Origin of the sequence: Rhodobacter xanthinilyticus (assembly GCF_001856665.1) — a bacterium.
GTDB classification, from domain to species: domain Bacteria; phylum Pseudomonadota; class Alphaproteobacteria; order Rhodobacterales; family Rhodobacteraceae; genus Rhodobacter; species Rhodobacter xanthinilyticus.
The window spans coordinates 3,226,888-3,284,558 of record NZ_CP017781.1 but is presented as its reverse complement, the minus strand read 5'-3'; the positions used below and the strand labels follow the sequence as shown (position 1 = coordinate 3,284,558).

44 protein-coding genes and 1 pseudogene (1 of these 45 running past the window's edge) are annotated in these 57,671 nt (G+C 63.4%); 29 read left to right on the top strand and 16 right to left on the bottom strand.

All coding sequences use genetic code 11. The annotated features are described in order from the left end of the window. Positions 1–794, bottom strand: partial view of a MocR-like pyridoxine biosynthesis transcription factor PdxR gene (pdxR, locus tag LPB142_RS15915; protein ID WP_156894401.1) — the 5' portion only. 685 nt of this gene lie to the left of the window's left edge; only the first 794 of its 1,479 coding nucleotides appear in the window; the start codon lies at positions 792–794; its stop codon lies off the left edge, out of view. 128 nt (positions 795–922) lie between these two features. Here pdxR and LPB142_RS15910 point away from each other — a divergent pair, with 128 nt between their 5' ends. The 9 genes from LPB142_RS15910 (at position 923) to pta (ending at position 10,168) form a co-directional block, all read left to right on the top strand. Continuing rightward, the gene (locus tag LPB142_RS15910) at positions 923–1,927 is read left to right on the top strand and encodes a TRAP transporter substrate-binding protein (RefSeq protein ID WP_071167290.1); all 1,005 of its coding nucleotides are present in this window, start codon (positions 923–925) and stop codon (positions 1,925–1,927) included. A 54-nt stretch (positions 1,928–1,981) separates the two neighbouring features. Then, entirely contained in the window at positions 1,982–2,518 is a 537-nt protein-coding gene (locus LPB142_RS15905; protein ID WP_071166965.1) for a TRAP transporter small permease, read from the top strand. Then, positions 2,518–3,858, top strand: coding sequence for a TRAP transporter large permease (locus LPB142_RS15900; RefSeq protein ID WP_071166964.1), 1,341 nt, complete (start codon positions 2,518–2,520; stop codon positions 3,856–3,858). The genes LPB142_RS15905 and LPB142_RS15900 overlap by 1 nt, the downstream gene beginning before the upstream one ends. Positions 3,859–3,869: 11 nt before the next feature. Next, on the top strand, positions 3,870–4,361 hold the full coding sequence (locus LPB142_RS15895; protein ID WP_071166963.1) for a universal stress protein: 492 nt from the start codon (positions 3,870–3,872) through the stop codon (positions 4,359–4,361). 17 nt (positions 4,362–4,378) lie between these two features. Further along, a complete protein-coding gene (locus tag LPB142_RS15890) occupies positions 4,379–4,768 on the top strand; it encodes a nuclear transport factor 2 family protein (RefSeq protein WP_071166962.1) in 390 nt (129 codons plus the stop codon). A gap of 31 nt (positions 4,769–4,799) precedes the next feature. Further along, a complete protein-coding gene (locus LPB142_RS15885; RefSeq protein WP_071166961.1) occupies positions 4,800–6,197 on the top strand; it encodes an NAD(P)/FAD-dependent oxidoreductase in 1,398 nt (465 codons plus the stop codon). 26 nt (positions 6,198–6,223) lie between these two features. Beyond that, positions 6,224–8,005 (top strand): sulfoacetaldehyde acetyltransferase, encoded by a 1,782-nt coding sequence (gene xsc, locus LPB142_RS15880; RefSeq protein WP_071166960.1) that lies wholly within the window; start codon positions 6,224–6,226, stop codon positions 8,003–8,005. A gap of 102 nt (positions 8,006–8,107) precedes the next feature. Next, a complete protein-coding gene (locus tag LPB142_RS15875) occupies positions 8,108–9,121 on the top strand; it encodes a YeiH family protein (protein ID WP_071166959.1) in 1,014 nt (337 codons plus the stop codon). A 3-nt stretch (positions 9,122–9,124) separates the two neighbouring features. Beyond that, positions 9,125–10,168 (top strand): phosphate acetyltransferase, encoded by a 1,044-nt coding sequence (pta, locus tag LPB142_RS15870; RefSeq protein ID WP_071166958.1) that lies wholly within the window; start codon positions 9,125–9,127, stop codon positions 10,166–10,168. Positions 10,169–10,390: 222 nt separating this feature from the next. Here pta and LPB142_RS15865 read toward each other — a convergent pair whose 3' ends face one another. Further along, complete coding sequence (locus tag LPB142_RS15865) at positions 10,391–11,746, bottom strand: IS1380-like element IS1247 family transposase (RefSeq protein ID WP_083392702.1); 1,356 nt, start codon at positions 11,744–11,746, stop codon at positions 10,391–10,393. 87 nt (positions 11,747–11,833) lie between these two features. Between LPB142_RS15865 and LPB142_RS15860 the strand changes: the two genes are divergently transcribed. The 5 genes and pseudogenes from LPB142_RS15860 to LPB142_RS18585 all read left to right on the top strand — a co-directional run. Next, positions 11,834–12,190, top strand: coding sequence for a DUF2971 domain-containing protein (locus tag LPB142_RS15860; RefSeq protein ID WP_071166957.1), 357 nt, complete (start codon positions 11,834–11,836; stop codon positions 12,188–12,190). Between the two features lie 76 nt (positions 12,191–12,266). Beyond that, positions 12,267–13,622, top strand: coding sequence for an IS1380-like element ISPme1 family transposase (locus LPB142_RS15855; protein ID WP_012112698.1), 1,356 nt, complete (start codon positions 12,267–12,269; stop codon positions 13,620–13,622). 306 nt (positions 13,623–13,928) lie between these two features. Then, complete coding sequence (tet(G), locus tag LPB142_RS15850; RefSeq protein ID WP_071166956.1) at positions 13,929–15,104, top strand: tetracycline efflux MFS transporter Tet(G); 1,176 nt, start codon at positions 13,929–13,931, stop codon at positions 15,102–15,104. Between the two features lie 21 nt (positions 15,105–15,125). Further along, positions 15,126–16,151, top strand: a complete 1,026-nt coding sequence (locus LPB142_RS15845; RefSeq protein WP_071166955.1) for a LysR family transcriptional regulator — start codon at positions 15,126–15,128, stop codon at positions 16,149–16,151. Positions 16,152–16,246: 95 nt separating this feature from the next. Further along, positions 16,247–16,600 (top strand): annotated as a pseudogene (locus LPB142_RS18585) (conjugal transfer protein TraG); the annotation flags it as partial. Between the two features lie 828 nt (positions 16,601–17,428). On the opposite strand, the gene LPB142_RS15835 reads toward LPB142_RS18585, so the two are convergent. The 8 genes from LPB142_RS15835 to LPB142_RS15800 form a co-directional block, all read right to left on the bottom strand. Next, entirely contained in the window at positions 17,429–17,923 is a 495-nt protein-coding gene (locus tag LPB142_RS15835) for a helix-turn-helix transcriptional regulator (RefSeq protein ID WP_083392711.1), read from the bottom strand. A 169-nt stretch (positions 17,924–18,092) separates the two neighbouring features. Continuing rightward, positions 18,093–18,857 (bottom strand): IS21-like element helper ATPase IstB, encoded by a 765-nt coding sequence (gene istB, locus LPB142_RS15830; protein ID WP_071165181.1) that lies wholly within the window; start codon positions 18,855–18,857, stop codon positions 18,093–18,095. Continuing rightward, positions 18,854–20,341 carry an IS21 family transposase gene (istA, locus tag LPB142_RS15825; RefSeq protein ID WP_071165182.1) on the bottom strand — a complete coding sequence of 496 codons (1,488 nt, stop codon included), beginning with the start codon at positions 20,339–20,341 and terminating at the stop codon, positions 18,854–18,856. Before istA ends, istB begins: the two co-directional genes overlap by 4 nt. A gap of 304 nt (positions 20,342–20,645) precedes the next feature. Beyond that, positions 20,646–23,666: a type I restriction endonuclease subunit R gene (locus LPB142_RS15820; protein WP_071166952.1), complete on the bottom strand. Its 3,021-nt coding sequence runs from the start codon at positions 23,664–23,666 to the stop codon at positions 20,646–20,648. 9 nt (positions 23,667–23,675) lie between these two features. Then, a complete protein-coding gene (locus LPB142_RS15815) occupies positions 23,676–24,944 on the bottom strand; it encodes a restriction endonuclease subunit S (RefSeq protein ID WP_156894400.1) in 1,269 nt (422 codons plus the stop codon). After that, positions 24,944–27,334: a type I restriction-modification system subunit M gene (locus LPB142_RS15810; RefSeq protein ID WP_071166951.1), complete on the bottom strand. Its 2,391-nt coding sequence runs from the start codon at positions 27,332–27,334 to the stop codon at positions 24,944–24,946. Before LPB142_RS15810 ends, LPB142_RS15815 begins: the two co-directional genes overlap by 1 nt. Positions 27,335–27,404: 70 nt before the next feature. Beyond that, entirely contained in the window at positions 27,405–28,271 is an 867-nt protein-coding gene (locus tag LPB142_RS15805) for a WYL domain-containing protein (RefSeq protein ID WP_071166950.1), read from the bottom strand. A gap of 121 nt (positions 28,272–28,392) precedes the next feature. Continuing rightward, a complete protein-coding gene (locus LPB142_RS15800) occupies positions 28,393–29,547 on the bottom strand; it encodes a tyrosine-type recombinase/integrase (RefSeq protein ID WP_071166949.1) in 1,155 nt (384 codons plus the stop codon). Between the two features lie 216 nt (positions 29,548–29,763). Between LPB142_RS15800 and LPB142_RS15795 the strand changes: the two genes are divergently transcribed. After that, complete coding sequence (locus LPB142_RS15795) at positions 29,764–31,203, top strand: DUF6880 family protein (protein ID WP_071166948.1); 1,440 nt, start codon at positions 29,764–29,766, stop codon at positions 31,201–31,203. A gap of 186 nt (positions 31,204–31,389) precedes the next feature. Here the strand turns inward: LPB142_RS15795 and LPB142_RS15790 are convergent, their stop codons facing one another. From LPB142_RS15790 to LPB142_RS19170, 3 genes are read right to left on the bottom strand one after another with little or no spacing between them, the layout of a single operon-like run. Then, positions 31,390–33,042 carry a recombinase family protein gene (locus tag LPB142_RS15790; protein ID WP_071166947.1) on the bottom strand — a complete coding sequence of 551 codons (1,653 nt, stop codon included), beginning with the start codon at positions 33,040–33,042 and terminating at the stop codon, positions 31,390–31,392. 13 nt (positions 33,043–33,055) lie between these two features. Then, positions 33,056–33,298 (bottom strand): hypothetical protein, encoded by a 243-nt coding sequence (locus LPB142_RS15785; protein WP_156894399.1) that lies wholly within the window; start codon positions 33,296–33,298, stop codon positions 33,056–33,058. Next, a complete protein-coding gene (locus tag LPB142_RS19170; protein WP_156894398.1) occupies positions 33,298–33,642 on the bottom strand; it encodes a hypothetical protein in 345 nt (114 codons plus the stop codon). Before LPB142_RS19170 ends, LPB142_RS15785 begins: the two co-directional genes overlap by 1 nt. 4 nt (positions 33,643–33,646) lie before the next feature. On the opposite strand from LPB142_RS19170, the gene LPB142_RS15780 reads away from it, so the two are divergent. Next, entirely contained in the window at positions 33,647–34,384 is a 738-nt protein-coding gene (locus LPB142_RS15780; protein WP_198037845.1) for a hypothetical protein, read from the top strand. An 81-nt stretch (positions 34,385–34,465) separates the two neighbouring features. On the opposite strand, the gene LPB142_RS15775 is transcribed toward LPB142_RS15780, so the two are convergent. Next, on the bottom strand, positions 34,466–36,979 hold the full coding sequence (locus LPB142_RS15775; protein ID WP_083392710.1) for a S8 family peptidase: 2,514 nt from the start codon (positions 36,977–36,979) through the stop codon (positions 34,466–34,468). Next, positions 36,930–37,961, bottom strand: coding sequence for an AAA family ATPase (locus LPB142_RS15770; protein ID WP_071166945.1), 1,032 nt, complete (start codon positions 37,959–37,961; stop codon positions 36,930–36,932). Before LPB142_RS15770 ends, LPB142_RS15775 begins: the two co-directional genes overlap by 50 nt. A 418-nt stretch (positions 37,962–38,379) precedes the next feature. Here LPB142_RS15770 and LPB142_RS15765 point away from each other — a divergent pair, with 418 nt between their 5' ends. Together LPB142_RS15765 and LPB142_RS15760 are read left to right on the top strand one after the other, a co-directional pair. Further along, a complete protein-coding gene (locus LPB142_RS15765) occupies positions 38,380–39,333 on the top strand; it encodes an ArdC family protein (RefSeq protein ID WP_071167286.1) in 954 nt (317 codons plus the stop codon). Beyond that, positions 39,330–39,728: a DUF2958 domain-containing protein gene (locus tag LPB142_RS15760; RefSeq protein ID WP_071166944.1), complete on the top strand. Its 399-nt coding sequence runs from the start codon at positions 39,330–39,332 to the stop codon at positions 39,726–39,728. The genes LPB142_RS15765 and LPB142_RS15760 overlap by 4 nt, the downstream gene beginning before the upstream one ends. Before the next feature lie 126 nt (positions 39,729–39,854). Here the strand turns inward: LPB142_RS15760 and LPB142_RS15755 are convergent, their stop codons facing one another. Then, positions 39,855–43,544 (bottom strand): AAA family ATPase, encoded by a 3,690-nt coding sequence (locus LPB142_RS15755; protein WP_083392709.1) that lies wholly within the window; start codon positions 43,542–43,544, stop codon positions 39,855–39,857. Positions 43,545–43,757: 213 nt separating this feature from the next. Here LPB142_RS15755 and LPB142_RS19450 point away from each other — a divergent pair, with 213 nt between their 5' ends. The 11 genes from LPB142_RS19450 to LPB142_RS15710 all read left to right on the top strand — a co-directional run bounded on the left by LPB142_RS19450 (position 43,758) and on the right by LPB142_RS15710 (position 57,656). Beyond that, the gene (locus LPB142_RS19450) at positions 43,758–44,888 is read left to right on the top strand and encodes a competence protein CoiA family protein (RefSeq protein WP_198037844.1); all 1,131 of its coding nucleotides are present in this window, start codon (positions 43,758–43,760) and stop codon (positions 44,886–44,888) included. 280 nt (positions 44,889–45,168) lie between these two features. Continuing rightward, positions 45,169–47,307: a ParB/RepB/Spo0J family partition protein gene (locus LPB142_RS15750; RefSeq protein ID WP_071166942.1), complete on the top strand. Its 2,139-nt coding sequence runs from the start codon at positions 45,169–45,171 to the stop codon at positions 47,305–47,307. Between the two features lie 91 nt (positions 47,308–47,398). After that, on the top strand, positions 47,399–47,704 hold the full coding sequence (locus LPB142_RS15745; protein WP_156894396.1) for a hypothetical protein: 306 nt from the start codon (positions 47,399–47,401) through the stop codon (positions 47,702–47,704). 414 nt (positions 47,705–48,118) lie between these two features. Further along, on the top strand, positions 48,119–48,283 hold the full coding sequence (locus LPB142_RS19160; RefSeq protein WP_107325957.1) for a hypothetical protein: 165 nt from the start codon (positions 48,119–48,121) through the stop codon (positions 48,281–48,283). 193 nt (positions 48,284–48,476) lie between these two features. Then, positions 48,477–49,025: a hypothetical protein gene (locus LPB142_RS15740; protein WP_071166941.1), complete on the top strand. Its 549-nt coding sequence runs from the start codon at positions 48,477–48,479 to the stop codon at positions 49,023–49,025. A 67-nt stretch (positions 49,026–49,092) separates the two neighbouring features. Beyond that, positions 49,093–49,509: a hypothetical protein gene (locus tag LPB142_RS15735; protein ID WP_071166940.1), complete on the top strand. Its 417-nt coding sequence runs from the start codon at positions 49,093–49,095 to the stop codon at positions 49,507–49,509. Beyond that, positions 49,502–50,146: an antitoxin of toxin-antitoxin stability system gene (locus LPB142_RS15730; protein WP_071167284.1), complete on the top strand. Its 645-nt coding sequence runs from the start codon at positions 49,502–49,504 to the stop codon at positions 50,144–50,146. Before LPB142_RS15735 ends, LPB142_RS15730 begins: the two co-directional genes overlap by 8 nt. A 147-nt stretch (positions 50,147–50,293) precedes the next feature. Next, positions 50,294–54,619, top strand: a complete 4,326-nt coding sequence (locus LPB142_RS15725; RefSeq protein WP_071166939.1) for a strawberry notch family protein — start codon at positions 50,294–50,296, stop codon at positions 54,617–54,619. Next, positions 54,619–55,671 carry a DUF7146 domain-containing protein gene (locus LPB142_RS15720; RefSeq protein WP_071166938.1) on the top strand — a complete coding sequence of 351 codons (1,053 nt, stop codon included), beginning with the start codon at positions 54,619–54,621 and terminating at the stop codon, positions 55,669–55,671. The genes LPB142_RS15725 and LPB142_RS15720 overlap by 1 nt, the downstream gene beginning before the upstream one ends. 339 nt (positions 55,672–56,010) lie before the next feature. Further along, positions 56,011–56,937, top strand: a complete 927-nt coding sequence (locus LPB142_RS15715) for a DUF2493 domain-containing protein (RefSeq protein WP_071166937.1) — start codon at positions 56,011–56,013, stop codon at positions 56,935–56,937. 278 nt (positions 56,938–57,215) lie between these two features. Beyond that, positions 57,216–57,656: a hypothetical protein gene (locus LPB142_RS15710; RefSeq protein WP_071166936.1), complete on the top strand. Its 441-nt coding sequence runs from the start codon at positions 57,216–57,218 to the stop codon at positions 57,654–57,656. The last annotated feature ends 15 nt before the right edge of the window (positions 57,657–57,671 follow it).

Sequence of the window (57,671 nt, the reverse complement as noted above, 5' to 3'; positions counted from 1 at the left end):
GTATCAGGTGGCAAGGACGCGGGCTCGAGCCCCTCTTCGGTGCAGGGCACATAGTGGATCGGCATCTGCGCAAATTGAAAGGTCGCCGCGAAATCGGGAAAGCCCGGATCTTCCATCACCGCGACCCGATCCTTGCGCGCCAAAAGCTGAACCGCCAGCCAGATCCCGTTTTGCGCGCCAAGCGTGATCAGAACTTCTTCCGGTCGCGCACGAATACCCCGGCGCGGCAGCGTGTTACGGCAGATGAAGTCCACCAGCACGGGGTCATCGACAGCCATGCGTTCATCGGCAAGATCGGTGAACTCACGCGCACCAAGCGCCCGGCGGGCACAGTCCCGCCACGCGGCGTGATCGAACAGCGTGGGGTCGGCCTGACCATAGAGGAAGGGATATGGATAGCTCCGCCAGTCGAGCGGTTTGGAAATGCGCCGCCGCGCCGTCAGATCCTGTTTGAGCCAACGGCCCCAATCGACGGGCTGTGAAAAGCTCAGCGCATCCTCCCGGCCGATCCGCCGATGCGGCACTTTCTGCGAGACCGCAAAACCAGATCGCGGCGCGCTTTCAAGATACCCCTGCGCGACAAGATCCTGATAGACCAGCGTGACGGTCAGACGAGAAATCCCAAGATGTTCAGCTAGTTGCCGGGTCGATGGCATACGCGTTCCGGGCAATGTCCTTGCCTCGAGAATGGTCGAGACGATCGAACTGGTAAGCTGCATCTGCAGGCTGCGCCGGTCCTGACGATCAATGAAAAACATCTCGGCAGAGAGCCGACCGACCAGATTCTCGCTCATGACAGCACGCCCTCATTCTGGACTTAAGAGTAGTCTGAACTGGATATAACCCCAGTCACACCGTGGTGACAATGTGTCGCAAGGCCGAGCCGAAGAATCGGCCGCACTCAGGGAGCTACACAATGAAAATGACGTTCAAGGCGCTTAAGGGCGCCATGGTTGCCGCATTGCTGGCAACCACCGCACTGCCTGTATCCGCCAAAGAGTTTCGCGTCGCAGTAGGCGATGGCGCGGGCGGTACGCAAGAGGCACTCGGCCTTGCCTTTGTCGAAGCACTCGAAGCGAAGACCGGCGGCGCCCATACCGCAAAGCTCTTCCTGAACGGTCAGCTCGGCGACGAGCAGGATACCGTTTCCGCCGCCGCGACCGGCACCCTCGATTTCTCGATCCTCGCGATCAACAACATCACCCCCTTCTCGCCCTCGGTCGGCACGCTGACCCTGCCCTATGTGATCCTGTCGCTTGAGGACGCCGAGAACATCACCCAGGGCGAAATCGGCCAGCAAATGGTCGACAAGACCGTCGAAGACGCCGGCGTGCGCATCATCGGCTGGGCCTACTCGGGCTTTCGCGTCCTGACCAACTCGAAGCACCCGGTGACCACGGTCGCCGACCTGCAAGACCTCGTGGTCCGCGTGCCCAAGAACGAGATCATGATCGAGACCTACAAGTCCTGGGGCATCAACCCCACGCCCATGGCCTGGGGCGAGACCTTTGCCGCGCTTCAGCAAAAGGTCGTGGACGGTCAGGACAACCCCTACATGACCGTTTACGCGATGAAGTTCGACGAGGTGCAGAAATACGTCACCAACATCCGCTACATCTTCTCGATCGAGCCGCTGATCGTCTCGGAAAGCCTGTTCCAGTCGCTCTCGGCCGAGGAACAGCAGCAGGTTCTGGACGCGGGTCACGAGGCGACGCTGGCCTCGGGCGCATTCCTGCGTGCCGAAGAAGCCAAGATCAAGTCCGAGCTTGCCGCGCGTGGCATGGAGATTTCCGATCCGGCCGATGGCGAGCAGGAGTTCATCGACCTCGCCACTGCGAAGGTCTGGCCGAAGTTCTACGACACGATTGGCGGCAAAGAGGTGCTCAACGGCGTCCTGACCGCCCTTGGCCGCCCGACGGTCGAGTGATCGGCACGGGGCCGGCCCTGCCGGCCCCGACCTTGTCCCCAAGCAGGTGCTCACATGACTTCGTTCTGGCGTCATCTCGACAAGCTCGAAAGCTACATATGCCAGGTGCTGCTGGCGGTATTCGTCGGTCTGCTCTTCGTGCAGATCGTCTCGCGGCAGATGTTTGGCAGCTCGATCACCTGGATCGAGGAGCTGTCGGTCATCCTCTTCGTCTGGTTTGCCTATTTCGGTGCAAGCTACGCAGCCCGGATGGCGGCGCATAACCGGATCTCGTTCCACCTCAATCGCATGGACCGCCGCCGCGCGCGCCTGATCGAGGCATTCGGCGACCTGTTCTGGATCGGCTTCAACGCCGTGTTCATCTGGCAGTCGATCACCTTCATCTCGTTGCTCAAGCCCTTCGTGAAGGCCCAGACCCTGGGTTGGCAGATGCGGTGGGTCTACCTCGTGCTGCCGATTGCCTTCGCGCTGATGACGCTGCGCATCCTGCAGGTGAATTACATGAAACTGGTGCTCGGCAAGGACCCGCGCGATCCCGACAAGGTCGAGATCGACGGCATGGGCGACACCACCGAGGGAGGTCGCGCGTAATGGACGGCTACCTGGTAGAAATTCTCTTTGGCACCTTTGCCTTCCTGATGGTGGTGGGCGCGCCGATCACCGTGGCACTTGGTTGCTCTGCGCTGGCCGCGATGTGGTATCTGGGCGACAACCCGATCAAGATGGTCCAAATCTCGTGGTCGTCGGTCGGCTCTTTCCCCCTGATGGCACTGCCCTCCTTCATCCTTGCGGGGGCGCTGATGGAGGCCGCCGGCCTGTCGCGGCGCCTGATTGCGGTGGCCGAGACCATGGCCGGACCCTTCACCGGCGGCATCTCGGCCGCGACGGTCCTGGCCTGCCTGTTCTTCGGTGCGATCTCGGGTTCCGGCCCGGCGACGACCGCGGCCGTGGGGATGCTGATGATCCCGGCGATGGCACGGGCCGGATATGCGCGGGGCTATGCGGCCTCGGTGACGGCGGCGTCGGGTGGTCTGGGCATCATCATTCCGCCCTCGATCCCGATGGTCATCTTCGGCATCTCGGCCATGGGCCTTCAGCCGCCCGCCGAGGCCGTCGAGAAGTTCGGCACCTTCCAGAGTGTCTCGATCTCGAAACTCTTCATCGCGGGCTTCTTCCCCGGCTGCCTGATGGCGGGGATGCTGCTGGCGAACAACTACATCCGCTGCCGCGCTGCTGGCTATCGGGGTTCGGCCGAGCCGCTGTCGCTCTCGAAGATCCTGCATGCGAGCTACAAGGGCTTTTGGGCGATCATGGCCCCGGTGGTCATCCTGGGCGGGATCTATACCGGCATGTTCACCCCGACCGAGGCGGCGATCGTGGCGATCTTCTACACGCTCTTCGTGGGGGTGGTGATCTATCGCGAGTTGAACCTGCGCCAGATGGTTGCCGCTCTTGAGACGACAACCTGGCTGGCGGGGCGCGTGCTGCTGGTGCTGTTCACCGCCACCATCTTCGGCCGCATCCTGGTCGAGAACGGTGTGCCCGCCGTCATCGCCAAGGGCATGTTGTCGCTGACCGACAGCCTCTACGTGATCTGGATCCTCGTGATCGCGCTGCTCTTGATCGTGGGCATGTTCATGGAGACGCTGGCCGCGATCATGATCCTCGTGCCGGTGATGTTGCCGGTGGCCTACCAGATGGGGATCGACCCGATCCACTTCGGCATCGTGATGATCTGCACCCTCTCGATCGGGTTCCAGACCCCGCCACTGGGCGAGAACCTGTTCATCGCCTCGGGCATCTCGAACGTGTCGATGGAGGAGATCTCGCTGCGGGCCCTGCCCTTCGCCATCACCGGAGCTGTCGCGATCTACATCATCGCCTGCTTCCCGCAAATCGCACTCTGGCTGCCGCGCGTCGTCGGCTACTGAGGGAGGATAGAATGCTCAAAGAGATCAAGACGATCCTCTACGCGACCGACCTGTCGAACACCTCGGTCTATGCCTTCCGCTACGCGGTCTGCCTGGCAAAGGCGCTCGATGCGCGGCTGCATATCCTGCACGTGGTCGAGCCGATGAGCGAGGATGCGCGGGTCACGCTGCACTTCTTCATCAATGACCCGCTGGCACGCGAACAGGCCCTCAACCGGCGCTTCGAGAATGCCCGCGAACTGCTGAACGAGCGCCAGGAAGCCTTCTGGGCGCGGATGCCCTCGGACGAAAAGGCGCTGCGCGAGCGGGTGGACGAGATCGAAGTGATCGAGGGCTTCGCCGCCGAGGCCATCCTGAAACGTGCTGAAAGCCTGCCCGCCGACATGATCCTGATGGGCAGCCATGCCCACGGAATTTCCCACACATTCCTTGGCACGGTCGCCAAGCGGGTTCTGCGCCGATCGCGCATCCCGACCCTGATCGTGCCCTACGCCGAAGACTGAACCACAAGGATAAGACCATGACCAAGACCCTCACCGCAGCTGACCTGCGGGCGACCTTCGACGCCTTCAACCGTCACGACATCGACGCCGTGATGACCCATTTCGCCGATGATTGCGAGTTCACCACGGTCGCTGGCCCCGAGGAATTCGGCGCCCGTATCGTCGGCCGCGACGCCATCGCCAAGGCCTTCGTCGGTGTCTGGACCGCGATGCCGGACGCCGAATGGGCCGATCATCAGCACTTCGTCTGTGGCGATCGCGGCGTGTCGGAATGGACCTTCCGCGGCACCGATGCCGAAGGGCGGCGGGTCGAGGCCAAGGGCGTCGATCTGTTCACCATCCGCGACGGCCAGCTGGTGATGAAGCAAGCGTTCCGCAAGCAGCGGCCGGTACTCGAGCCCAAGTAACCCCCTTCCCTCAAGCGCAGGACCTACGGCAATGAATGCCTTCACCCAACGGCGCGCGAGCGCGCCCTACAACCCAAGCTACGACCCGGTAACCGACCGTTCGATCGGTCACGGCAGCGCCTATGCGCCGACCTACTGGATCGGAACGGCCGGAACCCCGCCAGCCGATGACGGCCCGGTGACGCAGGACATGGATGTCGATGTCGTCGTGATCGGCTCGGGCTACACCGGGCTGAGCTGCGCCATCCATCTGGCCAAGGAATTCGGCATCAAGGCCCATGTGCTTGAAGCCAACGGCGTGGCCTATGGTTGCTCGACCCGCAACGGCGGGCAGGCGCAGATCTCGTCGGGGCGCCTCAAGCGCTCGCAGTGGATCGAGCGTTGGGGCCTTGAAGTCGCCAAGGGCATGCACGCCGAAGTGTCGGAGGCCTTCGACCTCTTCCGCGGCCTGATCCGCGACCATGCAATCGACTGCCAACCTCAGGACGGCGGGCATTACTACATCGCCCACAAGGCCTGGATGATGCCCAAGCTGACCAAGGAAGCCGCCCTACTGCGCGAAACCTTCGGCTACGGCGCACGTATGCTGAGCCGTGAGGAACTGCATGAGAGCGCCGTCAAGGACATGGAGGCCCAAGGCGCCATGTGGGAGCCCGACGGCACCGGCATCCATGCCGCCAAGCTGGCCTTCGGCTATCTGCGCATCGCACGCGAACTGGGCGCCAAGGTCCATGTCGACAGCCCCGTCGAGGGGTGGGAGACCAAGAACGGCGTTCACCACCTGCGCACGCCGGGCGGCACCGTTCGCGCCCGCGCCGTTGCTGTGGCGACGGCTGGCTATGCGCCGCGCGGGCTGCACCGCCGTCTGCGCGACCGGATCATGCCGATCATGTCGAACTCGATCACGACGCGGGTTCTGACGCCATCCGAGTTGGCCGCCTGCGGCTTCAAGGTGACCTCACCGCTGACCGATACGCGCACGCTGCGCCACTATTACCGACTGCTGCCCGACAACCGGGTACAGATCGGCTCGCGCGCGGCGATCACCGGGCGCGATGCGGACAATCCTGCCCACCTCGCCGCCCTGCGCGAGGGGCTGGCACGCAAGTTCCCGGCGCTGCGCGGCATTCCGCTGGATTACAGCTGGTGGGGTTGGGTCGATGTCAGCCACGACATGATGCCGCGCATCACCGCGATGCCCGATGTACCCAATGCCTACTATGCCTTGGGCTATGGCGGGAACGGTGTGATGTACTCCGCTCAGGCCGGACGGCGCATGGCGCAGCTGGTCGCAGGCCGCGGCGCCGACATCCCCCAACTGCCGATCTTCCGTGACGAGCTGCCCCACGAGGGCTGGAAAACGCCGTTCCGGCGCCTCGGCCAATGGGGCCTCTACAAACTTTACCACTTTCAGGACGAGCGCGGCTGAGCCCGCGTGAACAAGGAGAAACGCACATGAAAATGACCACTGAAGAAGCCTTCATCAAAGTCCTCCAGATGCATGGCATCGACCAGGCTTTCGGGATCATCGGCTCGGCGATGATGCCGGTCTCGGACCTGTTCCCGAAGGCAGGGATCAAGTTCTGGGATTGCGCCCATGAAACCAATGGCGGGCTGATGTGCGATGGCTACATCCGCGCCACCGGCAAGATGGCGATGGCCATCGCGCAGAACGGCCCCGGCGTGACCGGCTTCGTGACGGCCGTGAAGACCGCCTACTGGAACCACACGCCCATGCTGCTGGTGACCCCGCAGGCCGCCAACAAGACCATCGGCCAGGGCGGCTTCCAGGAGATGGAGCAGATGCGCCTGTTCACCGACAGCGTCTGCTATCAGGAAGAGGTGCGCGACGCATCGCGTATCCCCGAAGTGCTGAACCGCGTGATCCTGAAGGCCCTGCGCGGCTCGGCCCCGGCGCAGATCAACATCCCGCGTGACATGTGGACCCAAGTGATCGACGTCGATCTGCCTCAGATCGTGAAGTTCGAGCGGCCCGCCGGTGGCGAAGAGGCCGTGGCCGAAGCCGCGCGCCTGCTGTCCGAGGCACGCTTCCCCGTGATCCTGTCGGGCGCGGGCGTTGTGCTCTCGGGTGCGATCACCGATCTGGCGAACCTGGCCGAACGCCTGGATGCGCCGGTGTGCTCGAACTACCAGCACAACGACAGCTTCCCCGGCTCGCACCGTCTGGCGGTTGGCCCGCTCGGCTACAACGGCTCGAAGGCCGCGATGGAACTGATCGCCAAGGCCGATGTCGTTCTGGCACTGGGCACGCGTCTTAACCCGTTCTCGACCCTGCCGGGCTATGGCATCGACTACTGGCCGAAAGAGGCCAAGATCATCCAGGTCGATATCAACGCCGACCGTATCGGGCTGACAAAAAAGGTCACCGTGGGGATCGAGGGCGACGCGGCCAAGGTGGCGCGCGGTATCCTCGCGCAACTGTCGGGCACCGCGGGCGACGAAGGCCGCAAGGAACGCCGCGAGCTGATCTCTCAGACCAAGTCGCGTTGGGCGCAGGAACTCACCTCGCTCGATCATGAGCAGGACGATCCGGGCACCGTCTGGAACGAGGACGCCCGCACCCGTGACGCCGATCTCATGAGCCCCCGCCAGGCATGGCGCGCGATTCAGGCCGCGATCCCGGAAGATGCGATCATCTCGTCGGATATCGGCAACAACTGCGCCATCGGCAACGCCTACCCGGCGTTCGAAAAGGGCCGCAAATACCTGGCTCCGGGCCTCTTTGGTCCCTGCGGTTACGGCTTCCCCTCGATCCTCGGCGCCAAGATCGGCTGCCCGGATGTCCCGGTGATCGGTTTCGCGGGTGACGGCGCTTTCGGCATCTCGATGAACGAGATGACCGCCTGCGGCCGCGACGACTGGCCGGCGATCACCATGGTGATCTTCCGCAACTACCAGTGGGGTGCGGAAAAGCGCAACACGACGCTGTGGTACGCCAACAACTTCGTCGGCACCGAGCTTGACCGCGACACCACCTACGCCGGGATTGCACGGGCCTGTGGCGCGCATGGCGTGCAGGTGCGCTCGACCGAGGAGCTGACCGAGGAACTGCGTAAAGCGGTTGATCGTCAGATGACCTCGAAAGAGACGACCTTCATCGAGGTTCTCCTGAACCAGGAACTCGGCGAGCCCTTCCGCCGCGACGCGATGAAGAAGCCGGTCGTTGTGGCGGGCATCGACCCCGCGGATATGCGTGCGCAAAAAGGCGCGCTCTGAGCCACTGGGGGCGGCGCCCATCCGCCCCCAGAACCTGCCCGGCCCCCCTCCACCCTACCTCGGGGCCGGGCAACACCCCGTCTTGACCAGATTGGATCTTCCATGACCGCCCTGCTGGCTTCCCCGGCTGCCGTGCGCAGCTATTTCCCCGGTTTTGTCGTGGCGCTGCTGATCGCCGTGACTGCCCAGTTCCTGTCCGAGCACTATGGCGCACCGGCGATGCTCATGGCGCTGCTGCTTGGGCTTGCGTTGAACTTCCTGGCCGAAGACGGCAGTGCCACGGCGCCCGGCATCGCCATGACGGCGCGCACGGTGCTGCGCTTCGGCGTGGCGCTCCTGGGGGCGCGCATCTCGGTCGAGATGCTGGCGCAGCTCGGCCCGCAGTTGATCACACTTGTCGTCGGGGGCGTTCTGGCCACGATTGCCTTCGGCCTGATCCTTGGCAAGATCACCGGCCGCGATTGGCGCTTTTCGCTGCTGACCGCAGGGTCGGTCGCGATCTGCGGCGCATCGGCCGCCATGGCCATCGCGGCCATTCTGCCGCGCCACGACCGCGCTGAACGCGATCTGAGCTTCACGGTCCTGTCGGTGACCGTTCTGTCCACCATCGCCATGGTCCTCTACCCGATGCTGTCCGCGCAACTGGGTTTCGACGCCCGCGCGGGTGGCGTGTTCCTGGGCGGCACCATTCACGATGTGGCGCAGGTCGTTGGCGCAGGCTTCTCGATCGGGCCTGAGACTGGCGAGACCGCCACGCTGGTCAAGCTGATCCGCGTATCCATGTTGGCACCCGTCGTTCTGGGGGCGTCGCTCATCATCCGGGCCAGCGGCGCGCATAAGGGAACCGAGGGCAAACGCCCGCCGATCCTGCCCGGCTTCGTGCTTGGCTTCCTGGCGCTTGCGGCGCTGAATTCCTTCGGACTGATCCCTCAGGTCGTCGCGGAAGCCGCCAACGTGGTCTCGCGTTGGGCCCTGCTGACGGCCATCGCCGCTGTGGGCGTCAAGACGTCGCTTGCCAAGGTGCTCTCGGTCGGCACCGGCGCGATTGCCACGATCGTCGCGCAAACCGTGTTCATCGGGGCCTTCGTCCTGATTGGCCTTCGTTTCCTGGGGTAAGAGATGAAAGTTCTGGACGATATCTTTGAAGCTGCGCGCGCAGACAACCGCATCATCCTTTTGCCCGAGGGCGAGGACCGGCGCATTCAGGCAGCAGCGTTGCGCGCCAAGCGCCTAGGCATTGCAACCCCCGTGCTTCTGGGAGATGTCGCCGCCATCGAACACGGCCTGCGCGAGCTTGGCGCAACGCCCGGTGAGATCGAGGTGGAAGATCCGCGCACCTGCGCCGACTACGAGGCACTGGCCCAGTCCTGGCACGCATTGCGCGCGCACAAGGGAACAACCTTGGACGAGGCGCGGCGCGCGATCGCCGACCCGATGTTGCAGGCCGCGCTGCGTGTGCGGCTCGGTCACGCCGACGGGACGGTGGGCGGCGCCGTTGCGACCACGGCGGAAACCGTTCGTGTCGCTCTGCAGGCCCTCGGCTGCGCGCCCGGCAACAGCATCGTCTCTAGCTTCTTTCTGATGATGGCCTGCGCAGACACCGCGCCGTTCAAGGGCGGGATGATCTTTTCGGATTGCGGCCTCGTGGTGTTGCCCGATGCCCGGCAACTGGCCGCGATTGCCCGCGCGGCTGCCCAAAGCTGTCGGCAGTTGCTCAAGGTCGAACCGCAGGTCGCGATGCTGTCCTTCTCGACCGCCGGATCGGCAAGCCATGAAAGCATCGACCGCATCCGCCAGGCACTCGCCATCGTGCGCGAGGAAGAGCCGGATCTGAACATTGATGGCGAGATCCAGTTCGACGCGGCCCTGGACGAGGAGATCCGCGCACGCAAGGCCCCCGGCAGCCGCCTGGCCGGGCGCCCCAACGTGTTCATCTTCCCGGATCTGGCCTCGGGCAACATCGGCTACAAGATCGCTCAGAGGCTTGGCGGGCTGCAGGCCATCGGGCCGGTTCTTCAAGGCCTTGCGCGCCCGGCGAACGATCTGTCGCGCGGCTGTTCGGTCGAGGATGTCGTCAGCGCCATCGCGATCACCGCAGTTCAGGCGCAGGTGCATCCGAAGGCGAACGGCGTCTACGGTTTGGGTTGCGCGCGGTATTACTAGACCTGCATTCCCCAAGTGGCGTGTCGTTTGAGGTGAAGATCGCCTGTATCCGAGCGCTAGACAAGGATTTTCTGCCGCAAGCGGCACCTGCGGTCGCGCAGACTGCTGGATCTGGACGGATCAGACCGCGAAGCCGCTGTTTCCTTGCCCAGGGGCGGCGTTTTTCAGCGCAGCGGACAGATCTGTCCAGCCGCTTTCGTTCAGTTTGAGCGTGGATCGCGATCATGCGCATAGCGGTGGCGCTCGCAATCGGCGGATAGCGGCGAGGATGGCGCGTACCATCGTGCCGGTGACAGCGACCTCGGCCAGCTGGAAGGTGATGGTGCGGGCGTGACGGACCACACGTGCCCCGATCTTGATCAGCTTCAGTTGCAGGCTGGTCAACGACCAGTCGGCCATGGCCTCGGGCAGCTCGATGCAGCGCAAGAAGGTGGCCAGGTTGTACGCCAGGGCGTGCAGTTGCAGCCGCACCTCATTGTCGCGGAACTTCCGGCACGACAGCCGCGTCCAGCGAAAGGCGTATTTGCCCTCTTTGATGTGCTGCTCGGCGGTGCCGCGCTGGTTGTAGAACCGCACCACCCAGTCCGGCTCCATCGGCAGGTTGGTGACGATGAAGCCGAAACGCGGGAACAGTTCGCCCGGATGCCATTCGATCTTGGCGATCACCCGGCGTTCCTTGTCCCAGGACGCCGCCTGATACTCGAATTCCTCGAAGAACCGCTTGACCTTGGTCAGTGACGGCCGCCCGACAGGGCGCGTTAGCCGATGCGCGATCTTGTCCTTGAGGACCGCGTTTGCGGGCAGCCGGATGGCGTAGAAGAACCGCGCTTCTTCCAATCGCTCATAGATCGCCGGGATCGCGTAGGCAGCATCGGCCCGGAAGAACCTGCCACCAAGGTCGCGCTCCGCGTAGCGCGCAATGACGGGGTCGAGAACATCACGCCAGCCATCGGCGCTGTGGACGTTGCCATGGCGCAGGGCGCAGCGTTCCAGCATCCCGAACTGGTTGAACAGAAAGTTGGGGTGATAGCAGCTACAGTCGAAATGGCCATTCCAGGCGGACCCTTCCTGGTCGCCATGGGTCGGGCTGACCGAGCTGTCCATGTCCAGAACGATGTACTTCAGCCCGTTACGGTCATGGAACCGGTCGATCCATTGCCCGTTCAGGTCGGCCAGCGCGGCACGGTTCCCGGCCAGAGCCAGCGTCTCGGTCTCGAACCGTCCCATCTGCGATGCCGAGGCCGCTTGTGCATCGACCGCTCTGCCGCCGACAACTTGGCGCATGACCGGATCGCAGGCGAGACGGTTGGCGTCGTTGACATCCTCGTATCCGGCCAGCCGCCCAAAGACTGATTGCCGGAACAGGCCGTCGAGCCGATGGACCGTGTTCTTGCCAGAGCGAGTATCGCGCAGCGCCGCTGACGCCAAATCGGACAACCCGAGCGCGTCATCAAGCTCGCGCATCACCAGAAGGCCGCCGTCGGAACTGAGCTGCGTGCCGCGAAATTCCAGCCGCACGCGAGGGTCGAAATCCACCCGATCTGCCCGTTGCAAGCCCGCACCCTCTGGGTGATCCATGAAACGCGCCCCTCGCAGCCTTCAACACCATGTTTTATATAGGAAATATAATGGTCAGGACAGCGAAATCAGCGCCTTACTTGGGAAATGTGGGATGAACTGTTTCTCGGCATCGACCTCAAGCAGGGATCGGAACTCCTCGCGACTTACAGCGAAGTTGTCGGGGAGGTTCCCTCACAGCTGACGACATGCTTTTCGAAGTCCCCGGTCGTGGCGCCGATGTGGGCTCATTATGCCGACAACCACCGGGGCTGCGTGATCGGCTTCGACGTGGCCGCGCTACAGGATGTTTTCCCGGATCTTCTGGTCAGGGACATCGCCTACCGCGACGGCCCGCATGAGGATCTGGTGCGGTTTACGCAGATGGCGGCCCAACGGAAAAAGCCTAGGGACGCCATGGCGCTGCGGGATGCGGTGACCTATCAACCCACATTCTCCAAGTAAGTCGCTGATTTCGCTGTCGTAATCGTGATATTTCGCATATAAATCATGGCGTTGACGGCTGCGAGGGGCGCGTTTCATGGATCACCTGGAGGGTGCGGGCTTGGCGCGGGGAGATCGGGTTGATTTCGACCGCCGTGTGCGTCTGGAGTTCCGTGGTGCGCAGATCAGTTCAGACGGTGGCCTGCTGGTGATGCGCGAGCTTGATGACGTGCTCGGCCTGTCCAATCTGGCGTCGGAGGCGCTGCGAGACAGCCGCACCGGGAAGAACACGCTCCATCGGCTTGACGGATTGTTCCGGCAATCGGTGTTCGGACGACTGGCCGGATACGAGGATGTGAACGATGCCGACCGCTTGGCCCTCGATCCCGTGATGCGTCAGGTCGTTGGCGGCAGGGCCGTCGAGGCGCAAGCTGCTTCGGCATCGCAGATGGGACGGTTCGAGACCGAGACGCTGGCTCTGGCCGCGAACCGGGCGGCGCTGGCCGATCTGAACGGCCAATGGATCGACCGGTTTCATGACCGCAACGGGTTGAAATACATCGTGCTGGACATGGACAGCTCGGTCAGCCCCACCCACGGCGATCAGGAAGGTGCTGCCTGGAACGGGCATTTCGACTGCACCTGCTATCACCCCATCTTCTTGTTCAACCAGTTTGGCATGCTGGAGCGCTGCGCCCTGCGTAACGGCAATGTCCACAGCGCCGATGGCTGGCGGGATGTCCTTGATCCCGTCATTGCCCGATATGCTGGCCGCGACCTTGGTGGACGCTTCTTCCGGGCCGACGCTGCCTACGCGATCCCCGCGATCTATATGCGGCTGGAAGAAGCCAGGTTCTTCTACGCCATCCGTCTGCCCGCCAACGCCGTCTTGCGCGAGAAGATCGCGCATCGGCTGACACGGCCCGTGGGACGGCCTTCGCTGACCAAGGTCAAACGGTTCTTCGAGGACTTCGAGTATCAGGCGGCGTCCTGGGACAAGCCGCGCCGCGTCATCGCCAAGATCGAATGGCATCCGGGCGAGCTGTTCCCCAAAGTCGGCTTCATCGTCACCAACCTGCCGATGGAGCCAGACTGGGTGGTGAGGTTCTACAACCAGCGCGGCACCGCAGAGCAGCACATCAAGGAAGGCAAATATGCCTTTCGCTGGACGCGGCTGTCATGCCGGAAGTTCCGGCACAACGAGGTGCGGCTGCAACTGCACGCGCTGGCCTACAACCTGGCAACCTTCCTGCGCTGCATCGAACTGCCCGAGGCCATGGCGGACTGGTCGTTGACCAGCCTGCAACTCAAGCTGATCAAGATCGGCGCCCGCGTCGTCCGCCACGCCCGCGCCATTACCTTCCAGTTGGCCGAGGTCGCCGTCACCGGCCCGATGGTGCGGGCCGTCCTTGCCGCCATCCGCCGTCTTCGAACGCCTCCGTCATGCGCATGACCACGATCCATGCCCAAGCTGAACGAAAGCGGCAGGACAGGTCCGTCTGCCGCGCGGAAAAGCGGCTCTGCCGGGCCAGAATGCTGCGGGTTCGAGGCTTGATCCACCCGACTTCGGCCGTTTGCGCGACGACAGACACCGCTCGGGGCGAAAAACGCTTGCCCAGCGAGCAAAATCAGGCGATCTTGAAGTCAAGCGGCAGGCCACTTGGGAAATGTCGGTTGACAATTTATCACCGATAAGTTCTATGTCCATATACTTATCGGTGATAAAGTCGCTCGCGCTTGAGCGGCACTGGAGTTTCAGGTGCACAGCTCTGCCATCATTGCCCTGCTGATCGTGGGTCTCGACGCCATGGGTCTCGGCCTCATCATGCCGGTCCTTCCGGCGCTTCTGCGCGAGCTTGTGCCGACGGAGCAGGTCGCTGGTCACTATGGTGCCTTGCTGTCGCTCTATGCGTTGATGCAGGTCGTCTTCGCGCCCCTGCTTGGACAACTTTCGGATGCTTACGGTCGGCGTCCGGTGCTTCTGGCTTCTCTCGCGGGAGCCGCAGTCGATTACACGATCATGGCATCTGCGCCGGTCCTGTGGGTGCTTTATATCGGCCGACTCGTCTCCGGCGTCACGGGAGCAACCGGAGCCGTAGCTGCCTCAACCATTGCCGATTCGACAGGGGAAGGTTCGCGCGCACAGTGGTTCGGCTACATGGGGGCCTGCTATGGTACGGGCATGATTGCCGGGCCAGCTCTTGGTGGCATGCTCGGCGGTATTTCTGCTCATGCTCCGTTTGTCGCCGCTGCCCTTCTCAACGGGATCGCGTTCCTGCTTGCCTGCATTTTCCTAAGGGAGACCCGTCGCGGCGATGGCGAGACCGGAAAGCCGGTTCGCATCAAACCATTCGTTCTGTTCCGGCTGGATGATGCGTTGCGTGGGCTGGCTGCCCTTTTCGCAGTTTTCTTCATTATTCAACTGATCGGCCAAGTGCCTGCGGCCCTATGGGTCATCTATGGCGAGGACCGTTTTCAGTGGGATACCACGACTGTTGGTTTGTCGCTTGCGGCGTTTGGAGCAACACATGCGATCTTCCAAGCGTTTGTTACCGGCCCGCTTTCAAGACGGCTTGGAGAGCGGTACACGCTACTCTTTGGCATGGCTGCGGATGCGACTGGCTTCATTCTTCTGGCTTTTGCCACGCAGGGATGGATGGTGTTCCCGATTTTGTTGCTGCTTGCCGCCGGAGGTGTTGGCATGCCGGCCTTGCAGGCAATGCTTTCGAATAATGTCAGCAACAACAAGCAGGGAGTCTTGCAGGGAACGCTTACGAGCCTCACCAATTTAAGCGCCATCGCGGGACCGCTTGGCTTTACGGCACTCTATTCTGCCACCGCCGGAGCATGGAACGGTTGGGTTTGGATTGTCGGTGCGTTTCTTTATGTAGTGTGCTTGCCAATGCTCCGCAGGCCTTTCGCCACTTCGTCGTGATTGAGATCGTAGCGGATAGGCATGGGCAGGCTGAAGAAAAATAGCAGGTTAAATCCGCCAAGCCATCAACTTAGTTTGGGGCGCATTCCACTTGCATCGTTGATCCAGACGCTTGCCGTCGCCGAACATCTCAGCTTCTACCGCGCCGCCCAGGCGCTCGGCACCAGCCAGTCTAACGTCAGCGCGAGGATCAAGGCGCTGGAGCAAGACCTCGGCATCCTTCTGTTCGAGCGCAATACCAGAGGCGTCCGCCTCACCGAGGCCGGGCGCCTCTTTGTCGAGCGGGTCGCGGTCGGCGTCAATCAACTCGACCATGCGGTGAAGACTGCTGGTATGGCGGCGTCGGGAGAGTGCGGCCGACTGCGCGTCGGTATCCATGCCCTGATGCCGCGCAGCTTTCTCGCCGAACTGATCGCGCAATACCGCGAAGACCATCCCGACATTGAGGTCGAAATCACCGAAGGCACGGCCCGCGAAGCGGTAATGCAGCTTCGCGCCGATGAGTTGGATGTGGCGTTTGTGGCGGGGGCTCCCGAACTGCCCGACTACCACGCTCGTCCGATCTGGACCGAGCCGCTGGTGGTTGTGCTGCCGGAGGATCATCGCCTTGCCGGACGACCGGAGATCACCTGGGCTGATCTGGTGGGAGAGACGTTCCTTGTTCGGCATGGCGGCACTGGACCGCAGGTTCATGACCATATCGTGCTGCGTCTGGCAGGGCTTTGGCCCGCACCGTCGATCCAGCGCTTCGACGTGGGGCGCGGAACGCTACTATCCATGGTCGGGCAGGGTTTCGGCGTCACCATCGTCAGTGCCGCCACGGCGCAGCTGCCGTCAACGGGCATCATGTTCCTGCCGTTGGCCGATGAGCCAGAGCCAGTCCCTTTCTCGGCTGTCTGGTCACCGTTCAATCGCAACGCCGCGCTGCGCAACCTGCTTATGCTCGCAGGCACGATGGGCCGCCAAGGCGATTCGCGAAGCCGACCGCGCAGTAGTAACAGGGCGACCGCGAACACCGAAGCAACCCGTCCTATATACCGCCGATAATATCCGGCAGCCCTCTCGCATCATCTTTGCTGTTGCCTGTCCCGATTTTGCCTACTCTCTGATCGGCTCCGTCCCTTTTGCAGACTGGAGCCTGGATGCGCGGAGGCCGAATCCTTTGGGGTCAAATCGCTGTCGTCTTCGCCATCGCCCTGGTGATGGTGTGGGCAGCGACGCAATGGACGGCGTTCCGCCTCGGCTTCCAGCCGCAGCTTGGAGCGCCATGGTTCGAGCTGGCGGGCCTGCCGATCTATTACCCGCCCGCCTTCTTCTGGTGGTGGTTTTCGTTCGACGCCTACGCGCCCGCGATCTTCGTCGAGGGCGGCATCATCGCGGTATCGGGCGGCTTCCTCGCCATCGCCGCCGCCATCCTCATGTCGATCATCCGGGCGCGGGAGGCGCGCAACGTCGCCACATATGGATCGGCGCGATGGGCCGAGGACCGGGAAATCCGCGATCAAAGCTACTTCTCGAAATATCTCGAATGGAGCTACGAACAGGAGGTTCGGGCGGTCAATTTTGAAGACTATGTTGAGGATATCCACGGTCACAAGATCCTTTTCGTTCCTGGGTCGTGCGTGGCCGTCGTGATTGCAGGCGCCAAATCGACCGACGCCACGAAAACTTCCTTGCGCGAGGCGGCGACCGAACTCGACGCGCATTTTTATAACGAAACGATCGGCCGCAGCTTCCCAACACCCTATCTGGTAGACGAGGCCAATGAGGCCCGCATATTCGCAGACGGCGTCATTGCTATCCCGGCCGGAACTTGCGCGGAATGCGGAGAGCCGATGAAGGCCAGGGGCGAGTTGTGTCCGTGGTGTGCCATCGATGACGCCGACCGGCTGAATGCTGCGGGAAACAACCCGTTCAGGATTCTGGACAGTCATGGGCTGTTGGAGGACTATTTCAGAAACTTCCCGGTCCGGCCGCGCGCTCCCTACAGTTAGCTGACGAGCCCGGCAGCATACCCGCTACGGCCTATTCTCTCCGGCTCTTCGCGTACCGCCCTTGCCGTGGCCATGGCGTCTGCTGTTCGTCAACGAGACGCCCCGGCCAGTACGGGTTGTGAAGGACCTGAACCGAGGAGCCGCCCACCACGACGGCACCGGCCTTTGGGTCGATGTGTTGACGCAAGTCCGCTCTCTGCCCGCGGGCCGTTTTAGCGGCCTGCTCGCCGCATCTCGCATGAACGACTGTTTTGCCCATTTTGCCGCAGCCGCCATGCCGCAGTGCCGTCAGACTGCTCCCCGCCCTCCACGTCGCTACACTGGCATCTCTCAAGGCAGAACCTTCACCTCACCGCGCCGCACCTCGTCGAGAATTGAGATCAGTTCTGGCGGTTCAAGGACCTCGACATCGTTGCCCCAGATGATCAGGTGCCAGGCCATCTCGACCCAACCGCTGGCCGTGAATTCCACGAGAAGGCTGCCATCGGCCATGTCGGTCAGAACCTGTGTTGGATGAAACACGAATTCGCGCGCTACTGGCGCCGCACGCGAAGTGAAGCGCCAACGCACGAGGCCGTGTTCCTCCTCGGAAAAGTATGAGCCGAAAGCGAAGGTGCTGTAAGTCTCGATGTCGAAATCAGGGTCTCGCGCGAAGAGCGTTGCGGTGCCTTGGATTTTGCTGATCCGATCCAAACGGTATTGCTTGTACTGCCGATCATCTGGCCCATCGCGGGCCACAAGGTAATGTCGCGTGCCGACAATCACACCATGCGGCTCGACAAGCTTGGTACGAGGTTCCGGATTGCGTGCACTGGTGTAGGTGATCTCGTGTCAACGGCGGAGTAAAATTGGGCCACGGGGCGGCGCAAAATTGGGCCACTTTGGGTTTGCGCGAGACGCGGCTGATGGGCGGCGGCCAGTCAGCCGCGCTCTCCATATAGCTTGCGGGTGACTGGCCGCCTTGGACCGTCAGGTCCAAGTCTGATACTTTGGATCAGGTGTTGTCGCCGGTCTTGCGCGCGCGACTTTGCGCGAGGCGATAGCTTTCGCCGTTCATCTCGAGGATGTTGACGTGGTGGGTCAACCGGTCGAGGAGCGCGCCGGTCAGCCGCTCGGTGCCGAAGGTCTCGGTCCATTCATCGAAGGGCAGATTGCTGGTGATCAGCGTGGCACCGCGCTCGTAGCGCTGGGAGATCATCTCAAAAAGCAGCTCGGCGCCGGTCTTTGACAGGGGCACGAACCCGAGCTCGTCGATGATCAGCAGCTTGACGGCAGCCATCTGCTTCTGGACGCGCAGCAGCCGACGTTCGTCTCGCGCCTCCATCAGCTCGTTGACCAGCGCGGCGGCGGTGGTGAAGCTGACAGACATGCCCTTCTGGCAGGCCGCCAACCCGAGGCCCAAGGCAATGTGGGTCTTGCCGGTTCCGCTGGGGCCAAGGGCGATCACGTTCTCACGCCGTTCGATCCATTCGCAGCGCGCCAGTTCCAGCACCTGCATCTTGTTCAGCTTCGGGATCGCCTTGAAGTCGAAGCTGTCGAGGCTTTTGGTGGCCGGGAACTTCGCAGCCTTGATGCGGCGCTCGACCATCCGCCGCTCGCGGTCAATGAGTTCCAGTTCAACGAGGCGCGACAGGAATTGGACATGGTCCAACCCTTCGGCGGCGCATTGGCGCGCAACCTTCTCGTGTTCCCGCAGGAAGGTGGGCAGCTTCAGCGTCTTCAGATGGTGGGCAAGCAGGATCTTCGGAGCCTCGCTCATTCCGCCGCCTCCGACATCAAGGCCATGTAGCTGGCCGCACGCGTCGTCTCGACGTTCGCCCGCGGCAGGTAGGGGTAGACATCGAGATCAAGCCTTGGGGGGCGCTTCTCGACCTGGCAAAGCACGAGGTGCTTCACGGCGTCAAAGCCGACCGCGCCCAGCTTCAGGGCCTTCTTCACGGCGGCATGCAGGTCATCCATGCCAAAGGTCTCAAGCAGCCGCAGCACCTGCACATACTCGCGGCGCCCCATCTTGAGCATGCGCGCCTCCATCAGGCGGCGCAAAGTCTGGAACTCTTCGGGCAGGTCCCATTCCGCCAGAGGCGCAGCCTGGTCCAAGGCATTGATCTTGCGCTCGATCAGCGGGAGGTAGTGAACCGGGTCGAAGATCATGTCCTCGCGATCGTAACAGCGCGGGTGTCGGGCGATCACCTCCCCGCGACAGCCGATCACGACCTCATCGACATAGCCGCGGATCCAGACATCCTGATGGCCATAGGCGACCGGGACCGAGTAATCGTTGGTGTCATAGCGCACGAGCGACTGCGAGCTGACCCTGCCGCTCGCTTGGTCGCAGGCGTCGAACGGGGCAGTAGGCAATGGGCGCATCGCCGCCAGATCGCGCTGCAGCCTCTCGCCGATCGTCTCCTTGTGACCCCGAAGAATGCGCGTGAGGCGTGCGCAGCACTGCCCTTCAAGGTCGGCGTTGAAGGCGTCCCAACTGGCAAAGTGGGGGATCGGCACCATGTGGTTGCGGCGGGCGTAGCCGACCATCCCCTCGACAGCGCCCTTGTCGTTCCCCTTCCCGGGCCGACCATAGCGATCCCGAAACAGGTAATGCGACTGCAAGCCGCTGAACAGCGTGGCGCGGATGCGCGTGCCATCTGGCTGGATCTTCGAGACCAGGCAGCGGTCGTTATCGTAGAGCACCGACTGCGGCACCCCGCCGAAGAAGGCAAAGGCGCGGACATGCCCGTCTATCCAGGCCTCCGCCGTCGCCGCCGGATAGGCCCGGACGAAATAGGCATCGCTGTGCGGCAGGTCGATGACAAAGAAATGCGCCTTCTGCTCGACACCGGCGATGACGACGACCGCTTCGCCAAAATCGGCCTGAGCATGGCCCGGCGGATGGGCCAGTGGCACGAACATCTCCCGTGTCCGCCGCTCACGCTCACGCACGTAATCCTTGACGATCGTATAGCCGCCGGTGAAGCCATGCTCGGCCTGAAGCCGTTCCCATATCCGCTTGGCCGTATGACGCTGCTTGCGATGCACCGCCTTGTCGGCTTCAAGCCAGGCGTCAATGAACTCGGTGAACCCGTCCAGCTTCGGCCGCCTGATCGGCTTGTCCCGCCGGTAGCCAGGCGGCACCGAGAAGGCCAACATCTTCTCAACCGTCCCGCGCGAAATGTTGAAATGCTTCGCCGCCGCCCGCGCGCTCATGCCCTCGGCACACGCCAAGCGAACCTTCTTGTAAAGTTCCACGGTATAAATCTCCCCACCCTCCCTGCTGCCGCAAGAAGGGAAAAGTGGCAGGATTTTACTCCGCCCGCAGCGAGACGATCCCGCCGCTACCGTGGCCTAATTTTGCACCGCCGTTTCCACCATCAGCCCCAAAAAGAGGGCGAGGGCGACGAGACCAGGCGTATATTTTTCAACTAGCAGACCAGCAATTGCGAGAACAAAATCTCTCGTCGCGTCTCCTATTTTCACCACGTTTGACCACATTCTTCTTCGTCCTTATCCCGTCGTATTGGGGCGCAAACGCGCTATCCTTCATCCAATGCTCTTATGCCCCGTCGAGGACGGTAGCGATGCTTTGTGTCCATGCTGACTTGAATGCCGGATCCGAGGCAAAAAGCTTGTATAGTTCCAGCTCTTCCTTCCGGCGTTTCAGCATGACTTCATGTAGAATCTTTTCAAATGCTAGACTGCGGTTGAACGGATCAGAATTCGCCTCATACTTATCGCGGTAGTCGGGGTGCGACCGGATGCTGTTCACGACATTGATGAACTTCACCCGTTGTTCTTCCGGTGTGGCGCTCCACCCCTGAAACCATCGTTCGTTGAAGGACCGGATGATCTCGTCGAGGGGGTCTTTCTCGGGTTCACCATCGCGGTAGCCCCGCGGGTTGGGGTTCTGGGGTTCGAGTTCGGTTGGGGATGCGTCGAGACCGATCGTGTGGTTCAGTTTGGTCCGCTCCAGACCATAAGAGGATAGGTCGACGGCCTCCAGCAACTCGTCCAGCATGTCCTGGTCCGGATCCTTGATCTTCAGCTTTGGTACCAGGAACTTCAGGAACCAGAAGAGCTTCTCCCATTCCAGAACCTCGAACGGCATGATCGACGCCATCTGGCCATAGATCTTGACGAACTGCCGCGCCTTGATCTTGAAGTCGATCTTGTCCTTCTCGGCTAGTTCCAGTTGCTGGTTGAACCGATCGGCCGCCACGTCGATCAACGGGCTGAGCGTCTGAGCATCCTCACCCGCGAAGTAGCGCGTGACGAACTCTTCGACCTCCTGCCATTCGTATACGCCGACCTGGTCAAGCGATCCCTTCAGCTCGTGAAGGACATTCACATCCGTTGCGGATGAAAGGGTGGTGACAGTGTAGAAGGGGTCGAAGGCCGCCTTGATGTCGGTCACGTCGTTGAAGAAGTCCAGGATGAACAGGTCCTCGGTCCGTTTGCCGAGTTTCGGTGCCGAACGGTTCAGCCGTGACAGCGCCTGCACAGCGAGGACGTACTGCAGCTTCTTGTCCACATACATCGTGGTCAGTTTCGGCTGGTCGAAACCGGTCAGATACTTGTTGGCCACCACCAACAGCCGGTAGTCGTCCTCGTCGAACCGGTCCCGCGTGTCGGCTTCGGGAAAGCCGTTCATCTCGGCTTCGGTGTAGGTCACCCCGTCCACGACCTTCTCGCCCGAGAATGCGATCAGCGCCTTGAACGGGTTTCCCCGGTCCGCGAGCAGCTTGGTCACCGCCTTGTAGTAGCGAATGGCCGCCTCGATGTTTTGGGTGACGATCATCCCCTTGGCCTTGCCGCGCAGCTTTTTCGGCGTCACCACGTGCTCGATGAAATGGTCGAGCATGATCTCGGCCTTGGTGTTGATCGTCTGCTGGCTCCGCTCGACATAGGCGCGCAGCTTCTTCTGGGCCTTCTTCGTGTCGAACAGGGGGTTGTCGGCAATCGACTTCTGGATCTCGTAATAGCTCTTGTAGGTCGTGTAATTCGCCAAAACGTTGAGGATGAAGCCTTCCTCGATGGCCTGCTTCATGCTGTAGAGGTGGAAGGGCTTAAAACTGCCGTCGGGCTGGCGCTCGCCGAACTTTTCCAGCGTCGTGTTCTTGGGCGTGGCCGTGAAGGCGAAATACGAGGCGTTGCCGCGCATCTTGCGCGACTGCATCGCTGCGAGGATCCGGTCCTGCGGGTCATCCTCGTCCGGGTCCTGATCGCCCGCACCCATCGCGCGGTTCATGTTGTCATGCGCGCTGCCGCTTTGGCCGCTGTGGGCCTCGTCGATGATCACCGCGAACCGCTTGTCGCTCAGGTCGGCGATCCCCTCGATGATGAAAGGGAACTTCTGGATCGTGGTGATGATGATCTTCTTGCCGTTCTCCAGCGCCGATTTCAGATCTGCCGACCGCAGCGCCGGGGCGACGATGTTCTTGACCTCGGAGAAATCCTTGATGTTCTCGCGCAGCTGCTTGTCCAGAAGCCGCCGGTCGGTCACCACGATCACGCTGTCGAACAGCGGCTGGTCCAGCCCCTTGGCGCCCGGAATGCCCACCTTGGCTGGATAGGTCTCGATCAGCTGATAGGCGGTCCAGGTGATCGAGTTCGACTTGCCCGAACCCGCCGAGTGCTGGATCAGGTAGCTGTGCCCCACGCCGGTCGTTGCCGCATGGGTCAGCAGGCGGCGCACCACCTCCAACTGGTGATAGCGCGGAAAGATCATCGACTTCTTGGCCAGCGGGTCAGTCGCCTTGCCCTCCAGCAGCACGAAATGCTGGATGATGCCCGCAAGGCTTTCCTTGGTGAAAACCTCTTCCCACAGATAGGCGGTCTTGTGGCCCTTCGGGTTGGGCGGGTTGCCTTCGCCCTGTTCATGGCCCTTGTTGAAGGGCAGGAAGAATGTCGCAGGCCCGGCCAGTTTCGTGGTCATGAACACCTCGTCGGTGTCCACGGCCATATGCACCAGCGCGCGGCCGAACTGCAGCAGGGGCTGGGTGGCGTCGCGGCCGTCGCGATACTGCTTTTGGCCGTGATAGCGGGCGGTCTGGCCGGTCCAGGCGTTCTTCAACTCGATGGTGATCAGCGGCAACCCGTTGAGGAAGAGGACCATGTCGATCTCTTCGCCCGGGTTGGTCTGCGAATAGCGGACTTGCCGGGTCACGCTGAAGATATTGGCGGCGAAGTTTTCGTGGACCTTGGCGGCGGAACTGGCCAGCGGCGCGGGGTACATCAGCGCGAAGAAGGCGTCATCGACGGCGAGGCCCTTTTTCAGCAGATGCAGCACGCCGTTCTTCTTGATCAGACGGTCGAAGCGTTCAAGGACTTTGCGCTGCCAGTCGCCGGGATTGCGGGCCTTCAGCTTGGCCAGCTCTTTGCCTTGGGTGGTTTCCAGAAACTCCCAGAACAGCCGGGTGTCGAGCGCGTATTCGGCGTCGAAATCGGCGGGCAGGCCAAGACGGAAGGGGCCGTGACCCTCCGGCGCGGGTTGGCCGGCCAGCTCTTCGGTCGTCAGGCCCGTCAGGTGCCGCTGGATCGCCTGTTCCAGTGCCACTTCCTTGGTGTTGCTGACCATGATCCCCCCCTACGCCACCTTGATCTTGCCCGTGACCGCCGCGTTGATCAGGCTGGTCTTGTATTCCTTGAGCGCGGCGATCTGGTCTTCCTTGATGGCAATGCCATTATCGATCCTCTCGCAGCCAGCCCGAATATGGGCTGCGATTTCTGCCTGTTCATTGAGTGGCGGAAGGAAAAGGTCCACTTTCGAGAAGTTGTCGAAGTTCAGGTCTTGCCCATCCCGAATGAAGCTTCCGGTGACCTGCAGTGCCTTGATGTATCGCGGGCTCTTGAACAGATAGCCGAAGAAATCCGCGTTAACAGGCTGCAGCGGCTGCAGGATCACGTAGGATGATCGAATACAGCCTGTCGCAAATGCCCGCTCCAACCCACCCTGAAAGCTGCGCATGCTGATAACGAAATCATCGAGTTCGACATGCTTCCGCTTTTCGAGATTGGTTTGGATCTTGACCACGCGGCGCCCAACGAGCTCCTCAAACTCATCCTGCGGGATCACACCGTAGGATTGCGTTGCCGAAAGCTGGACGTCGTCCTTCCGCGCAAGTTCCTTGCGCTGAGTGAAGACATACTTGCTTCGCCGTACCTCCCAATGCTCGGGGATTTGGCCGATCCAGTCGATGCCGCTGTCTTTCATCGGGGCGGCGGGGTTCAGGCCGCGGGTGACGGCCTGTTGGATCAGGATCTGCCGCCGCTCGCGCAACAGCGCGATCTGCTCTTCCTTGATCCGCACCGCCTCGTCCACCTTGGCGCATTTCTCATCCAGAAACGCCGCGATGGCGCGTTGTTCCTCGGGTGAAGGCAACGCCATGATGATGGCGCGCATCTCGTCGTATCTGGTCGTCCAAAGGTCTGCAACGATCCCGTGGCCCATCCGGTAATACTCTTCCACGAATGCGTGTGACTTGAGAATATGGTTGCAGAACTCCGGCAATATGCCCTTGGGTTTCAAAACGATATTGATCAACGAAACTGAGCCGTCTAGCGGGGACACACCGCTTGAACCTTTGCGGTCTGATCGGCTGTTGATCACGAAATCCCCTGCATTCACGAGCTTTCGGTTGTCTCCATCGTTCGTCTTTGCTGCATTCTCCAACTGCGGAAGAATGCCGTTCTTGGTGACAGACAGGGCCTCGAAGTCTTTGTCAGATACTTTGGATTTTCTTTCATCAAACAAGCCGCCAAGGCGCGTCAGCGCCCAAGAGCTCGGCACATCGCCAAGCCACTCAACGCCGCTGTCCTTGTAGCTGTCATAGGTCGGCCAGGCGGCAAGCGTCATCACACCGCCTCCGACAGATCGGCAGGCTTCACCCCCAGGATATCGGCGATCAGGCCATCCGCCTTTTGCTCCAGCGCCAGAATGTCCCGCGTCACGTCATCCAGGCTGCGCAGTGGCTTGTGGCGGTAGAAATACTTGTTGAAGCTGATCTCGTAGCCGATCTTGACCGTGTCGAGGTTGATCCAGGCCTCGGCCACATGCGGCTTCACCTCGGCCTTGAAATAGCGGTGGATGCTGTCCTTCAGCGGCACCGCCTCGCTATCGCGCAGGTCGGTGCTGGATTCGTAGGTCAGGTAACAGCCATCCGGTTGGGCATAAAGACCGAAGTCGCCCAACTCGTCGATGCCGCAGCCCAGCCGCGCCGCGGCCGCCTCCAGCTCTGCCTTGGAATAGCGCTGGATGCTGTCGATCACCTTTTCCGCATCATCGGCATACCAGCTGACGGCGTTCAGGATCGCGTTCTTCTCAGAGGCGGTCAGCTTGATCTTGCGGGCCTTCAGCACTTGGCCCACATTATCGCGGAAGGCGCTGAAATCTGCCGTCTCCTCGGTGCCCACGGCCTGCATCAGCTGATGGCCGACCCCGATCAGATCGCGCTGGCGAAGCCAGAGTGAGGTGTCGACCAGTTTGCCACGCTGCTTGGCGTTCAGCGCGATCTCCTGCTCCTCGCACCAGGCCTGGATCGCCTTGGCTTGGGCCTTCAAGAAGCCGGGTTCATAGACCTTGTCGCCATGTTCGGCCCACAGATGCTCCATCGGTTCGCGCAGGGATTTGTCAAAGCGCAGGGGTTCCAGCCGTTCGGCGCTGAACTGCGCGCGGCGGCGGTCGGGGCGTTCGATGGTGACCTTGTGATAGCCGAAATCGGTGTTATCGAAGATCTGCACCGCGATGCCGGTGGGATCGCCGTTGGCATCAAGCTGCCGTTCGACCGGCTGAAAGGCCATGTAGGCGGCGATGATATCGTCGATATGCTCCGGGGCGAATTCGCAGTTCTTGTCGCCAAGGTTCTTGCGCAGCTTGCGGAACATCAGGTTGGCGTCGATCAACTGCACCCGGCCGCGCCGCCCCTCGGGCTTGGCGTTGGTCAGAAGCCAGATGTAGGTGGTGATGCCGGTGTTGTAGAACAGGTTGTTCGGCAGCTGGATGATGGTGTCCAGCATGTCGTTTTCGATGATGAAGCGGCGGATGTTGGACTCGCCGCTGCCCGCGTCGCCGGTGAACAGGCTGGACCCGTTGTGGACGGAGGCGATGCGCGAGCCGATGGCGCTATTGGCGATGGGCTTCATCTTGCCCACCATTTCCATCAGGAACAGAAGCTGGCCGTCGCTGGAGCGGGGCGTGGCATCGACGGTTTCCGTCTTCCCCCAATAATCGGACAGTTCGACCTGGAAGCGCGGGTCGATGACGTCGTTGCCGTCCTTGATGTGCTTCAGGTCGCTCTTCCAGCTTTTGCCGTAGGGCGGGTTAGACAACATGAAGTCGAAGCGATTGCCCGAGAATTCGTCGGTGGCAAGGGTCGAGCCGACCTTGATGTTCTCGGGGTTGTTGCCCTTGATCATCATGTCGGATTTGCAGATGGCATAGGTCTCGTCGTTGATTTCCTTGCCATAAAGGTAGACGTCGCCCTTGGCCGCGATGGGGCCTTCGGGTTCCTTGATGTAGTTCTGGGCCTCCGTCAGCATCCCGCCGCTGCCGCAGGCTGGGTCGTAGATCGTCATCACCGGCGGCAGTTGTCCGCTGATCGGGTCGAAGATGAGGTGGGTCATCAGATGGATGACCTCACGCGGGGTGAAATGCTCCCCGGCTTCCTCGTTGTTCTCTTCGTTGAACTTGCGGATCAGCTCTTCGAAGACATAGCCCATGCCGAGGTTCGACAGGCCGGGCATCATGTTGCCGTCCGGGTCTTCGGCGTCGTGCGGCGTCAGGTTGATGTAGGGCGAGATGAACTTCTCGAGGACGTCGAGCAGGACCTGCTTGTTCGCCATATGCCGCATCTGCTCGAGCAGCTTGAAGCGGGCGATGATCTCTTTGACGTTGTCGCTGAAGCCGCCGAGATATTCCTCGACGTTTGCCAACAGGATCTGCTGGTTGTTCGTGGCCGTGGCGTAGAGCTGTTTCAGGGTCCACTTGCTGGTGTTGTAGAACACGTATCCCGAGGCAGCGGTCAGCGGGGCATCGTCAAGCTCCGTCGCCTTCATCTCCTCACGCTGGAAGCGTACTTCCTCGAGGACGGCCGCCTTGGTGGGTTCCAGCAGCGTGTCGAGGCGGCGCAGGACGACCATCGGCAGGATGACGTCCCGATACTTGCCGCGCACATAGACGTCACGAAGGCAGTCGTCTGCAATGGACCAGATGAAAGAGATGAGCTTGTTGTGGGCGGCCTGGTTCAAAGTGCTAACTCGTTTCTGTGTGTATTGTGGGGCTTCTGGTGGCGTCGTTCTTGCATCCGGCTGAGTGCAGTTATTCCCTCTTGTGGTCCCCTAAGGCTGCGTCAGGGTTCAGCAGAACAATCTGCTGCTCCTGGGGGTGCCTAGCGTCCGGGTCAGTGTCGAGTCCAAGCCGCCGGAGCGCATAGTAAAGCAATGCCCGTCGAACCCTGATTTCTGCCTTGCCACCGATCATGCCGTAGTCGAGCGAGATCACCTTGGCCTGCGTCTCGGAAAGGGCAGGGTGGGGGCCGATTTCCAGAGTTGCGAAGGTGTGCCAATCCTGATCGTCTTGGGCCACAACGTGGGACGCTCGCGACCCACGGATGTCAAGGATCCGAGACAGCAGGAAATCCTTGAACACCTCGTCACTGGAGCAGAAGGCGCGGGCATGCCAGCGGAAGCCATCGAAGGCGATTGCGTGCGGCGCGATCCAGCGCCACCGGGGCTCCGGGTTGGAAAGGGACTGATAATGCACTTCGATCGCTTCGGATCTGCGGATTGCGTCGAGCACGGACCGAAGGGTTGCAGGATCGACGCCGCGCGCTGGGGTGGGGGCGGAATCGTAAGCGGGCAGTCCCGCGATCCAGCAGTCGTCCTCATCGAGGATGCCGTCAGCGACCGACCGCAGCTGGGCCAAGTATCGACCGGCATCGAGCTTGTCGAAAACCGGCTTGAAGCTTGGTTGGCGCACATAGGTCCGCAGGCTGCGGTCGTAGTCCATGTTGTTGGGCGCGAGGCCGATGTAGCGGCTCAGGTCGGATGACGCCTGGTTCACCGACAGCCCGAACTGCTCCATAACATCGCTGCGGTTCACATGCCCCTCCCAAAACAGGCGGAACTCGATGAACTCGAGCCTCTGCTCGACCCCCCAACGAAGTTCCGACCTGTCGTTGCTCACCACGCTCTCCCGTCATCGGTCGATGCGCATGGAAATTATGCGCGCCCAATTTCTGGGCTTTCCTCGACCGTAGCCGCGCGATGCTTGTGGATCAATCGAAAAGGGAAGGGATGGTGCGCAATTATCCCAAGGATTGCCGCAGGTTCTGCGCAACAACGTCAGCTGCCATTCGCACGGGTTCGGCGGCAAGATGGGCGTATCGCGCCGTGGTCTGGACCTGCGTGTGGCCAAGGAGCTTGCCGATCATCGGCAGGCCCTGACCCGACGCCACGGCGGTCGACGCGAAGGTGTGGCGCAGGTCGTGGATGCGGACGTCCTTGACCCCGGCACGGGCGCGGACGCGCTGCCAGAAGGGTTGCAGATCACTCAGGGGCTTGCCGGGCAGGGTGCCGGTGATCAACCACGGGTTGCCGTCAATGCGCTGGGCGTCACGCAGCAGGTCCACCACTGGCTGTCCGACGTGCACGACCTTCGCCCCTGTCTTGGAATCTGGCAGGCGCAGGGCAGGGATGTCGAGATCGACGTAGGACCACTTTAGGGTCATGATCTCGTTCAGGCGGCATCCGGTCAGGATCAGCAGGCGGGCGGCGAGGATGGCCGAGGGCAGTTCCACCCCTTCCGATTCCATTTCGCGCAGCACCTCGCCGATCCGGCGCAGCTCGGCCGCGCTCAGGAACCGTTCGCGCTTCTCCTCGGGGTATTTCCGGATGTGCTTGCGCGGGTTGGTCCCGTCCGGACGCAGGCCCCACATTTCCGACAGGCTGAACATCTTCGAGATCACCTCGAGACAGCGATTGGCCTGATAGGGGATGTGGCGCAGATCATGGTGGAACTTCGCGATATCCGCCCGCGTAACCCCCGTGACCGTCAACTGCCCGAGGGCGGGCAGGATGAATCGCTGCAGGTTCCGGCGATATTCCTTGCCGGTGCTGGCCTTCACGCGGATGGCGATGTGTTCCTTGTCGAACCGCTCGGCCAGTTCCGTGATCGTGATCGCCTTCCGCCCTGCGTCACGTTCGGCCGCAGGGTCCTGTCCATTGCGCGCAGCGGCGACAATGGTGATGGCCCGGGTGCGTGCCTGTTCGCAGGTCAGCACGGTGCTTGGCCCAAGGCTGATCCGCCGAGAACGGCGCCCGGCACGGTATTGCACGACGTAGCCTTTGCGCCCGCTTGGCAGAACCCGAAGTCCGAAGCCGGGGATGTCGCTGTCCCAGACGAAGTATTCGGCGGATTGGGCTTCTGCGGCGTCGACGATGCGCTTTGTGAGTTTGGGCATGGGAGTGGCTTCCGGGTTCTCTGGCTTCCACAGTGCGCAATGCCGGCGGCTAGTCAACGAACACATTGATATTACGCAGAAAAAGGAAAATCCGCGTAATCTCGCGCAGGGGCTGCTTCGCAGTCGTGAGCGGAAACGATGGCCCGCACGAATCAGAACGCAGGTTCCGGTCTTCCGACCGCGCTGCTATGGTCCGCGAAAAGAAACGGAATCCCGATGGCGTCTAAATCCACCCTCAACGCAAAGAACCTGGAGGCGCTGGGCACTGAGCGTCTGGCGCAACTGCTGATCGAGATCAGCACCGGTGATGCCGCGGCCAAGCGCAAGCTGCGCCTGGCCCTCGCCGGAGCTGAGGGGCCGAGGGAGGCGGCGCGGGAGATCACCAAGCGGCTGAACAGCATCGCAAAGGCGCGGACCTTCGTGAACTGGCAGAACCGCAAGCCGCTGGTGAAGGATCTTCAGACGCAGCGCAGCGCCATCATGGAACAGATCGCCCCGCATGATCCGGGTGAGGCGCTGGCGCTCTTGTGGCGGTTCATGGGACTGGCCACCCCGGTGTTCGAACGCTGCGACGACAGCAGCGGCACTGTCATCGACATCTTCCACCAGGCCTGCGCCGATCTGGGCGAGGTGGCCAAGGCGGCTGATGTGGCGCCGGAGGTACTGGCCCGGCAGGTTCTCGATGCGTTGCAGGACAACGGCTTTGGTCAGTATGACGGTCTGATCGCGATCATCGCCCCGGCGCTTGGCGCCGACGGCGTTGCACATCTGAAAACGCTGGTCGAGGAACTTGGGCGCACGCCCGTGCCGGTGCCGCCAAAGAGCGAATGGCAGGCCGTCGGCTGGGGCAGCGGCGGCACGCGCTACGCCCACGAGATGGAAGAACGCGCGCGGCAGAGCACGGTCGAAATGGCGCTGAAGGACATCGCCGACGTTCAGGGCGACGTCGATGGCTTCATCGCGCAGTACGACCCAAAGAGCCGCAAGGTACCGAAGATCGCGGCCGAGATCGCGCAGCGCTTGCTGGCGGCTGGCAGGGCAGGGGACGCGCTTGGCTTCATCGAACGGGCCGAGGTGGACCATGCGCGCTGGATCCCGCCCGAGTGGCAGGACGCGCGTCTTGCCGTGCTGGAGGCGCTTGACCGGAAGGATGAGGCGCAAGCATTCCGCTGGGCATGTTTCGAGCGCGACCTGTCGGGGGAGCACCTGCGGGCCTATCTGAAGCGTCTGCCGGATTTCGACGACATCGAGGCCGAGGAACGCGCGATGGCGCATGCCGCGGCCCATCCCGACCTGCTTGCAGCCCTGGCCTTCTTTCTGAACTGGCCATCGCTTGTACACGCGGCGCGATTGCTGATCGATCGGCAGGACGAGGTCGACGGCGATCACTACGAGTTCCTCGCCCCGGCGGCCGAGACACTGGCGGAGAAGCATCCGCTGGCGGCGACGGTGGCGCTGCGGGCGATGATCGATTTCACGCTGACCGAGGGGAGGCAGAAGCGGTATGGCTATGCCGCCCAGCACCTGGCGACCTGTGCCGATCTCGCCGGACGGATCGAGGACTTCGGACCGGTCGAGCCGCATCACGCCTATGCCGCGCGCCTGAAGGCGGAGCATGGCAAGAAGACCGGCTTCTGGTCGCGGATTGACGGATGATGGCCGTGCTACCGGAAAACCATTCAGCCACTCAATGGAAGCATGGTGGAAGCACGAGGGGGAAAACCGCTGCGCAATACTGACAATCCGCGCGCAGGCCGCTCTCGCGGACCCGGTTCACAACTGGCGGAAACCGCGCAACAAATCGCGATCCTGCGCGATTGTTCATGGTTCGTTCGACACGGCTCATAACCTGAAGGTCGTAGGTTCAAATCCTACCCCCGCAACCATCTTTACTTGCGCCCCCGTAGCCAACGCTGCGGGGTTTTTGCTTTGTGCAGAAATCGCAAGGATTCCAGCAAGATCGCCCTGAACGTCGATCTCCAGCCGGTCCCCCGCAGGCGTCAAGATGATCTGGTCCACGAGCGTCCGCAGGGTTTCCGCGGCCTCGACCCGCCTCGCATCGTCGTCCCCCTGAAGCGCATCGTAGAGTTGCTGAACTCGCTTGCGATACTGCAGGGCCATGCTCGGGTGCAGCATCGGCGGTGGTTCGTCTGCTTCAGCCAGAAAACTCCTGAGTTCCGATTTCCTGTGCTCGAGGCGCTTCATGTCTTCGACCACTGCTTCAATCGGGCCACCGGCTTTGATTGCGGTTATAAGCCTTGCCAATTCCCGATCGATCTTCGCGATCTCAGCCTCGGCTGACCCGATACCTGACCTCGCCTCCATCCGCAGTCGGTTCATCTCCTGTGTGAACACCTCGCAGAAGTGCGCGAAGAGTTCGGGATCGACGAGCTTCGTGCGCAGGGCCGTGAGCACACGGGCCTCCAGTTCATCCCGGCGAATGTTGAGGCGGTTGTCGCAGGTGCCCTTGTTGCGCGCCGTCGAGCAGCCAATGAGCGTGGCTGAAATCTGCGAGAAGCCACCGCCACAGCAGGAACACCTGGTCAGCCCCGAGAAGAGGTACTTGGGGCGCCGACGGGTGTGGACCTTGGGCAGGTCCGGGCGCCCCTTGGCGTCGGGCGCGATCTTGTGCCGGTCCTGGCGCGCCTTCACCGCCGCCCAGAGATCGTCGTCGAGGATGCGCAGCTCCGGGACCTCCTGGGTGACCCACTCGGATTCCGGGTTCGGCCGTGCCTGGCGCTTGCCGGTGTCCGGATCCTTGATGAACCGCTGACGGTTCCAGACGATCTTGCCGATATACATCTCGTTGTTCAGGATCCCGTTGCCGCGCTTCGGGTTCCCGTTGATCGTGCTGAAGCCCCAGTCACCGCCCGTCGGGGCAGGGATGCCCTCCTTGTTCAGGGCGAAGGCGATGGCCTTGGCGGATTGGCCTGCAGCATAGTCGCGGAAGATGCGGCGCACGACCTCGGCTTGTTGGGGATTGATCGAGCGGTCGCCCCGGATCGGCTCGCCCCGGGCGTCCAGCTTCTTGACGACGTCGTATCCATAGGCGTTGCCGCCGCCCGACTTGCCGGCCTCGACCCGACCGCGTTGACCGCGCCGCGTCTTGTCCGCCAGATCCTTCAGGAAGATGGCGTTCATCGTGCCCTTGAGCCCGACATGCAGATGCGTCACCTCGCCCTCCGACAGGGTGACGATCTTCACGTCGGCATAGGACATGCGCTTGAAGATCCCGGCGATGTCCTCCTGATCGCGCGAGATGCGGTCCATGGCCTCGGCAAGGATCAGGTCGAAGCGCCCTCGCATGGCGTCGGCCATCAGCGCCTGAATGCCGGGGCGAATCATCGAGGCGCCCGAGATCGCGTGGTCGCTGTATTCCTCGATCACGCGCCAGCTCTGCTTCTCGGCATGCAGGCGGCACAAGCGGAACTGGTCGGCGATGGACGCGTCGCGCTGGTTGTCGGACGAATAGCGGGCGTAGATCGCGACCTTCATGCAAGCGCTCCCTTCAGGCGCGGGGCGCGGTCGTCCGCCTATCCCGGGCCAGCCTGACTTCCTCTTCGTAACATTCCCGAGCGGCCTGCCGTGCCAGGATCGCCACCAGACGCTTGAGCCGCGGGTCGGGCGAGCCGCGCGGCGTGAACGTGAGCTCTGGCCCCTCCAACAGCAGGGCTTCGAGCAGCGCTTCGCGGTCGCTCGGAGAAAAGGTGCCTGTTTTTGATGGGTCTCGCAAGGTCATGCTTGCGAGCATCAGGGCGGCGATCCGGATATGCAAAGAGATTCAGCGGTGTAGGTCCGGCGCCGTTTGGCCGGTGTTCGGTGCGTCGGTCGCAGACCAGCGTAGCCTGGCGTGCCCCAGCATATGGTAAAGACCGGGGGCGCTGCGTCGAAAATCTCCGCCCGGTATGTGTTCGCGATGGTCTCGTGCTGGCCGAACGCGCCCCGAGTGCGGATTTCGCGGGATTGGGGCAGTGATTTTGCGCCATCGCGGGCGACTTGGCGCAGTTCTTGATCGTTTATCCCGAATGACGCAAAATATGATGCCATCAGGTCAATTTCATTGACGTCGCGCCGTCGACGGGTGGTGCCAAGCATGTTCATGTCTCAGCGAACCCAGGTCGTTTACAGCCTTCTGGCCGAGTATGTGCGCAGCCCCTCTCTGCGCCACATGCGGGAGGAGCGGTCCCTCGCCAAGCTGGCCCTCGAGATCGTCACGAAGCTCGATCGGGACAGTTCGGCCTGGAAGAAATGGGAAGGGCCGCGCGACAAGATCCTCGAAGTGGCAATCGAGTGCTGGATCCCGAAGGAGGACATGCTCGATTTCCTCAACAGCCTGCCCGGACCAGCCCTGACGATGACGGACCTCGAGCAGCGCATGAAATCGATGATCGAGGAGGAGTATCTCGGGGAGCCTGAACCGAAGCTCGAGGCGGAATGCCTGGCCATCTATCAGGCCGAGAAGGAGTCGGGCACGGAGATGCCTGCGATCATCGGGCGGCTGTCGGATTACGTCGGCGCTCAATGGCAGCGGCTGCGCGATGAAAAGCGGGCGGAGGACGAGCGCCGTTCGGAAGAGGCGCGGCTGGAGCGGGAGCGGCGGCTCCTCTCCTATGCCGATTGTCCCTGGACCCAGATCAAGGGCTCGAAATTCGTCTATTGCCGGAAGAACGGTCGGGTCTTCCAGCTCAAGCCCAACAGCGACAAGAGCCTGACCCTCTACCGCGTGCAGGCGGTCGATGACGACGCCAGCGGTGAAATGATCGGCCACTACCGGTCGCGCGGCGATGCCAGCAAGGTGGTGGCCAAGGCTGCCTATGAGCCGGAGCCTTGGCGGTAGAGATCACCGGAGAGAACCATCTGCTGAATTGCTGACCTCGCTCCGCATCAAGCTGATTGGCGGCTCGGAAACCAACTCGCGTTACGGGCGCGCCAGAACCGGCGGCACCACGCGGGCTCGCACTTCGTCGTAGATGCCTATCTCACCTGGCATGCAGATCGTCACCGCCACGCCAAAAGGGATAGCTTCGTCAACCGCCGTGCCCTGATCGGGATCGCGTTGTATGACCAATGGTACTGTCATGTTCGGCGTGACAACCGGTGCATTCGCTCCGCTCCAGCGTCGCGAGCTGACCGTCCCGCGATTGCTCTGATTTTCGTCCGGGTGCCAGTGCTCCGGCGAAACGGCGAGCGCGTTGAGTTCTGCCGGTGTGACGATCTTCAGCCGAGAACTTCGATACGTCTTGCGACCGGGCAGGACCGGGGAAAACCAAGCCACGGTCGCCGACAAGCTGTGCGGTCTTGCCTTGCCGCCGATTGCCACCGGAACCGGCACATCGATTGTTGCGAGGCGATCGGGCCCGAGGACTCCCGTGGCAAAGAACGTGGCCCGGTCCGCGGCGCAGGCCAGCGCGTCATCCGCATCCACATAGCCGTAGCCGAGGAAGCGCCGAATATTGTCCTTCTGTTTCGACGCCTGGCCGCGACCGGTAGGACCGAGCGTGGACTTGATGACCTCGGCGATCTCCTGTGGCCATTGAGCAGGATGGACCAGAAGGGCCTTCAGCAGCACTGCACGTTGCACGGCCGGAATCTGCAGAAACGCCTCGCCGTAGGCCGCTTCAAGGGCGTCGTGAATGCGGTGACAGGTCCGCGATGCCAGTGCTGCTGCTGCGCTGGTCCCATTAGAATAGCCGTCAAGATTTTCACGACCTGCCCGCGGTGGGGCTGCGACCTTGAGACCGGCGCCGCGCGAAGCCATGGCCGGACGCACGTCTATGTGCCGGTGATTGCCGACACAGGCCATGTGTTCCCGGGCGCCGGGCATCAGGATGTCCGGCTTTACCGATCTGGCGAAGCCTGGACCCAGACTGCTCGAGGGGTTCGCCGCGACGTGAGCCGGGAAGGGGTCGATCAAGGCTCGCGCCAGTGCGCGATCCGCAGGCCCGACGGCATCGATGTTCGCTGCGCCAACGGTTATGCCGTTTATGGTCTCCGCCGGCGAAAGCAGGCGGCGATCGGCCATGACGCCGTGCAGTGTTTCAACCATCGATCTCGCGCGGCTTGCGGCATTTGCAGCCTCATAGTCCCGGCTGGTGGCATAGCCCGGCATGCCGAACGGGAACACCTGATTTCCGGCACTCACCACAAAGAGCAAGCCGAAGCGATAGGCCAAGCGGTCGATAAGGCGGGCCCAAGGCGAAAGGTGGTTCTGGAACGGCCTATAGCGATTGCCGAGAGAGAGATTGACGATCACGATCCCGGGGCGCTGTGCGCGCAGTCGGGTCACCGCCAGGTAGATCATGTCGACAATGAGCCGGTCGGGCGGGAAGGCGTCATTGTTCCCTAGGACCGGGATCATATGGATTTTGCGCGGCAGGGGTGCTTCGCCGCGGTTGAGGTCTCCATGAATGACAAGGGACGCCATAGCCGTTCCATGCGCCCGCGTCACGACGAGCGCATCCGGCTCAAGATTGAAGGGGTCGTCGAGGTCGATATGGGGCCCCAGCCGCCTATGAGCGCTGACCGGGACCCCATCGAGAATGGCGAGGATCGGCTCACCGAGTTCCGCGATCTGGTCCGCGGCCTGAGGCATGTCTTCAGGATCGCCGATTTCGATAGCCGTGGCCTCCGATTGCGGACGGATGTGCATCACGCTGTCGAGGCCGGCAATCCCTTCGATCCGACGCGCGATGATTTCGCGCACAGCCCAGGCCGGGATATCCGCAAGCAGGGCATGGTAGGAGATCTCGGGCAAACGGCAGCGCGACAGAATCAAGCCCCCGCGCGCGATCAGCGCCCGTGTCGTCTCCTCTTCACTCTGCCGAGCGGAGGCCTCATTGGCCCTGAAGACGAGTTCGATCTCCAGTCGGATCAGATCGTTATCGTGATGGCCCTCAAGAATAATCGACAGAAAGGTCCTGTCTGCCGACTGAACGCGGTCGTCTGGCCCCCATGCGCGCAGGTCCCTGAGATGTTCGAAGACCGTAGCCCAGGGTGTTTCTCCTCTGACCAGCTGTCCGGCCTGCCAACGCCGCCACAGCGACTCAAGGCTGCGGAGGGCAACCATGTCGGGAACGAGCAGATAGGCGACAGGCTGCTTGTCTTCCTCGTCGCTCTCGAGCTCTTCTTCATCCACCAGTTCAAGCCCGGCAACCTGGCGGATGGCCTCGGCAAACCTGCTTATTGAGCCGCGAACTTCGAAGACCAAAAGCCGTTCCGGAGCGAGCCCTGCAGGGTCGGCGCGCAGTTCAAGCGCCCCATCGCCGCGTGCAAGAATTTCGGCGAGACGCGTGAATTTCGGACCGAAGGTGCCTGTCTGACGGTCGCGCGGAAAAGCGGCTGGCGGGGGAGGGTATTTCGGCTTGCCCTTTGGGCGAGGCTGATCAGCGCTCGGCGTCAGTCTCAGGAGGGGTTTTGTCGGATCGCTCGGCATTTATGAACTCTGGCGTAACGCGCGAAGTCCAAAGATCCAGTTCCGCGCGCAATGCCTCATCAACCGAAACCTCCCCTAAACCAAGAATTTGTCGCCGCCTGACATTCTGACAAAAATCCAGCGCCTCTGCATAGCTGACATCGCCAAGTCTACCAGCGAGGCGGCTGAGCGGCAATTTGGGGGCGTCCGGCCAGCCCGAAATGATCCGGTCGAGAAATACCGTGACATCAGTCTTCTTCGGCGCCGGAAAGGACAGGCGCATCTGGAAACGACGCCAGACCGCGCGGTCGAGCAGTTCTCCATGGTTGGTCGCTGCGACCACAATGACATAGCTGGGAAGCTGGTCGAGCTGCATGAGCAGGAAGGAGACAACCCGTTTGATCTCTCCCGTTTCATGTGTATCGCCGCGTTCCTTGCCGATGGCGTCGAACTCGTCGAAAAACAATACGCTCGGGGTCGTTCGAACATAGTCGAAGAGTTTCCGGAGCCTGGCGTTCGTCTCACCAAGATAGCTGCCGATCAGGGCGTCATACCTGACGACAAAGAAGGGCAGGCCTAGTCCCTCTGCCATGGCCTCGGCGAACGAGGTCTTGCCGTTGCCAGGAGGCCCTGAAAGCAAGACGCGGTGCCGAGGTTCATAGCCATGTGCGCGCAGGACGTCCGCCCGGCGATGCTCCTCAAGCAGCTGTCTTCCGCTCTCCCGCGCTGGCAGGGGGAGGAGCAGGTCCTCCAGCTGAAGCTGCGGCGTGATCTCCAGGATTGCCTCACGACCGTTGGGTCCGGCCAGGTGAGGGGAGCTTGCTGTCAGCGACGGCGGTGTGATCGGAACAGCCGCTAAAGCGCGTTGCATGCGGTCGGCCACGATGAAATGCTTCTTTGCACGTTCTTCGGCGACCATCGCCTCGGTGGTGGAGCGCAGCATCTCTTTGTCGCCGGTCGCACCCGCGCGAATCAAAGACACCAGAAGATCGCTCCGCGCCATGTGTGACCTTACGCACCCGTTGGGTTGTTCTCGCCCCCTGATCGGTCAATTGATCAAGGGAGACAATTGCTTGGCTCCCGAAATGGGTCGGTCGTCAGAAGCAGCCGAAATCAGACTCCACCGGGTCGGAAGCCCACTGAGCCTAGCATCTCTTGATCAAACAAGGAATCCCCGTTGACATCCGCCGGGCCGCCAATCGGTGCGGTTTGTCTATAGCACGGCATTGTGAGGTCAGATCATTCAGGTCCGGATGCTGGGGAAGGCCTTCCCCCTGGTCGGCACTGGCGTTGCCGACACACCCCCTTCGAGCGGGGAGCGCCCCGCAACGCCCCCTCAGAGGGAGAGTGCAGACGGGATTTCCGTGACGGGTTGAGGGTCGGGGGAGAGGCCCCCGGCGCCCGTCGTGGAGATCACCCTGATGGCCAGACAGGACCGCGCGCCCCGCGACGGCGGCGCCCGAAGCAGCATCTATGACGACATCACCACCCGGATCATCGCAGAACTCGAGGCGGGGCGGCTGCCCTGGGTCCAGCCCTGGGGTACGGCCTCGGCCAAGGCCCCGCTCACCCTGCCGCGCAACGCGGCCACCCAGCGTCCGTATTCCGGGATCAATATCCTGATCCTCTGGGGCGCCGTGGTCCAGCAGGGCTATCCGACGCAAGCCTGGCTGACCTTCCGCCAAGCGTTGGCGCTCGGCGGCAATGTCCGCAAGGGCGAGCGCGGCACCACCGTCGTCTATGCCGACCGCTTCACCCCCGAGGACGAAAAGCGCCGCGCCCGGGAAACCGGCGATACGCCCGGTCAGATCCCCTTTCTCAAGCGCTTCACCGTCTTCAACGCCGCCCAATGCGAGGGCCTGCCGGAGGAGATCACAGTCGCAGCACCCCCGCCGCCCCCGGGAATGATCGAGCCGCAGGTCGAGGCGTTGATCCGCGCCACCGGCATCGACTTCCGGATCGGGGGCGATCGGGCCTTCTATGTTCCGGCGCTGGATTATGTCCAGGTTCCCCCTCCGCAGGCCTATTTCGAGCCGATCAACTGGCATCGGACGGCTCTGCATGAGCTCGGCCATGCCACGGGCCATGCCTCGCGGCTGGGCCGGGACTTCTCGGGGAGTTTCGGGACCAAGGCCTATGCCTTCGAGGAACTGGTGGCCGAGATGAACGCGGCCTTCTGCTGCGCCTCGCTGGGGATCGTGCCCACCGTGCGCCATGCCGATTACATCGGCTCCTGGCTCGAGGTGCTGCGCGAGGACAACCGCGCCATCGTGCGTGCCGCCTCGCAGGCGAGCAAGGCCGCGGACTGGCTGCTGGCCCATCTGCCGGAGCCTGTGGCGGCCGGGGCGACCGAACAGGGGAGGGCTGCGGCATGATCCTCCTGACCCAAAGCCAGCGCGCCCGTCTTCTTGCCAATGGTCGGATACCGGACGCCGATCACATCCCCGTCGTGAAGTTCTTCAATCCGTTCGGCCAAGGCACCTGGCTGGCCACCGAGCTCGATGAGGACGGCGACATCCTCTTCGGCCTCGCCGATCTCGGCTACCCGGAGCTCGGTTCCTGGTCGCTGAGCGAGATGGCGGCGATGAGGCTGCCCTTCGGCAGGGGCATCGAGCGGGACCTGCACTTCGAGGGGCGCTATCCGATCTCGGTCTGGGCAGAGGTGGCGCGGGCCGAGGGCAGCATCAGCGCGGCGGAGCGGGCGCTGTATGAGAGGGCGCAGAGAGAAGGGGGCACGGGTTTCGGAAGAAGGGGGTCTGGGAGGCAGTAGGTGCCGGCATGAATCCGCGAGGAGATGATCGCGCCGCTCCCTTGGACAGGGGGCGGTGCTGACCGGAGTATACCTGCAGCCCCTAGGCTTACAGCAAGAACAGCGTGCTTCAGCTTCGGCCGCAGGTCAATCCAGCAATGTTTTGATCGCGTTGACGTTTGACCGAATGCTTGCGGAATCCAACCCGCCGCGATCATCGTCTTGCGACGTGAAGAGCGTTCGACCCACGCTGAAGCCGTTGGCTTCGTACCACGCCTTCTTCCATTGCCAACCCTTTCGGTAGTCCTCGCGAGCCATCATGCCGAGGTGCTCCCAAAGGATCAGATCGCCGTCAGCCGTGACGAATGAGAAATCCGGGCGAAGACGGCCAGGCTCGACCTCTCCGTCGAGCACGCGCTCGTATTCGTACTCGACGCCGGATTGAAACAGCATATTGGCGATCACAAGCTCCGATTTGCTCCGAACCAAGTGACCCTTCTCGGTTCGATGTATCAGGTTCTCGGCATATGGAACCTCGGACTCGACTCGTCGGAGGACGCCCTGGAACAAGTTTGTGTTTCGTCGCGCGGTCTCCGACCTCTCAGGACGAGTGTAGTCGAAGAGGACCGAAGGATTATCGCCCTCGATGAGCAAGACGAGCTGGCGGCGCGAACGGGTGAGTGCCGTGTAGAGCAACTCGCGCGAAAGCGGCCGGCAGTTCTTGGGCAGCACGACGAACACCTTCTGGAACTCGCTGCCCTGCGATTTGTGTACAGTGATTGCGTAGGCGAGCTCCAGCGGCCCTGATCCGCCCGGAAAGTCGCGGCCGCTGTAGCCAAACCGAAGGTTGGGACGGCCTGCAAAGATCACGTTCAGCCAAGGGGACTTTCCGCTGCCGACGAGCCCGACCTCCCCATTGGCGACATAATGGTCACCCGACTGCTGCCCGTCAAAGGCATTACGCCATTGGTTCGAAGCCTGGATAACCTTGTCACGAATGACGATGTTCTCATCACCGAGGCTTACCACCCATGGGTCAGTCGCCGCCTTCAGCTCGCGCGCACGATAGCGACGTTGGGTCCAGCGGTTGAGGTCGCGCACCCCATGTGGATGCATGCGGACCGGTGAGAGGATCTGCCAATGTTCGGAGCCGCCGGGCAGGTCGAAAGAGACCCAGCCGCGCTCGTCGATGCCGAGCGAGGCATTGAAACCGGAAACATCACCCGCTTGCGTAAGTCCAAGATGCTTCTGAAATGCTTCGCTAAGACGGCTCCGCAACTCGTCGGGCGTTGTCCAGAAAAAGAGGTCGAGGTCGTTGAAGGGCCGCCCCGTTTCCAAATCGCTGAGCACTCGATCGGCATCGACGGGTTGAGTCTCCCTTGTAAACCAGGATGCGAGCCGGAGCGTGTCCGACGCTTGTTCTGCGCCTGCAACAGCGCGGACCTCGACCGACAGCCTTGCCAGCGCCTCATCGAGCGGCAGGCCGGCGTCGCTCTGCGCCTCCGTAGTCTGTAGATATGACGTCAGGTCGGCAAATGGACGTCCGACACCGATGGGCGGCAGCTGGTTCGGGTCGCCGACCAAGATCAGCCGTTGAACATGTGCGAGGTCGAGCGCTTCGAGCACCGCCGCAAGGTCATCCATTGTGAGCATCGAACATTCGTCAATGACGACTGTCTTCTCTTTGCGGTACTTCTCCCTACCTTGGAACCGTGGACGCTGACGGACGCCGTCGTATCTTCCGAGTTCATTCAAGAACTGAGCAACCGTCATCGCTTCGGCATTGGCGGCCTTCCCTAGCCGGACCCGCGCCTTGCCTGTTGGTGCAAGTAGCAGGATGCCGTCGCGAGCGAGCGCCGAGTTCAGCAAGAGCGCTCCCATCACCGACGTCTTGCCGGTGCCGGCGCGCCCAACAAGCGCAGTCAGGCGCCGGGAGGTCACACGCGCGAGTGCGGCAGCCTGTTCGTCGATGGCGAGGACGTGACGGGCGTTGTTTGGATCATACGCCCCCCCTGCCGCCTCGATCGCTTCCACCAGAAGCTTCTTCCAATCGGAAGAAACCTCAGGGGCCGCCTTGCCTGCCCGTTTCGACAGGACGCTCCGAAGCCGTTCCTCACGCAACTTCAGTTCGGTGAGTTGCAGCGCGGAGATCCCGGTGTGCTGACCCTGCGGCGCGGGCAGGTCGATGAGTTCGACAACACCAGTAAGTGCCGCCGCGTTAGTGGCTGGCCAATCAACCCCGATCAGACAGGGATGGGCTAGCTGGAGCGCGGCCACTTTTTCCACAGCTTCGGTAACGCTGAGTAACGAGTCACCGTTTTCCGACGCGCGGCGCAGCACACTAACAAGCGCAGCACGTAGGCGGCGCGGGTCCGCTGCGGACTGAACAAGTGATGGACTGGGCACCGGGTGTAAGGCGGCGATGGTCGCGTCCGGCAGGAGGCCGCGGTCGATCGTTCCAACCGAGACCGCCGACTCTTTCGCGTCGCCGAGGTCGACCTCGCTGATCCGATAGGGGTTTTCGATGATTTCGGCGTCGGTAGTGAGAGCCGTGCAGGCCGCTGCGCGCTTGGTGGGATCAAACCAGCGGCTCGCTTGGGCCGGGGTGAGCGCGAAACGCGAGAGCAGCTTCAGGAGCGCTCGACGCTCGTCCGCCAAGTTGAGCCAGGTGTCGCGTACCGCCTTGAGATCAGCGTCATAGGTGGGCTGCGGCGGCCTCGTCTGGCCACGCAGCAAAGCATCAATGTGAGGCCAGGGGTCCTCATCCCTCCCGACCGCGCCCGACGCGAGCAGTTCGAGTGTGAGCGCCGTGCCCAGTCGCATGCCCAACGCCTCCAGGGCCGAACCGAGCCCTGGGAACGCGCCCCGATCCTTCCAAGCTAGGCCAATCTGCGTGTTGAGCCATTCCTCACGACGCTCCCATGGTCCCGCAGCGATCCCATGGGAGCGGATCTTCCGCACTGACTCTAGGCATCGGATCAGCGTTGAAAGCGCAATATCCGCAGGAGCCAACTCTGCGGCATAAGAAAAAACCCGCATGTGGGCCGGATCGGCTGGGACGGCGATCTCTGCAAGAAGCTCAGCTCGACGGGCGTCCTCGGCCGTGTCGCCGGTTGGCTCGAGATAGTCGTGATATGGCAGCAGGAACCCGTCGAAGCCGTCCGGCCGGATCGAGTGTCGGAGAAGACGATCCCACATCGGATAAGCGCTCTTGCCCGCAGGGGCGTCGTAGTACTTCACCGGGGCGATAGATTGGATGCGACCGACACCGACAACCAGACGTGGCACTGCGTCGCCGAGTGGCTGGCCCTCCTTACAATAAAAGAAGACGAGCGAGCGTTCGGGGGTAAGGTGATTGAATACATGGTCAACTATCGCCGTCTGTCGGGCGCGGCCAAACACCCAGGGGCTCGCGAACGGCGACTCCTCGTCAGATGGCAACGGGCTAGGCAGCTTTGCGTCGATGGCGGCTTGCTCACTCCGCAACATCCAGCCGAACGGGACCGCGAATGTTGCGAAGGGCGGCACCTTCACATCTGTTGGCTCCAAGTGTCCGTGTGTCGCCGCCGCCTTCTTGATGGTCGCATAGGGGTGATTGAACCGACGTGTCCACTCCGTCTCGTTCATGAAGGCGCCGGATTCAGCTTTGCAGGGCGGCAGCTCGCCCTGAGTCAGTTCATGCCACGCCCTGCCAGCGAGGGCATCTTCCGCAACGTCGTCCTTCTCTTCCCGGATACGATCGAGCGCCACACAGAACGCGTTGGACGAAGGAGCCGAGCACACCCGCCCATTCCAGCGCGAACCATGCCAGGCGACCCGCATTGTGAGATGAAACATACTCCCCCTCGGTCAACTTAATCTGCGCAGTCTTTCCTCAAACTACCGAGTTCATGGACGCGAGGATTGTCATCCCAACCATGTGCCATGTCGGTCGCAACAGCGCAAGAAAACCGTGATACCGATCAAGGGTCGAACACGTGGGCAAATTCCTGTTTCGCTCCGCTGCGGAGTTGTCAATGTTAGACGCCGGAACCGTTTCAGGAGCGACAGATGGACAGCCGCGGTTACGTTGACATCGGAGCCCCAAGCTGGGAGCGTGAGCGCCCTCCGTCAGGATCTCACGGACCTGACGCCAGCCGCTTTGTACGGACGGGCGAAGGTGATCTGATTGAAATATGTGAGGTCAACTCGGATGACCGCTATGCACAAGGACCCTATAACTGCCTAGCCTGTGGCCATCTGATGGTACCTGCCCTAGGTCGCACACGGAAGCACCATTTCAAGCATAAAGCGGGCCGTCCGGCTGACTGCCACAACGAGACTTACCTGCATCAGCTTGCTAAGATGACGCTTTTTTCTGTCCTGAGCGAGGCCATTCGGACTGGTCAGCCATACTGGTTAACTCGGGACCATCCGGTCGTCTGTTCCTACTATGAGGAAGCATTTGGATTGTCATGCACGGCGAAAAGCGCGCCCTATCGGACGGACCTTACGACGATGTTTGATCAGGTCGCGGTGGAGGCGGGGGTGGATGGCTTCATAGCCGACATCCTGCTGTCCTCAAGCAAGTCCGACGCTCGCATGCTCCTTGAGATCGCAGTGACCCATCCCTGCGATGAGACCAAAATATCAAGCGGCCTTCCGATCATCGAAATTGACATTCAAAACGAGGATGCGGCCAACCGCTTGCGGGATGGCATCGATGCTGCTCTTCGACATACTCGGTGCCACAATTTTCCAAGCCCAGATACAGCGCCGCATCTGTGCACGATTCCCTGCTCGGCGAATGGACTTGCGCTTCTGCTCTATAAAAGCGGGAAAGCCTGGTATTCGGAATTGGGGGTCGGAACACGGGACGAGGAGCAGATCCTCTCCGATCCGCACCTCATAGCCCATGCTATTGTCGATATTAGGCTTGGGTATCCGACAAGGTCGTGGAAAATGGTTCGGGATCATCTGGGTGCTTTCCTGGTCCAGCAAGCCTTTGAGAATGGTCGCACTATCAGGTCTTGCTTGGTTTGCCGGAACAACGGTGGGCGAGTGAACAAACACGACGCCTATTGCATGGCCAAAGACCGCAAGGTCTGGATGTCATCCAGTGCGATCGGGTGTACAGATTATGATCCGGCTGGGGATCGCGACGAAGCAATACATGTACTGGGCAGCTTGGGCGGTTCTTGATTGGGCAAGCATCTGGGCGTTGAGGACACACGCTGCAAAGCATGTGTCTTGATGCAGGCAATCGTGCTTTTCAGGGCTATAATTGCGTCCGCTTACGACTTGGGAAAAGACCTCCTTTGTATTCTTGTACCAATGACCAGTGCTGAACTTGTCTGACGGCTGTCCCAACACATACGACATTGCAGATGCCGCAACGAGAGGGAGAGGTGGGGGGCGGGTCTCCTGACGGGTTGGAGGCCGGAGAGAGAGGCTCCCCGGCGCCCGTCATGGAGTTGAGACCATGGCCTCTGCCATTCACAAGATCACGCTGTCGTCCTCGCGCGACATTCCTTTCAACAAGCTGGTGCTGAGCCAGGCGAACGTCCGGCGCGTCAAGGCCGGGGTCTCGGTCGAGGAACTGGCCGAGTCGATCGCCCGGCGCGGGCTGATCCAGTCCCTGCATGTCCGGCCCGTCCTTGACGCCGATGGTCAGGAAACCGGCCTCTTCGAGGTGCCTGCAGGCGGGCGCCGCTTCCGGGCGCTGGAGCTTCTGGTCAGGCAAAAGCGCCTCGCCAAGACCGCGCCCGTGCCCTGCGTCCTGTCCGAGGCGCAGACCGGCATCCTGATCGACGAGCTGTCGCTGGCCGAGAACATCGAGCGTGCACCGCTGCATCCGCTCGATCAGTTCCGCGCCTTCCAGGCCATGCGCGACAAGGGCATGACCGAGGACGCGATCGCCGCGGCCTTCTTCGTGGATGCCAAGGTGGTGAAGCAGCGCCTGCGCCTCGCGTCGGTCTCGCCCGCGCTGCTCGATGTCTATGCCGATGACGGCATGACGCTCGAGCAACTAATGGCCTTCACGGTCTCGGAGGATCACGCCCGGCAGGAGCAAGTCTGGGAGGCGATCCGGAACGGCTGGCAGAAGGAGCCCTATCACATCCGCCGCCTTCTGACCGAAACCACGGTGCGCGCCTCGGACAAGCGGGCCCTGTTCGTCGGCATCGACGCGTACGAAGCGGCGGGCGGCTCTGTCCTGCGCGATCTGTTCCAGCAGGACGACGGCGGTTGGCTGCAGGACTCGGTCCTGCTCGACCGTCTCGTCGGCGAGAAGCTGAAGGCCGAGGCCGAGACCATTGCCGCCGAGGGCTGGAAGTGGATCGAGGTCGCCGTGAACTTCCCCTACGGCCATCTGCAGGGGCTGCGGCAACTGGCGGGAACGACGGTCGACCTGACAGATGATGAGCGCGCGACGCGCGAGGCGCTGCGCGACGAATACGACCGGCTGGAAGCCGAGTATGCCGAGGCGGAGGAGCTGCCCGATGACATCGACCAGCGGCTCGGCGAAATCGAGGCGGCGCTCGAGGCCTTCGACAGCCGCCCGATGGTTTATGCCCCCGGTCAGATGGCAAAGGCGGGTGCCTTTGTCAGCATCGACTCCGACGGTCGGCTGCGCGTCGAGCGAGGGTATGTCCGGCCCGAGGACGAGACGGTCGCGGAACCCGAGGGTGAGGAGGCCGATGGGGCAGAGGGGTATTTGCCCGCAGGGGCTGAACCAAGCCAGCCGACGCGGGCTGTCATCACCATCGGCGGCGCGGCCGTGGAGGGCGACGACGAAGAGGATGGGGCGGACGCGATCCGGCCCTTGCCGGATCGGCTTGTTACCGAACTGACCGCCCATCGCACCCTCGCCTTGCGGGATGCCGTGGCGAAATCCCCGCATGTCGCCCTGACCGCGCTTCTGCATCGGCTGGTCTCGGACAGCTTCCTTCGGCAGTCGGGAAGGGGCTGCCTCGAGGCGCAGGTCCGCGAGGTGCATTTCCCGGCGCAGGCCGAGGATCTGCGCGACAGCGCCTCGGCGCTTGCGATCGCCGAGCGGCATGAGCGCTGGGGCGAGCACGTGCCGGCCGACGATGCGGCGCTGTGGGACTGGCTCAACGCCCTCGACGACGCATCGCGTTTGGAGCTTCTGGCGCATTGCGTGAGCTTCGGGGTCAACGCGCTCTACGAGAAACCGAACCCCTATGGCGGCATGGGGGTGAGCCAGCACGGGCTGGCGCAGCGCTTTGCGCAGGCTGATCGTCTGGCGCAGGCGACGGGCCTCGACATGGTCGCGGCGGGCTGGCGGCCGACGGCCGGGAACTACCTCGGCCGGGTAAGCAAGCCGCGCATCATCGAGGCGGTGCGGGAAGGTGCGGGCGACCGCTCGGCCGATCTGATCGCGCACCTGAAGAAGGGCGAGATGGCCAAGGAGGCCGAGCGCCTGCTGGCGGATACCGGCTGGTTGCCGGAGCCGCTTCGCCAGACGCTTCCGGATGCGGGCGCCGATGTCGACACAGCGTCTGGGTCCGAGGGCGAAGACCTGCCCGACTTTCTCGCGGGTGAGGACGATGCACCGGCCGAAGATGAGGATGAGACGCAGCCCCCCGTTGCTGCCGAGTGATCACCCTGGGGCGGCGAAGGTCGCCCCATCTTGCCCGATCATCATTTCCGGGCCCGGCCATGTGCCGGGCCTTTCCGCTTTTGGAGACCCCGTGCCCCCTCTCATCGATATCGACAAGATCTTCCGCGAGGATCGCACCAACCCGATGGCCGAGCGATCGCTGCCTTGGGAAGAGACATGCGACGGGATCACCGTCGTCGTGGAACCGAAGCCGCACTGGGCCGAAGACCTGCGCGCCTTCCGTCTGGAGGCGCGCGAGTATTGCCGTTACGCCGACTGGCTGCACCATGGCGCAAGGGCTCGGTTCTTTGGTCATGCAGACCTGTCCGGCGACGAGGTCATGCTGAAGGCGCGTGCCATGGTCGCGCGCGAGGTCGCGGAGGGGCTCTGGGACTGAGCCTGCTGACGCCGTCGGCCGAACTAAGGCGTGGCTGAATTGCAGGGCGCTGATCAAGCCTCAGTTTCACCCTGCCTCTCGACCCGCATTCTGGCGTCGGGATCGGGTCCGAAATCACCGGCCCACGGTTCTGCTTGAATCGTCTTGCTGGGCGTCAAGGCTGGCTCGGCAGGGCATCTGCGACGGGTATCCGGCTGCGGGTCCGTGGCAGAGACCATCCCCGCTTCCATGCGCTGACCTTGGTCTGATCCGTCTCTTGGGCATTCAACCCCAGAGGGGTCGGCTTACGCGCGCGTGCCGCCCTCGGCGTTCAGGGATGTGAACGCGCGAGGGTGAGTGCAGATCCGGTCAGACACGTCGGGCGCCTGTCGCGCGGGGGATGGTCCCCCGCCTCCAAGACACGAGCCGGAACCCATGTCCTACGCAGATGCCATCGCCTTCGCCGCCAGCCTCGCCGCCACATTGCTCGTGTCGATTGTCGTGTTCGAGGCCGGTGACGGCACCCATGGCGCCATGCCCGCCGATGAATTCGACGGCGAGGAGAGCATGGTGAAACTGGAGCTTGATCCCTGGGCCTGAGGCGCGGCCGCGCCTCACTCCCCCGACCCGGACCCGCATGCGGGTTCCGGGTTTTTCCGCTGCCATGGCAGCGCGTCGGCACGCGTGAGGCCGGCGCCGCAGCCCCCGGCAGAGAGGAAGAGGGCGGGCCTTTGGGCCGTGACGGGTGCGAGGTGGAGGAGAGGCCTCCGCCGCCCGTCGCGGAGTGATCCCGATGATCCTTTCCCGACAGGGCGGTTTCCGCCCCATCGGCCAGATCCTGGCCCATGACCTCCTTCCCGCGCTGCAGGGCGCGCGGAGGTTGCCGCTGCGCGTCTCCTGCCTCGGCCGCATCAGCCCTGACGAGGCCGAGGCGACCCAGGAGCAGTGTCTTGCCCTCAAGGAGGTCACCTGTGCCGAAGAGGCCATGCGCCTTGCTGCCCTGATCGTGTCCAAGGGCGATTATCCGGGTGCGGTCGCTCTTTCCGAGTTTCAGCCGCGTCTCGCGGTCATCGAGGATCGCGCGCATGGCCTCGTCCTCGCCGGAGCGATCCGCGCCGATGTCATCCTCTGGCAGCCGCCCGTCGCCTCGGACGCCGAGGCGCGCCGGATCGTGACCGAGGCGAGCCGCCTGCGCGGCCAGGCCTTCGCCGCCGAGGGGCGCGGAGATCGCGAAACCGCCAGCACCATCCGGTCCCGGGCCAGCCTTCTCGAGGCGCGGCTGGTCGATCCCTTCTGGCGGGCCACCGCGGCGGCGCTGCTCAGCCTGCCGCAGGCCGCCTGACGGTCTTCTCCTTTCCCCAGCACTGGCCCGGTCACTCCCCCGGGCCTTCTTCCATCCGGAGGCTGTCATGGCTGACTACTTCATCCACTTTTCCTGCTTGCTTGACGTGGGTACTCCCGAGAATGCCGCCCGCGCACTCGATCTCTACACGGCCTTGTCGCAAGAAAACGCGGCGGAGGATCCCCCCTCGGACGGGTTCGCGCTGTCGATCCAGCCCGAGCACGGCGGCACGATGCTCTGGATGCGTGACGAGGGCACCGGCGATCCCGCGCAGGTCATCGCCTTCGTGAAACGCTGCGCCGCGACCTTCGGTCTGATCGGCCGATGGGGTCTGCAATATGCGACAACCTGCTCGAGGCCCCGGGTCGACGGGTTCGGCGGCGGGGCGCATGTCATCGACCTCGCGACCGGCGAGACTGTCGACTGGATCTCCACCGATGGCTGGCTGTCGGCCCTGCTGACGGGAGGTGCCGGCCATGCCTGAAGTGATCGAAACCACGGTCTATCGCCTCGATGAGCTGTCCGAGGCGGCGAAGGAAAAGGCCCGCGCCTGGTATCGCGAGGGCGGCTTCGATTACGACTGGTACGATGCCGTCTACGAGGATTTCCAGAGTATCGCCGAAATCCTCGGCATCCGCTTCCGCACCCGGACCGTCCGTCTGATGGGGGGCGGCCCGCGGCAGGACCCCTGCATCTGGTTCCGGGGCTTCTGGTCGCAAGGCGACGGCGCCTGCTACGAAGGGGTCTGGCGATACGCCAGTGGGGCAGCGGCCCGTCTGCGAGCCCATGCCCCTCAGGACGCCGTGCTGCACGGCATCGCGGACCGGCTGCAGGCGATCCAGCGGCGCAACTTCTTCCAGCTGCGCGCCGAGATCACCCATCACGGGCATTACTCCCACGAATACAGCATGCGCATCAGTGTCGAACGCGACAGCCCGACCGAACAGGACATGACGCCCGATGCCGGGGACATCGTCACCGAGGCGCTGCGGGACCTCGCCCGCTGGCTCTACCGGCAGCTCGAGCGGGAATACGAGTATCTGACCTCGGACGAGGCGGTCGACGAGAGCCTGCGCGCCAATGACTATACCTTCACCGAAGCCGGTCGCCGCTTCGGTTGACCCGAAAGCGCCCCACCGCGAGGTCGGGGCGCTTCTTCTTTTGCGGCGCGTGCGAGAGGGAGAGGGGGCCGCGACAGGGCGGATCCGGGCGGGGGAGAGAGCGCCGTCCGGAACCTTGCCCGTCCCGCTCTCCCGAGGTCATCCGACATGAACAGCCTTTCCCCCGCGGCCGGTCCGGCCGCATCGATTTCGCCTGCTACGGCCATCCTGGTCGCTGCCCGGCTTCTGCTTCCCCATCTCGAGCGGGGCACACGGATCGACGCTGCGATCCTGCGCGCGGCCATGGAAACCGCCTTCGGGGCCTCGGACGCCTCCGGCGTCTGGGACTGGAAATCCGCCTATGAGGCCTGCGAGGTCGCCACGGTCCTGTTCCTGCGCAAGTATGGCCCTGCGCTGTTCCGCAAGGCCGTCAGCATGGAGGCCCGTCTGGCGCAGCTCACGAAAATCAAGGCCCTGATGCCCACCCAGACCCGCCGCTCGGAGGACAGCCAGAGTTTTCAGCAGTTCAGCACACCGATCCCGCTCGGCCTTGCGGCGCTGGCTGCGGCTCGCATCACCCCGGCGGATGTCTTGCTTGAACCCTCGGCAGGAACCGGCCTGATGGCCATACTCGCCGAAACACTGGGCGGTAGACTGATCCTCAACGAACTCGCGGCGACGCGCGCCGATCTCCTCTCCGCCCTCTTTCCGGCCGCGATCCTCTCGCGCGTCGATGCGGCACAGATCGATGACTATCTGGATGCGGGGCTTGTGCCCTCCGTCGTCGTGATGAACCCGCCGTTCTCGGCCTTGGCCCATGTCGCCGGGCGCAACACGGAGGCCGCCTTCCGACACGTCGCCTCGGCGCTGGCGCGTCTTGCGCCCGGCGGGCGGCTGGTCGCTATCACCGGGTCGGGTTTCGGGTCCGAGGCTCCGAACTGGCGCGAGGCCTTCATCCGGCTGCAGGCGAGCGGTCGGGTGGTCTTCTCCGCCGCGATCGACGGGTCGGTCTATGCGCGGCATGGCACGACGATCGAGACACGGCTGACCGTGATCGACAAGCAGCCCGCCGAGAACCCTGCCGCCTGTCCGGCCTCGCCGGGCACTGCGCCGGATGTGGCAACGCTTCTCCAATGGATCGCGACGCAAGTGCCCGAACGTCTGCCGGTGTCCCTGCCGCAGGCGACCGCTCCAGTTGGCCGCTCCCTGTCGTCGCCAGTCCGCGGGGCGTGTGGTCGGGCGCTCCGCCCGACACGTCCCGTGCCGACGCAAGGCAGGGACCCCGAAGCTGTCGAGCTTGCCTACGACGCCATCGAATGGACGCCGCCCGAAGGTGGACGCCTGTCCGATGCCATCTACGAGCCCTATGCGCTGCAAGCGATCCGGATCCCCGGCGCGGAACCGCATCCGACCCGGCTGGTGCAATCGGCCGCCATGGCCTCGGTCGCCCCGCCGCGCCCGACCTATCGGCCCCTGTTGCCCTCCGACATCCGCGCCCGCCTGTCCGAGGCGCAGCTCGAGACCGTGATCTATGCGGGCGAGGCCCATGCCGGTCATCTGACCGGGTTTTGGACGGTCGATGCCACCTTCGACACGGTGAGTGCTGCCCGGGATGCCGCCGAGGGAGCAGTCCAGTTCCGGCGCGGCTTCATGTTGGGCGACGGCACCGGGGCAGGGAAGGGGCGGCAATCGGCCGGGATCCTCCTCGACAACTGGCTGCGCGGGCGGCGCAAGGCCCTCTGGATCAGCAAATCCGATAAGCTGATCGAGGATGCGCAGCGCGACTGGCAAGCGCTCGGCCAGGAGCGGCTTCTGATCACGCCACTTGCGCGCTTTGCCCAGGGCAAGCCGATCACGCTGGCCGAAGGCATCCTGTTCACCACCTATGCCACGCTGCGCTCCGACGATCGGGGTGAGAAGGTTTCGCGGGTGCGCCAGATCGTCGATTGGTTGGGCCGCGACTTCGACGGGGTCATCATCTTCGACGAGAGCCATGCCATGCAGAATGCCGGGGGCGGGAAGGGCGAACGCGGCGATGTCGCCGCCTCACAGCAAGGCCGGGCGGGGCTTCGGCTGCAGCATGCGCTGCCCGAGGCGCGCATCGTCTATGTCTCGGCCACCGGGGCGACGGCTGTGCACAACCTCGCCTATGCGCAGCGCCTCGGGCTCTGGGGTGGCGAGGATTTCCCCTTCGCCACCCGCGCCGAATTCGTCGCGGCCATCGAGGCGGGCGGCGTGGCGGCCATGGAGGTTCTGGCCCGCGACCTGCGGGCGCTCGGCCTCTATACCGCGCGGTCCCTGTCCTACGAGGGCGTGGAATACGACCTTCTGGAACATCCGCTCAGCCCGGAGCAGCGCCGCATCTACGATGCCTATGCCGGGGCTTTTGCCGTCATTCACAACAACCTCGATGCGGCGATGGAGGCGGCCAACATCACCGGGCGCGAGGGAACACTGAACCGGCAGGCGAAATCCGCCGCCCGCTCGGCCTTCGAAAGCACCAAGCAGCGGTTCTTCGGCCATCTCCTGACCTCGATGAAGACCCCGACGCTTCTGCGGGCAATTGAAGGGGACCTTGCGGCGGGCCATGCCAGCGTCGTGCAGATCGTCTCCACCGGCGAGGCGCTGATGGAACGGCGTTTGGCAGAGATCCCGACCGAGGAGTGGAATGACCTGAATACGGATTTGTCGCCGCGTGAGCATGTCCTGTCCTACTTGCAGCATTCCTTCCCGGTTCAGCTGCATGAGCCCTTCACCGACGGGGAGGGCAACCTCTCGTCGCGCCCTGTGTTCCGCGATGGCCAGCCCGTGGAATGCCGCGAAGCCGTTGCCCGGCGCGACGCCCTGATCGAACAGCTTGCGGGTCTCCCGGCGGTGCCGGGCGCGCTCGACCAGATCATCCAGCATTTCGGGACGGATCAGGTCGCCGAGGTGACGGGACGGTCCCGGCGGATCACCCGCAAGGGCGAGGGGCGGGATGCGCGCCTGGCCGTCGAGAACCGCGCCGCTTCGGCCAACCTGGCCGAGACCGCAGCCTTCATGGAGGACCGCAAGCGGATCCTCGTGTTCAGCGATGCGGGCGGCACGGGGCGGAGCTACCACGCCGATCTTGGCGCGAGGAACCAGCGGTTGCGGGTCCATTACCTGCTGGAGCCGGGCTGGAAGGCCGATGCGGCGATCCAGGGCCTTGGCCGCACGAACCGGACCAATCAGGCGCAGCCGCCGCTCTTCCGGCCCATTGCGAGTGATGTGAAGGCCGAGAAACGCTTCCTCTCGACCATCGCCCGCCGCCTCGACACGCTGGGCGCGATCACCCGCGGCCAGCGCCAGACCGGCGGACAGGGCCTGTTCCGGCCCGAGGACAATCTGGAATCGGCCTATGCCCGCGATGCGCTGCGCCAGCTCTACCAGCTGATCGTAAAGGGCAAGGTGGAGGGCTGCACGCTCGAGGCTTTTGAGGCCGCGACCGGGCTGAAGCTGATGGATGCGACAGGCCTCAAGGACGATCTGCCGCCGATCGCCACCTTCCTCAACCGTCTGCTGGCCCTGCCTATCGCGTTGCAGGGCACTCTTTTCGCCGCCTTCGAGCAGCTTCTTGAGGCGCGGATCGCGGGGGCCATGGCCTCGGGCAGCTACGACATGGGGCTCGAAACCCTGCGTGCCGAGAGCTTCCGGGTCATCGACCGCCAGGTGATCCACACCCATCCCGGCACCGGCGCCGAAACCCGGCTTCTGACCATTGCGGAACGCAGGCGGAACCAGCCTGTCACCCGCGAGGCGGCGCTGGCCGAACTCTCCGATCCGCGGGCGAGGCTCCTCATCAACGAACGCTCGGGCCGGGCTGCGGTGCAGATCCCGACGACCAGCATCATGCTCGACGATGGCGAGATCGAGCGCCGGGTGCGGCTGATCCGGCCCATGGAGGCGCAGGCGGTGCCCTTGCGCCTGATGGGCGAGACCCATTGGGTCGAGGCCGACGTGACCCGCTTTGGTGCGGCCTGGGATGCGGAATGCGCGGGCGTGCCGGAGTTCACCGAAAGCACGCTCCATATGGTGACGGGGCTTCTCTTGCCGATCTGGAAGCGCCTGCCACCGGACTCGACCCGCGTCTATCGCCTGCAGGCCGACGATGGCGAACGGATCATAGGCCGCCGCGTGTCGCCCGCTTGGGCCGCGACGGCCTTTGTCACCGGGACGGTGGCGAGCCTGACGCCCGAGGCCGCCCATGCCGCGCTGATGGAGGGGCGCACCATCCTTGATCTCGCCGAGGGGCTGCAACTCCGTCGCGCGCGGGTCATGGGTGTGCAGCGCATCGAGCTCTTGGGCTTCACCGAGGCGATGCGCGAGCGGCTGCGCGCCTATGGTCTCTTCACCGAGATCATCGCCTGGAAGCTGCGCTTCTTCGTGCCCGTCGACGCCAGCGGCATCGAGGTGCTCGGAAAGCTCTTTGCGCGGTTCCCGATCGAGCGGATCGGTGCGCGGGAGGCGGCCTGATGACCCGGCTCACCGCCACCGATCTGGCAGAGCGTCTTGGCCGACAGGCCGAGGCGGTCTGTCGTCACTACCTGTCGAATGGGCGCAAGCAGGGCAACTACTGGCTGGTCGGCGATGTGCGCAACACGCCGGGTCGGTCTATGTTCGTCCGGCTGACCGGCCGCGCATCGGGCAAGGGGGCCGCCGGAAAATGGGTCGATGCGGCCAGTTCCGAACATGGTGACCTTCTGGACGTCATCCGCGAAAGCCTCGGACTGATGGAGTTTGCCGAGATCGCTGAGGAAGCGCGCCGGTTTCTCAGCCTGCCGCAGGAGGTGCAAGCCGCACCGGGCTACCCTTCGCGGCACACCGCGGGACCATCCGGCTCGACAGGCGCGGCGCAACGGCTCTGGCGCATGGCCCGGCCCGTCGCGGGCAGCCTCGCCGAAACCTATCTGCGCGGGCGTGGCATCGCGGATCTGCAGAACGCCGATCCGTTGCGCTTTCTTCCCGATTGCTACTGGCGGCCCGAGAGCGGGGGGGCGACCGAGACCTGGCCCGCGCTGATTGCCGCCGTCACCGATCTCGAAGGGACGGTCACCGGCGCGCATCGTACCTGGCTTGCACGGGATGGCAGACAGAAGGCGCCTCTCGATCCGCCGCGCAAGGCCATGGGCACGCTTCTCGGGCACGGCGTCCGGTTCGGCCGCGCGCAGGATATCCTGGCAGCGGGCGAGGGCATCGAGACGGTCCTGTCGCTGCGCCAGGCCTTGCCCGGACTGCCGATGGTCGCAGCCCTGTCGGCAGGCCACCTGACAGCCGTCCTGTTCCCGGCGCAGCTGCGCAGGCTCTATGTCGTCTGCGACAACGATCCGGCAGGACGGATCGCGCGAGAGGCGCTGGTCGCCCGGGCCAACGAGGCCGGGGTCGAGGCGCTGGCACTCTCGCCGATGCTGGGGGATTTCAACGACGATCTCGTTGTTCGCGGGCGGGATGCGCTCCGGGCCTGGGTCCGGCCACAACTCGCCCCGGAGGACGTGAGCCGGTTCATGGGTCCGATGCAGGTGCCGTGACGGGGCAGGGGATCGGCCTGTGGCGAAAAGATCATGGGCGCGGGAGTGCAGCGTCATCGGGCAAGGGGACCGCGCCTCGGCCTTCGAGAGGGCGAGCGGCCCACAAGCGGCCCGGCCCGGCAATGGCGGCGCCCGACTGATTTCCGTCGGCGGGCATCCACCCCACGCGACAGGTCGCGCGGGGACCCCGGAAGGCCCGCCTTTACAGCGCGATCCAAATCAGCCGGGCTTGGCCATCAAGGCCCTCGCAAGGGGCTCGGGCTGCCTGACCGGTCCGCCCGTGGGCTTTCGTCGCCACGAAGGCCGCGACGGTCGCGGTCCAGCCCAAGGACGCCTCCCATGTATGCCCATGACGATTTCGACGCCGATCACAGCACCTCGCCCACGGGGCATGTCGTCGAAGCCCTTGAACTCTATGGCTACCGTCCCGCCGAGGACGAGGCCGACCCCCGGATCCCGCCCGAGGATGACGTCATCCGCACCGCGGTCGCCGATATCTTCGACGCCCTGATCTCCACCATGGCCGATACCAGCCTCGACTTCGACCTCGACGAGATCCTCTGGTCGACCGTCAACACCTTCCACCGCGCGGTCCTGCGGATCGAGGGCAAGCTTGATGACAATGAGCAGGCCCAGAAGCGGCTGCAGCGCGAACAGGATGGCTCCGAGGTCAAATCTGTCCAGCTCGAGACGCTGATCGCCATCGGGCAAGGCCTGCTCGATCGCCGCGACAGCCTCGAGCTCTTCTGCGAAACCGCCGCCGACATCTATCTGCGCACGCTCGGCACCCCCTGGTCGCCGCGCACCGGCTCCCGCGTCAACCACCGCCATATGACGGCGGCCATGATCGACAGCCGCGACTTTCTCGCCGCCAAACGCCGGGCCGATGCCGAGGTGCTGCTGCCCGCAGGGCCCAAGATCGCCTTCTCGGGCGGCGAGACCACCGACCATCGCCTGATCTGGGAAAAGCTCGATCAGGTCCATGCCAAGCACCCGGACATGGTCCTCCTGCATGGCGGATCGCCGAAAGGCGCAGAACGGATCGCCGCCACCTGGGCCAGCAATCGCAAGGTGCCCCAGGTCGCCTTCAAGCCCGACTGGACGAAACACGCCAAGGCCGCGCCCTTCAAGCGTAACGACCAGATGCTCGCGACGCTGCCGATCGGCGTCATCGTCTTCCCGGGCACCGGCATCCAGGACAATCTGGCGGACAAGGCCCGCAAGATGGGTATCCCTGTCATCCGCATCGGGACGGGCAGCGCGTAAGCGCTGCCAACGCCGTGACGTCCGACACTGTAGTTCGATGGACCCGCATCGGTGGGGTGCTTTCGACGATGCTTGGGCCTGCCGGACTGAAACCCCGGTATTCGGCTTCATGGCAAAGGTTGAGGTGATCAGCTCGGATGCCACCGCTGCATGGGGCGGATGCCGCCGATACAAGATACCTGAGGCTCGCGGCCGGCCCAAAACAATGCTATCTTTCTGCTCGCGCCGTGGTGGTGGTGGAGGCGCGACCGTCCAACCATTTGTGCGGAGCCACCCCCATGATTTTTCTTGGACTCCTCGTCTCTCTGGCGGCCATCGGCACGATGTGCTGGCTGCTGTTCAATCTCGCCGTCTTCGCGCTGCCGTTCTTTGCAGGCGTCACCCTCGGCACCTGGGCCTATGGGACCGGTGCCGGGTGGCTGGGCGCGACCGTTATCGGCCTTGCAGGCGCCGGGCTCGTGCTGGCCCTTGGTCAGGGCCTCCTGCTGGTCGTCCGTCCGCTCTGGGCGCGGCTTCTGATCGCGCTGGCCTTCGTTGCACCGGCTGGCGTGGCGGGGTTTCACGCTGTCTTGGGGATCACCCGGCTCCTGATGCCGTCTGAAGTCTGGCAGGTCGTCTTTGCCATCATCGGCGCGGTCGCGGTGGGCATCACGGCCTTTCTGCGGGTCGCAGGCATGGCGGCCCCCGGCGATGCGGGTGTGAGCCTGGTCCGCGGCTGAAGGTCGGGCAGGCAG

What these genes read in the sequence shown, in the direction of transcription:
- LPB142_RS15795 (WP_071166948.1), top strand. Translation starts at nt 29,764, where the DNA reads ATGGCGTCTAAATCCACCCTCAACGCAAAGAACCTGGAGGCGCTGGGC.
- LPB142_RS15740 (WP_071166941.1), top strand. Translation starts at nt 48,477, where the DNA reads ATGATCCTTTCCCGACAGGGCGGTTTCCGCCCCATCGGCCAGATCCTG.
- LPB142_RS15785 (WP_156894399.1), bottom strand. Translation starts at nt 33,298, where the DNA reads ATGCTCGCAAGCATGACCTTGCGAGACCCATCAAAAACAGGCACCTTT.
- LPB142_RS15895 (WP_071166963.1), top strand. Translation starts at nt 3,870, where the DNA reads ATGCTCAAAGAGATCAAGACGATCCTCTACGCGACCGACCTGTCGAAC.
- LPB142_RS15905 (WP_071166965.1), top strand. Translation starts at nt 1,982, where the DNA reads ATGACTTCGTTCTGGCGTCATCTCGACAAGCTCGAAAGCTACATATGC.
- LPB142_RS15725 (WP_071166939.1), top strand. Translation starts at nt 50,294, where the DNA reads ATGAACAGCCTTTCCCCCGCGGCCGGTCCGGCCGCATCGATTTCGCCT.
- xsc (WP_071166960.1), top strand. Translation starts at nt 6,224, where the DNA reads ATGAAAATGACCACTGAAGAAGCCTTCATCAAAGTCCTCCAGATGCAT.
- LPB142_RS15800 (WP_071166949.1), bottom strand. Translation starts at nt 29,547, where the DNA reads ATGCCCAAACTCACAAAGCGCATCGTCGACGCCGCAGAAGCCCAATCC.
- LPB142_RS15780 (WP_198037845.1), top strand. Translation starts at nt 33,647, where the DNA reads ATGTCTCAGCGAACCCAGGTCGTTTACAGCCTTCTGGCCGAGTATGTG.
- LPB142_RS15815 (WP_156894400.1), bottom strand. Translation starts at nt 24,944, where the DNA reads ATGACGCTTGCCGCCTGGCCGACCTATGACAGCTACAAGGACAGCGGC.
- LPB142_RS15735 (WP_071166940.1), top strand. Translation starts at nt 49,093, where the DNA reads ATGGCTGACTACTTCATCCACTTTTCCTGCTTGCTTGACGTGGGTACT.
- LPB142_RS15855 (WP_012112698.1), top strand. Translation starts at nt 12,267, where the DNA reads ATGGATCACCTGGAGGGTGCGGGCTTGGCGCGGGGAGATCGGGTTGAT.
- LPB142_RS15860 (WP_071166957.1), top strand. Translation starts at nt 11,834, where the DNA reads ATGTGGGATGAACTGTTTCTCGGCATCGACCTCAAGCAGGGATCGGAA.
- LPB142_RS15910 (WP_071167290.1), top strand. Translation starts at nt 923, where the DNA reads ATGACGTTCAAGGCGCTTAAGGGCGCCATGGTTGCCGCATTGCTGGCA.
- LPB142_RS15715 (WP_071166937.1), top strand. Translation starts at nt 56,011, where the DNA reads ATGTATGCCCATGACGATTTCGACGCCGATCACAGCACCTCGCCCACG.
- istB (WP_071165181.1), bottom strand. Translation starts at nt 18,857, where the DNA reads ATGAGCGAGGCTCCGAAGATCCTGCTTGCCCACCATCTGAAGACGCTG.
- LPB142_RS15885 (WP_071166961.1), top strand. Translation starts at nt 4,800, where the DNA reads ATGAATGCCTTCACCCAACGGCGCGCGAGCGCGCCCTACAACCCAAGC.
- LPB142_RS15845 (WP_071166955.1), top strand. Translation starts at nt 15,126, where the DNA reads ATGGGCAGGCTGAAGAAAAATAGCAGGTTAAATCCGCCAAGCCATCAA.
- LPB142_RS15730 (WP_071167284.1), top strand. Translation starts at nt 49,502, where the DNA reads ATGCCTGAAGTGATCGAAACCACGGTCTATCGCCTCGATGAGCTGTCC.
- LPB142_RS15755 (WP_083392709.1), bottom strand. Translation starts at nt 43,544, where the DNA reads ATGTTTCATCTCACAATGCGGGTCGCCTGGCATGGTTCGCGCTGGAAT.
- LPB142_RS19170 (WP_156894398.1), bottom strand. Translation starts at nt 33,642, where the DNA reads ATGCTTGGCACCACCCGTCGACGGCGCGACGTCAATGAAATTGACCTG.
- LPB142_RS15750 (WP_071166942.1), top strand. Translation starts at nt 45,169, where the DNA reads ATGGCCTCTGCCATTCACAAGATCACGCTGTCGTCCTCGCGCGACATT.
- LPB142_RS15710 (WP_071166936.1), top strand. Translation starts at nt 57,216, where the DNA reads ATGATTTTTCTTGGACTCCTCGTCTCTCTGGCGGCCATCGGCACGATG.
- LPB142_RS15770 (WP_071166945.1), bottom strand. Translation starts at nt 37,961, where the DNA reads ATGGCGCGGAGCGATCTTCTGGTGTCTTTGATTCGCGCGGGTGCGACC.
- LPB142_RS15765 (WP_071167286.1), top strand. Translation starts at nt 38,380, where the DNA reads ATGGCCAGACAGGACCGCGCGCCCCGCGACGGCGGCGCCCGAAGCAGC.
- LPB142_RS15720 (WP_071166938.1), top strand. Translation starts at nt 54,619, where the DNA reads ATGACCCGGCTCACCGCCACCGATCTGGCAGAGCGTCTTGGCCGACAG.
- LPB142_RS19160 (WP_107325957.1), top strand. Translation starts at nt 48,119, where the DNA reads ATGTCCTACGCAGATGCCATCGCCTTCGCCGCCAGCCTCGCCGCCACA.
- LPB142_RS15865 (WP_083392702.1), bottom strand. Translation starts at nt 11,746, where the DNA reads ATGGATCACCCAGAGGGTGCGGGCTTGCAACGGGCAGATCGGGTGGAT.
- LPB142_RS15900 (WP_071166964.1), top strand. Translation starts at nt 2,518, where the DNA reads ATGGACGGCTACCTGGTAGAAATTCTCTTTGGCACCTTTGCCTTCCTG.
- LPB142_RS15790 (WP_071166947.1), bottom strand. Translation starts at nt 33,042, where the DNA reads ATGAAGGTCGCGATCTACGCCCGCTATTCGTCCGACAACCAGCGCGAC.
- LPB142_RS19450 (WP_198037844.1), top strand. Translation starts at nt 43,758, where the DNA reads ATGGACAGCCGCGGTTACGTTGACATCGGAGCCCCAAGCTGGGAGCGT.
- LPB142_RS15890 (WP_071166962.1), top strand. Translation starts at nt 4,379, where the DNA reads ATGACCAAGACCCTCACCGCAGCTGACCTGCGGGCGACCTTCGACGCC.
- pta (WP_071166958.1), top strand. Translation starts at nt 9,125, where the DNA reads ATGAAAGTTCTGGACGATATCTTTGAAGCTGCGCGCGCAGACAACCGC.
- LPB142_RS15820 (WP_071166952.1), bottom strand. Translation starts at nt 23,666, where the DNA reads ATGGTCAGCAACACCAAGGAAGTGGCACTGGAACAGGCGATCCAGCGG.
- LPB142_RS15760 (WP_071166944.1), top strand. Translation starts at nt 39,330, where the DNA reads ATGATCCTCCTGACCCAAAGCCAGCGCGCCCGTCTTCTTGCCAATGGT.
- LPB142_RS15875 (WP_071166959.1), top strand. Translation starts at nt 8,108, where the DNA reads ATGACCGCCCTGCTGGCTTCCCCGGCTGCCGTGCGCAGCTATTTCCCC.
- LPB142_RS15775 (WP_083392710.1), bottom strand. Translation starts at nt 36,979, where the DNA reads ATGCCGAGCGATCCGACAAAACCCCTCCTGAGACTGACGCCGAGCGCT.